This is a genomic window from Providencia sp. PROV208, assembly GCF_028479465.1.
In the GTDB taxonomy this organism is placed as follows: domain Bacteria; phylum Pseudomonadota; class Gammaproteobacteria; order Enterobacterales; family Enterobacteriaceae; genus Providencia; species Providencia alcalifaciens.
Genome location: NZ_JAMPNS010000001.1, coordinates 1 through 57671, shown reverse-complemented (window position 1 = coordinate 57671; position 57671 = coordinate 1). Strand labels below are relative to the sequence as shown.

51 protein-coding genes, 1 other RNA gene and 1 pseudogene are annotated in these 57671 nt (G+C 41.9%); 24 read left to right on the top strand and 29 right to left on the bottom strand.

Annotated elements, in window-relative coordinates; translation table 11 throughout:
* Position 1: 1 nt before the first annotated feature.
* Genes glnB through PR766_RS00245 form a run of 5 tightly spaced genes read right to left on the bottom strand, consistent with a single transcriptional unit; the run spans position 2 to position 5608 of the window.
* Positions 2–340, bottom strand: a complete 339-nt coding sequence (glnB, locus tag PR766_RS00265) for a nitrogen regulatory protein P-II (RefSeq protein WP_004921424.1) — start codon at positions 338–340, stop codon at positions 2–4.
* Positions 341–352: 12 nt separating this feature from the next.
* Positions 353–1975 carry an NAD+ synthase gene (locus tag PR766_RS00260; RefSeq protein ID WP_006658651.1) on the bottom strand — a complete coding sequence of 541 codons (1623 nt, stop codon included), beginning with the start codon at positions 1973–1975 and terminating at the stop codon, positions 353–355.
* Between the two features lie 41 nt (positions 1976–2016).
* On the bottom strand, positions 2017–3357 hold the full coding sequence (gene glrR / locus PR766_RS00255; protein WP_006661298.1) for a two-component system response regulator GlrR: 1341 nt from the start codon (positions 3355–3357) through the stop codon (positions 2017–2019).
* The gene (qseG, locus tag PR766_RS00250) at positions 3354–4166 is read right to left on the bottom strand and encodes a two-component system QseEF-associated lipoprotein QseG (protein ID WP_154636373.1); all 813 of its coding nucleotides are present in this window, start codon (positions 4164–4166) and stop codon (positions 3354–3356) included. The genes glrR and qseG overlap by 4 nt, the downstream gene beginning before the upstream one ends.
* A gap of 2 nt (positions 4167–4168) precedes the next feature.
* On the bottom strand, positions 4169–5608 hold the full coding sequence (locus PR766_RS00245) for a sensor histidine kinase (RefSeq protein ID WP_006661296.1): 1440 nt from the start codon (positions 5606–5608) through the stop codon (positions 4169–4171).
* A gap of 927 nt (positions 5609–6535) precedes the next feature.
* On the opposite strand from PR766_RS00245, the gene PR766_RS00240 reads away from it, so the two are divergent.
* The 7 genes from PR766_RS00240 (at position 6536) to fbpC (ending at position 15881) form a co-directional block, all read left to right on the top strand.
* Positions 6536–7561, top strand: coding sequence for a methyltransferase (locus PR766_RS00240; RefSeq protein WP_154633362.1), 1026 nt, complete (start codon positions 6536–6538; stop codon positions 7559–7561).
* A gap of 248 nt (positions 7562–7809) precedes the next feature.
* Positions 7810–8436 (top strand): response regulator transcription factor, encoded by a 627-nt coding sequence (locus tag PR766_RS00235; protein WP_006658657.1) that lies wholly within the window; start codon positions 7810–7812, stop codon positions 8434–8436.
* Between the two features lie 35 nt (positions 8437–8471).
* Entirely contained in the window at positions 8472–9998 is a 1527-nt protein-coding gene (locus tag PR766_RS00230) for an MASE1 domain-containing sensor histidine kinase (RefSeq protein WP_006658658.1), read from the top strand.
* 106 nt (positions 9999–10104) lie between these two features.
* On the top strand, positions 10105–11430 hold the full coding sequence (uhpC, locus tag PR766_RS00225; protein ID WP_006661294.1) for an MFS transporter family glucose-6-phosphate receptor UhpC: 1326 nt from the start codon (positions 10105–10107) through the stop codon (positions 11428–11430).
* Between the two features lie 27 nt (positions 11431–11457).
* A complete protein-coding gene (locus tag PR766_RS00220; RefSeq protein WP_006658660.1) occupies positions 11458–12489 on the top strand; it encodes an ABC transporter substrate-binding protein in 1032 nt (343 codons plus the stop codon).
* 256 nt (positions 12490–12745) lie between these two features.
* Positions 12746–14824 carry an ABC transporter permease gene (locus PR766_RS00215; protein WP_006658661.1) on the top strand — a complete coding sequence of 693 codons (2079 nt, stop codon included), beginning with the start codon at positions 12746–12748 and terminating at the stop codon, positions 14822–14824.
* Positions 14825–14840: 16 nt separating this feature from the next.
* The gene (gene fbpC / locus PR766_RS00210) at positions 14841–15881 is read left to right on the top strand and encodes a ferric ABC transporter ATP-binding protein (RefSeq protein ID WP_154631342.1); all 1041 of its coding nucleotides are present in this window, start codon (positions 14841–14843) and stop codon (positions 15879–15881) included.
* Positions 15882–16035: 154 nt separating this feature from the next.
* Here the strand turns inward: fbpC and purL are convergent, their stop codons facing one another.
* Positions 16036–19923, bottom strand: coding sequence for a phosphoribosylformylglycinamidine synthase (purL, locus tag PR766_RS00205; protein WP_154636372.1), 3888 nt, complete (start codon positions 19921–19923; stop codon positions 16036–16038).
* Positions 19924–20191: 268 nt separating this feature from the next.
* Between purL and mltF the strand changes: the two genes are divergently transcribed.
* Positions 20192–21838, top strand: a complete 1647-nt coding sequence (mltF, locus tag PR766_RS00200; RefSeq protein WP_154636371.1) for a membrane-bound lytic murein transglycosylase MltF — start codon at positions 20192–20194, stop codon at positions 21836–21838.
* Here the strand turns inward: mltF and tadA are convergent.
* Both tadA and leuE read right to left on the bottom strand, forming a co-directional pair.
* Complete coding sequence (gene tadA / locus PR766_RS00195; protein WP_006661290.1) at positions 21835–22347, bottom strand: tRNA adenosine(34) deaminase TadA; 513 nt, start codon at positions 22345–22347, stop codon at positions 21835–21837. The two genes, mltF and tadA, sit on opposite strands and share 4 nt — an antisense overlap.
* Positions 22348–22433: 86 nt before the next feature.
* Positions 22434–23081: a leucine efflux protein LeuE gene (gene leuE, locus PR766_RS00190; RefSeq protein WP_006658666.1), complete on the bottom strand. Its 648-nt coding sequence runs from the start codon at positions 23079–23081 to the stop codon at positions 22434–22436.
* Positions 23082–23291: 210 nt separating this feature from the next.
* On the opposite strand from leuE, the gene PR766_RS00185 reads away from it, so the two are divergent.
* Both PR766_RS00185 and PR766_RS00180 read left to right on the top strand, forming a co-directional pair.
* The gene (locus tag PR766_RS00185) at positions 23292–23720 is read left to right on the top strand and encodes an XRE family transcriptional regulator (protein ID WP_230086836.1); all 429 of its coding nucleotides are present in this window, start codon (positions 23292–23294) and stop codon (positions 23718–23720) included.
* 250 nt (positions 23721–23970) lie between these two features.
* Positions 23971–24231 (top strand): YfhL family 4Fe-4S dicluster ferredoxin, encoded by a 261-nt coding sequence (locus tag PR766_RS00180; RefSeq protein WP_006661288.1) that lies wholly within the window; start codon positions 23971–23973, stop codon positions 24229–24231.
* Positions 24232–24391: 160 nt separating this feature from the next.
* Here PR766_RS00180 and acpS read toward each other — a convergent pair whose 3' ends face one another.
* The 11 genes from acpS to rpoE all read right to left on the bottom strand — a co-directional run bounded on the left by acpS (position 24392) and on the right by rpoE (position 34091).
* Positions 24392–24775, bottom strand: a complete 384-nt coding sequence (gene acpS, locus PR766_RS00175) for a holo-ACP synthase (RefSeq protein ID WP_006658669.1) — start codon at positions 24773–24775, stop codon at positions 24392–24394.
* Entirely contained in the window at positions 24775–25506 is a 732-nt protein-coding gene (gene pdxJ, locus PR766_RS00170) for a pyridoxine 5'-phosphate synthase (RefSeq protein ID WP_006661286.1), read from the bottom strand. The genes acpS and pdxJ overlap by 1 nt, the downstream gene beginning before the upstream one ends.
* Positions 25507–25753: 247 nt before the next feature.
* Positions 25754–26479, bottom strand: a complete 726-nt coding sequence (gene recO, locus PR766_RS00165) for a DNA repair protein RecO (protein ID WP_006661285.1) — start codon at positions 26477–26479, stop codon at positions 25754–25756.
* An 11-nt stretch (positions 26480–26490) separates the two neighbouring features.
* The gene (era, locus tag PR766_RS00160) at positions 26491–27399 is read right to left on the bottom strand and encodes a GTPase Era (RefSeq protein WP_006658673.1); all 909 of its coding nucleotides are present in this window, start codon (positions 27397–27399) and stop codon (positions 26491–26493) included.
* Positions 27396–28076, bottom strand: a complete 681-nt coding sequence (rnc, locus tag PR766_RS00155) for a ribonuclease III (RefSeq protein WP_006658674.1) — start codon at positions 28074–28076, stop codon at positions 27396–27398. Before rnc ends, era begins: the two co-directional genes overlap by 4 nt.
* Before the next feature lie 283 nt (positions 28077–28359).
* The gene (gene lepB, locus PR766_RS00150; RefSeq protein ID WP_006658675.1) at positions 28360–29325 is read right to left on the bottom strand and encodes a signal peptidase I; all 966 of its coding nucleotides are present in this window, start codon (positions 29323–29325) and stop codon (positions 28360–28362) included.
* 17 nt (positions 29326–29342) lie between these two features.
* Complete coding sequence (gene lepA, locus PR766_RS00145) at positions 29343–31139, bottom strand: translation elongation factor 4 (RefSeq protein WP_036963946.1); 1797 nt, start codon at positions 31137–31139, stop codon at positions 29343–29345.
* A 274-nt stretch (positions 31140–31413) separates the two neighbouring features.
* On the bottom strand, positions 31414–31878 hold the full coding sequence (gene rseC / locus PR766_RS00140) for a SoxR-reducing system protein RseC (RefSeq protein ID WP_036963935.1): 465 nt from the start codon (positions 31876–31878) through the stop codon (positions 31414–31416).
* A gap of 3 nt (positions 31879–31881) precedes the next feature.
* A complete protein-coding gene (rseB, locus tag PR766_RS00135) occupies positions 31882–32832 on the bottom strand; it encodes a sigma-E factor regulatory protein RseB (protein WP_006658678.1) in 951 nt (316 codons plus the stop codon).
* On the bottom strand, positions 32832–33455 hold the full coding sequence (gene rseA / locus PR766_RS00130) for an anti-sigma-E factor RseA (RefSeq protein WP_006658679.1): 624 nt from the start codon (positions 33453–33455) through the stop codon (positions 32832–32834). The genes rseB and rseA overlap by 1 nt, the downstream gene beginning before the upstream one ends.
* A 57-nt stretch (positions 33456–33512) precedes the next feature.
* On the bottom strand, positions 33513–34091 hold the full coding sequence (gene rpoE, locus PR766_RS00125) for an RNA polymerase sigma factor RpoE (protein WP_006661282.1): 579 nt from the start codon (positions 34089–34091) through the stop codon (positions 33513–33515).
* Between the two features lie 436 nt (positions 34092–34527).
* On the opposite strand from rpoE, the gene nadB reads away from it, so the two are divergent.
* Positions 34528–36129, top strand: coding sequence for an L-aspartate oxidase (nadB, locus tag PR766_RS00120; RefSeq protein WP_036963937.1), 1602 nt, complete (start codon positions 34528–34530; stop codon positions 36127–36129).
* A 52-nt stretch (positions 36130–36181) separates the two neighbouring features.
* Here nadB and trmN read toward each other — a convergent pair whose 3' ends face one another.
* Complete coding sequence (gene trmN, locus PR766_RS00115; protein ID WP_006661280.1) at positions 36182–36916, bottom strand: tRNA(1)(Val) (adenine(37)-N(6))-methyltransferase TrmN; 735 nt, start codon at positions 36914–36916, stop codon at positions 36182–36184.
* 159 nt (positions 36917–37075) lie between these two features.
* Here trmN and PR766_RS00110 point away from each other — a divergent pair, with 159 nt between their 5' ends.
* From PR766_RS00110 to srmB, 4 genes are all read left to right on the top strand, one after another.
* Positions 37076–37807 (top strand): IclR family transcriptional regulator, encoded by a 732-nt coding sequence (locus PR766_RS00110; RefSeq protein WP_036975011.1) that lies wholly within the window; start codon positions 37076–37078, stop codon positions 37805–37807.
* Positions 37808–37809: 2 nt separating this feature from the next.
* The gene (gene hutG / locus PR766_RS00105) at positions 37810–38727 is read left to right on the top strand and encodes a formimidoylglutamase (RefSeq protein ID WP_006658684.1); all 918 of its coding nucleotides are present in this window, start codon (positions 37810–37812) and stop codon (positions 38725–38727) included.
* Between the two features lie 316 nt (positions 38728–39043).
* Positions 39044–40249 (top strand): sodium/glutamate symporter, encoded by a 1206-nt coding sequence (gene gltS, locus PR766_RS00100; RefSeq protein ID WP_006661277.1) that lies wholly within the window; start codon positions 39044–39046, stop codon positions 40247–40249.
* A gap of 180 nt (positions 40250–40429) precedes the next feature.
* Entirely contained in the window at positions 40430–41767 is a 1338-nt protein-coding gene (gene srmB, locus PR766_RS00095) for an ATP-dependent RNA helicase SrmB (RefSeq protein ID WP_006658686.1), read from the top strand.
* A gap of 44 nt (positions 41768–41811) precedes the next feature.
* On the opposite strand, the gene PR766_RS00090 is transcribed toward srmB, so the two are convergent.
* Both PR766_RS00090 and grcA read right to left on the bottom strand, forming a co-directional pair.
* Complete coding sequence (locus tag PR766_RS00090; protein ID WP_006658687.1) at positions 41812–43260, bottom strand: ankyrin repeat domain-containing protein; 1449 nt, start codon at positions 43258–43260, stop codon at positions 41812–41814.
* A gap of 160 nt (positions 43261–43420) precedes the next feature.
* On the bottom strand, positions 43421–43804 hold the full coding sequence (gene grcA / locus PR766_RS00085) for an autonomous glycyl radical cofactor GrcA (RefSeq protein WP_006661276.1): 384 nt from the start codon (positions 43802–43804) through the stop codon (positions 43421–43423).
* A gap of 339 nt (positions 43805–44143) precedes the next feature.
* Here grcA and ung point away from each other — a divergent pair, with 339 nt between their 5' ends.
* Positions 44144–44824: a uracil-DNA glycosylase gene (gene ung, locus PR766_RS00080; RefSeq protein ID WP_006661275.1), complete on the top strand. Its 681-nt coding sequence runs from the start codon at positions 44144–44146 to the stop codon at positions 44822–44824.
* A gap of 79 nt (positions 44825–44903) precedes the next feature.
* On the opposite strand, the gene grpE is transcribed toward ung, so the two are convergent.
* Positions 44904–45494, bottom strand: coding sequence for a nucleotide exchange factor GrpE (gene grpE, locus PR766_RS00075; RefSeq protein WP_006658690.1), 591 nt, complete (start codon positions 45492–45494; stop codon positions 44904–44906).
* A gap of 116 nt (positions 45495–45610) precedes the next feature.
* Here grpE and nadK point away from each other — a divergent pair, with 116 nt between their 5' ends.
* From nadK to bamE, 3 genes are all read left to right on the top strand, one after another.
* Positions 45611–46495 (top strand): NAD(+) kinase, encoded by an 885-nt coding sequence (gene nadK / locus PR766_RS00070; protein WP_179896740.1) that lies wholly within the window; start codon positions 45611–45613, stop codon positions 46493–46495.
* Positions 46496–46580: 85 nt separating this feature from the next.
* Positions 46581–48242 carry a DNA repair protein RecN gene (gene recN, locus PR766_RS00065; protein WP_006658692.1) on the top strand — a complete coding sequence of 554 codons (1662 nt, stop codon included), beginning with the start codon at positions 46581–46583 and terminating at the stop codon, positions 48240–48242.
* A 112-nt stretch (positions 48243–48354) separates the two neighbouring features.
* Positions 48355–48747 (top strand): outer membrane protein assembly factor BamE, encoded by a 393-nt coding sequence (gene bamE, locus PR766_RS00060; protein ID WP_006658693.1) that lies wholly within the window; start codon positions 48355–48357, stop codon positions 48745–48747.
* Between the two features lie 224 nt (positions 48748–48971).
* On the opposite strand, the gene PR766_RS00055 is transcribed toward bamE, so the two are convergent.
* Both PR766_RS00055 and PR766_RS00050 read right to left on the bottom strand, forming a co-directional pair.
* On the bottom strand, positions 48972–49265 hold the full coding sequence (locus PR766_RS00055) for an RnfH family protein (protein ID WP_211886192.1): 294 nt from the start codon (positions 49263–49265) through the stop codon (positions 48972–48974).
* Positions 49258–49692, bottom strand: a complete 435-nt coding sequence (locus PR766_RS00050; protein ID WP_006661273.1) for a type II toxin-antitoxin system RatA family toxin — start codon at positions 49690–49692, stop codon at positions 49258–49260. Before PR766_RS00050 ends, PR766_RS00055 begins: the two co-directional genes overlap by 8 nt.
* Positions 49693–49845: 153 nt before the next feature.
* Between PR766_RS00050 and smpB the strand changes: the two genes are divergently transcribed.
* The 4 genes from smpB (at position 49846) to PR766_RS00030 (ending at position 52079) form a co-directional block, all read left to right on the top strand.
* Positions 49846–50328, top strand: coding sequence for an SsrA-binding protein SmpB (gene smpB, locus PR766_RS00045; protein ID WP_154636370.1), 483 nt, complete (start codon positions 49846–49848; stop codon positions 50326–50328).
* Between the two features lie 47 nt (positions 50329–50375).
* Positions 50376–50739: a transfer-messenger RNA gene (gene ssrA, locus PR766_RS00040) on the top strand.
* Between the two features lie 435 nt (positions 50740–51174).
* Positions 51175–51387 carry a helix-turn-helix domain-containing protein gene (locus tag PR766_RS00035; RefSeq protein WP_006658698.1) on the top strand — a complete coding sequence of 71 codons (213 nt, stop codon included), beginning with the start codon at positions 51175–51177 and terminating at the stop codon, positions 51385–51387.
* Positions 51388–51809: 422 nt separating this feature from the next.
* A complete protein-coding gene (locus PR766_RS00030) occupies positions 51810–52079 on the top strand; it encodes a hypothetical protein (RefSeq protein ID WP_006658699.1) in 270 nt (89 codons plus the stop codon).
* Between the two features lie 66 nt (positions 52080–52145).
* Here the strand turns inward: PR766_RS00030 and PR766_RS00025 are convergent, their stop codons facing one another.
* Positions 52146–52385, bottom strand: a complete 240-nt coding sequence (locus tag PR766_RS00025) for a helix-turn-helix domain-containing protein (RefSeq protein WP_036966831.1) — start codon at positions 52383–52385, stop codon at positions 52146–52148.
* Positions 52386–52617: 232 nt separating this feature from the next.
* On the opposite strand from PR766_RS00025, the gene PR766_RS00020 reads away from it, so the two are divergent.
* A complete protein-coding gene (locus PR766_RS00020; RefSeq protein WP_006658701.1) occupies positions 52618–52917 on the top strand; it encodes an HdeA/HdeB family chaperone in 300 nt (99 codons plus the stop codon).
* 327 nt (positions 52918–53244) lie between these two features.
* On the opposite strand, the gene gpJ is transcribed toward PR766_RS00020, so the two are convergent.
* From gpJ to PR766_RS00005, 3 genes and pseudogenes are all read right to left on the bottom strand, one after another.
* Positions 53245–56907, bottom strand: a complete 3663-nt coding sequence (gene gpJ / locus PR766_RS00015) for a TipJ family phage tail tip protein (RefSeq protein ID WP_036975026.1) — start codon at positions 56905–56907, stop codon at positions 53245–53247.
* A gap of 60 nt (positions 56908–56967) precedes the next feature.
* A complete protein-coding gene (locus PR766_RS00010; protein WP_006658704.1) occupies positions 56968–57573 on the bottom strand; it encodes a tail assembly protein in 606 nt (201 codons plus the stop codon).
* A pseudogene (locus PR766_RS00005) lies at positions 57570–57671 on the bottom strand (peptidase P60); the annotation flags it as partial. The pseudogene PR766_RS00005 and the gene PR766_RS00010, both read right to left, overlap by 4 nt.

The window sequence follows — 57671 nt, the reverse complement described above, 5'->3', positions numbered from 1 at the left end:
GTTAAATCGCTTCTTCATCCTGTTCTCCCGTACGAATACGGATCACTCGAGCGACGTCATACACAAAAATCTTACCATCACCAATTTTGCCAGTCTGCGCTGTCTGCATGATGGTTTCGACACAGCTTTCAACGATATCGTCAGGCACCACAATCTCGATTTTTACTTTAGGTAAAAAATCGACCATATATTCTGCACCACGATAAAGTTCCGTGTGACCTTTTTGACGACCGAAGCCTTTCACTTCGGTTACGGTCATGCCAGTGATCCCCACTTCGGCTAAAGCCTCGCGTACATCATCAAGTTTAAATGGCTTTATAATTGCATCAATTTTTTTCATATTCAGTCCCTGTTATGACCAGTTTTTCCGGCCAAAACCTGAGGTAATCGGATAACGACGATCTTTACCGAAATTACGCATTGTGATCCGTGGTCCAACAGGAGCCTGACGGCGTTTATATTCGTTAATATCGACAAGACGCACAACTTTGCGAACGATTTCTCTATCAAATCCGAGCTTAATAAGATCAGCCACAGATAAATCTTTTTCTACATAACCGTCTAAGATAGCATCTAACACATCGTAAGGCGGTAAGCTATCTTGGTCCAACTGACCTGGCGCGAGTTCCGCTGAAGGTGGTCTATCAATCACGCGCTGCGGAATTGCCGGCGATATTGTATTACGATATTTAGCCAGTTCAAAGACCAGTGTTTTCGGTACATCTTTTAGGACATCAAAGCCACCTGCCATATCACCATATAGCGTTGAGTACCCTACTGCTGACTCACTTTTATTGCTGGTTGTCAGCACTAAGCGGCGGCGTTTATTGGACATCGCCATTAAAATAACGGCGCGGCAACGAGCTTGTAAGTTTTCTTCGGTAGTATCCGGTTGAGTTCCCTCAAACATCGGTTGTAATTGAGCCATAAAAGCATCAAACATCGGCTCAATAGACACAATATCAAACTCAACACCTAACAATTCAGCCTGCTCTTTCGCATCATGAATGCTCATTTCTGACGTATAACGAAATGGCATCATCACGGCTTGAACACGATCTTTCCCAATAGCATCTGCCGCAATCGCCACGGTTAATCCTGAATCAATCCCGCCAGATAGTCCTAAAATCGCCCCATTGAAGCCATTTTTATTGATGTAATCGCGAGTGGCTAAGACTAATGCTTGATATACCTGCGCGATTTGAGACGCTTCAGGCTGTTTCGGCTGCTCAGTCACTAATTTCACATCTTCAAAGGTGACTGTCGCCACTTGCTCTGCAAATTCAACCATTTGATAGACTTGCTTGCCTTTGTTTGCCAGCACTTTCGAGCCACCATCAAATACGAGTTCGTCTTGTCCACCCACTTGGTTAAGATAAACAATCGGCAAACCGGTACGCTGAGCATGCTCCACCAGCAGATCACTACGAATATGTTCTTTATTCAGATCATATGGAGATGCATTGATAGTCAATACGAGGTCAGCACCCGCCCCTTTAACGGCATCAATGGGTTCGTCATACCAAATATCTTCACAAATCAGTAAACCGAGCTGATAACCTTTGAATTCCACCACGCACGTTTTTTCCGCCGCAGTAAAGTAACGAGGCTCATCAAAAACGCCGTAATTAGGCAGTTCTTGCTTAAAATAACGGGCTAATAGCTTGCCTTGGTAGAAAAATGATAATGCGTTATAAATTTCATTCTCTTCGTACCACGGATGTCCCACGATGATCCCGCATTGACTGCTAGCTTGTTGTAAACGTTTTAATTGCGCAGTGCATCGCTCTTCAAAATCGTGGCGGAAGAGTAAATCTTCAGGGGAATACCCTGTCAGAGCCAGCTCAGAGAACATGACAATATCAGTATTTTTTCCCTGTTCTTCAACAGTTTGCAACATGCGTTCGCAGTTGCCTTCAATGTCACCAACTAGCCAGTTAAGTTGTGCCAGTGAGATATTAAGCTTACGGCTCATAACGTGTTTACTCTCCCTTAATCCTTTAGGCTATAAAGGTTTTATTCTTTAAAATCATTCGCTTCTAAATCGTGACGCCCGAGTAGTTTATAAAACTCGGTACGGTTGCGTCCCGCCATACGTGCAGCTTGGGTCACGTTGCCTTTTGTCATCTGCAATAACTTACGCAGATAATTCAATTCAAATTGGTTACGCGCTTCTACAAAGGTCGGTAACGCCGTATTCTCCCCTTCTAATGCTTGGCTAACCAAGGCTTCACTAATTACTGGGGATGTTGTTAATGCAACACATTGCTCAATCACGTTGACTAATTGACGCACATTTCCGGGCCAACTTGCAGTGATCAAACACTTCATCGCATCACTCGAAAAGCTGCGCACAAAAGGCTTATGCCGGTTCGCAGCTTCACGTAATAAATGATTTGCTAATAATGGAATATCTTCAGCGCGTTCATTTAATGCAGGGATCCGTAAGTTCACCACATTCAAGCGATAATAGAGATCTTCACGAAACTCATTTTTTTCCATCGCTTTAGGTAAGTTACGGTGAGTAGCAGAAATGATCCGCACATCAATATCTAAATCTCGGTTACTTCCCAAAGGGCGTACTTTTCGCTCCTGCAAAACACGCAGTAATTTCACTTGAAGTGGCATTGGCATATCACCAATCTCATCTAAAAAGAGCGTACCGCCGCTGGCTGCAAAAAATAGCCCTTCACGGCTACTCACCGCTCCCGTAAATGCGCCTTTAGCATGTCCAAACAGTTCAGATTCAAGTAATTGTTCAGGCAGCGCACCACAGTTAATCGCAATAAACGGCTTATGAGCACGAGGGCTCACCTTGTGAATAGCTTGCGCTAATACTTCTTTACCTGTACCACTTTGCCCATTGATGAGCACACTGACATCAGACTGAGCCACCATGTGAGCCTGCTCAAGCAGACGGATCATGAGTGGGCTGCGAGTCACAATACCCGAGTTCCACTCTACATTACTTATTGGCGTTGATGACAACGCTAGCGCTTCATCAATGGCTTTGTAGAGTGCGTCTTTATCAACAGGTTTCGTTAAGAAACTAAATACACCGCGTTGAGTCGCTGCCACTGCATCGGGAATCGAGCCATGAGCGGTTAAGATAATCACAGGAAGGTTGGGATGGGCTTTTTGCACTTCATCAAACAGTGCCATACCATCCATCTCGTCCATGCGTAAATCGCTAATGACTAAGTCAATTTTTTCTTTTTGCAGTAATTTTAGCGCTTCAGGTCCGCTTTCTGCTGTTGAGACTTTAAATCCTTCACTACTTAGACGCATTCCAAGCAATTTTAACAGGCTGGGATCATCATCCACCAAAAGTAAGTTAGCTGACTTACGGCTGGTCATTGTGTTTTATTCTCCGAGGAATTCTGTTCGGTAGGTGCTGGCGTTGTCTCCGCGGGGGCAGCGACAGCCGCTTCATCTTCTTTTTCGGCTTCATTCGCATTTTTTTTGCGTGAAGAGAGCTGACGTTCGATATCCGTCAGGTTTTCTAACTTGCGGGAGGTATTATCAAGCTCGAAACGTAGCTTAGCGTTATCTTCTTTTAGACGGTCAAGTTTTCCATCCATCTCTTGCTGCATACGCTTATACCGCGCGTTCGCATCCGCTAGATTAATCTGTTGAACCTGCTGTTCACGCCATAATTGTAGCAATGGCCGAATAGGCGTTGGGAAACTCAAGCTATAGGTATTAATGCTATCCAACATCTGGCGACGTTCAGCGATGGTGGGTTCCGCGGAACCTAATAGAATATTTTTCGTGAATGAAGTTGACCAATTATTCACCTCTATTTTTGCCGCTTCTGCGCGTGCTTTATCGGCATCCATTCTGTCTACACAACCCATCATTCGTAACCAATAGAGGGCATTTTCCTGCGAGGTAGGCTCTTGGTTTTCCCAGATGGATTCGCAAGAAGCATAGCGATAATCCGTTGTTTTCACTTCAGGGATCACCACTTTCGCTAAGGTGTCTAATGGAGATTGTCCGTTCTTCGCAACACAGCCAGTTAAAATAAGTGAGAATAAAAGCATTCCCAAAGGCGTTCCGACGCGGGAAGGCTTAACACAGCTCCCACGGCGAATTGAGGTTAATTTTGTCTTCAACAATATTGTATTACACAATACTGCCAAGAAATCTGTAGACCTGTTTTGCATTATTATTCATTCTCTGCGGTTAAAGGCAGTTCAATTCGGAAGCAAACATCTGCTGATTTATGCGGCACTAATGATAACTCACCGCCCATTTGCTTAATACAATCTTGCGCAATGCTCAGCCCTAATCCACTTCCTTTGACAGCTCCTTTTCTTTGGAGGCTGCCTTGGTAGAAAGGTTCAAAAATCATATTCTGCTCAGATTCAGGAATAGGCGTGCCAGTATTGGCAACTTCAATGAGTAATTTATTTCCCGTTCTGCGGCTTGAAATCCAAATATTACCTGATTCGCCACCATAGTGCACCGCATTGGAGTAGATATTATCAATAACCCTTCCGAGTAAGGTTGGTTCCGCAAGGCAACTTTCTACTTTTAAGCGGACTTCTGTCGTAATATTTTTTGCTCTCGCAGGTAAATTATGCGCATTAACAATGTCTTTTATCAGCTTTTTCAAGTCCACCTGCTGGGCAACTGGCGGTTCATCAACGAGTTTTCGATTATAGTCAAGAAGCTGTTCAATAAGTTGCTGAAGATGCTTGCTACTTTGATCCAGAATTTCCACAACCTCTTTTTGCGAACTGGTTAAAGGTCCCGCCACCTCGTCAGCCAATAACTCAGTCCCTTCGCGCATACTGGCTAGGGGCGTTTTCAATTCATGGGAAATATGGCGTAAAAATTCATGGCGCTGCGACTCTAACCACGCAAGGCGTTCGCTTAACCAAATAATACGTTGAGCAATGATTCGTAGCTCTCTTGGACCCTTAAAGCGGTCGGTATCATTCTCAAGTGTCAGCCCAGTCCCTAAACGGTTAATCATTCGCTCAATGATTTTAACCGGACCGATGATCATACGAGTAAATAATGTGACCAATAATGCACTCAGTAAAAAAAGCAGCAGAGTTTGCCAACCAAATAGCTGCCCTTTGCTAGCAATGGCTTTTTGGAGTTGTTCACCACGGCTGAAGATCACTTCGCGAGTCTGCTGTACAACCGCAGTATTTTGCGCAGAAAATTGCTCTAAAACTTTAGTGGTTGATTCTGTCGGTTCGTTATTTTCACAACTAATCGCAGTGAGCTTCTGCAAGCCAGCTGATAATCCAAGTAGCTCAGGTGTTTCAGGCAAGATTGTTTTCTGGCGCTCAAGCATTTGTTCATAGTCAGCAAATTGCTTTTGGTATTGTGTCTGCAATGCTTTGTCCTGCAACACGCAATATTGGCGATAACTACGTTCCATTTCCAGCGCAAGGCTACTCATCGCTTCACTGCGCCGCGCATCAAGTAATGTGGTTTTATTAATTTCTGCCGCTTGATTACTCAGTTGTTCTAAGCTTTGGTAGGCTTGATAAGCCAATACCAGTAATGGCAAAAGTACTAGCCAAAATGCCATAACCACTAACTGCCGCAATGAGCGCGGGAAAAGGCGCAATTTACTCAACGCATTCATCTCATACCTATTTATATGTAATTCAATGTTAGCAGAACTCCGCTTAATGCGAAAAGCGCTGTTTGCATTGATGATTGCCAAACGAGTGTACAGATAGATAGCAATGAACATGCCAAGAAGTTGCATGAAATGTGAATAATTTCAGATAAATAGATTAAATATATAAGGATTAAAACACGTCAATAGATAAACGTGAGTTTGAAGAGATCGAGGCGCTAGAAATGGGAAGGCGGAGGAAAGAATTGCGTCTTTCCTCCGCCAGCGATGTTCGACATTGACTATAAATGTCTGATTTTTTTTATATGATTATGTCTTTCATTAAAGATAATCATATAGGTGGTGCCTCACTCAACGTGTCGCCCTGTGTTTGATAAAGCTCGAAAGCGAATATCGATGATATTGGACGGTAGGCACCTTACTTTGGCGTCATTCGGGTTTTATGTGGTATGTTCCCAATTGCTTGAATCTCTACAAGCTTGGACCTACATAAGCAGTTGAATGAGCAACTGATTGATATTATGCACAACCCGTGCCAACTTTTCAAACCATTTTTTAATCTTCTGTTTTTATTATGTTTTTATTTTTTTATCTATTCATACTTTCTCTGACTCACTGTGAAGGATGAAAATTTCTCGTTATCTCCTACCGATCTGTCTCCAATTCAAGACAGTGAATACCCTGATTTTTAAAATCATTATTTATCAATGGGATAAATGTCTCCTTTTGGCGACAGTGTCAATCGCTGTTTGTCGCTAATTTTAGACATCGTTATTTGATTTAACTGAATGCTGGTTTGAGAGCCAGATGAACAACAACGACATCATTTTTATACCAATCAAGTTAATTTATGATTTTGAAGGTTTTTCCTATTCCGACAATACTTCACATATCCACTCAACATTCTGCCCATCAACATCCGGAGATTATATGTCTTTACCCTCATCTCAACCTTTATCACATTTAGAACCCGGTATTCGCTTACTCCATAAGTCAGTCGGTTTTATCTTTCAAGCTGCGTTACGTGCAGCTATAAAACTCAAACTTGCTGAACACCTACAAGACGGACCCCAAACCGCTAAGCAAATTGCACAAAAAATAGAAGCTAATGCCACAATGATCCATAAAATATTACGGTTACTCGCGACACAAAACATTTTTACTGCTGTCGATAAACATCAATTTGCCATGACACCGGAGGCTGAGTTTCTCTTAGCCGATCACCCTCATTCTCTCCATAAGGCTGTGCTAATGTTAACCGACAAAACGCTTTGGGAGCCCTCTTTACACGTTGCCGAAATGGCGCTTGGAGAACCTATTTTTAAACGTATTTTTGGAGAGAGCTTTTTTGAATATTGGGAAAAAAATGCCAATCTTCCTCATAATTTTCACGATGGAATGGCCTCATTTTCTACCCTAGAAAATCCATTTATCACCGCAAAATACCCTTTCCCAGAAAATAGTCTGATTGCCGATATTGGCGGGGGGACTGGCGGTTTACTTCTTGGAGTATTAGACGCTAATCCAAAAACCGAAGGCGTTCTCTTTGACATGAAAGCAGTAACTGATAAACATATCCTGCATAAGCTAAATGATGATAGCCGCTGGAAAATAGAGAATGGATCTTTCTTTGAAAAAGTCCCGAGTGCTGATTTTTATTTACTGAAATCTATTTGCCGAGACTGGGATGATGATCATCTAATTCAAATACTGACCACTATTCGCCAGTCGATGACCAAAACATCAAAAGTGTTGTTAATTGATATTCATCTTAGCCACGATAATCAGCCAAATTTTGGTAAAAATCTTGGTCTACTTTGTTCCCACTTGATCATTGGTGCCGATGAGCGTACCCAAGAAGAACTGGAGATACTATTGCAGCAGGCTGGCTTAAAAACCACGAATATCCTCAAAACTGACTGTGACTTATCCATTCTAGAAGCGCAAATTGGCTAATTGTATTCCCCACTCGCTTTTGCTGTATTTTAGTAGCGAGTGTATTGTCCTTAAGCAAATGCTGTTTTTTTCCGAGGGAAAACACCGTATTCGACCAAATAAAATATTGCCATCCCATTTGTTATCGCTATGATCCTGCGCGTTTCATTTCTGATGTACGTCAGAATTTTATGTTATTCCGCTAGCTTATCCATCCCTATATTGATATAAGACTGGCAAATGGTCTCCTACTTACTCTCGATATTACAATGATAAAAATAGCCCTTATTGATGACCATATTGTTGTTCGCTCCGGTTTTGCTCAATTACTAACGTTAGAACCTGACATTAGTATCGTGGGGCAATATGCGAGTGCACAAGAAGCATGGCCGCACCTAATTAGCCTCGATATTGACGTGGCAATTATGGATATTTCAATGCCCGATGAGAGCGGTTTACAACTGCTAACTCGCTTACGTAAAAAAAAGCCCGATTTTCGTACCATAATTTTAAGTATCTATGACACTCCTGCCTTTGTACAAAGTGCACTAGATGCAGGTGCCAGTGCCTATCTCACCAAATGCTGCGGACCCGAAGAGTTAGTGCAAGCGGTTCGCTCAGTATACCAAGGTGGATGCTACTTATGCGCCGATGCCATGCGCGCATTACGCCAAACACCCCAACAGAAACAAGGCATTCAAGAACTGACCAACCGTGAGCGCGAAGTTTTTAACTTGCTGGTCGCAGGTCTCAGCGTAAAAGTGATTGCAGAACAATTAAACCTGAGCCATAAAACAGTGCATGTACACCGTGCCAATGTTCTTGGCAAATTACAATGTGAAAGCACCATTGATTTAGTGCATTACGCGTTAGAACACAACATCATTTCTAGGTAGTCTAATTTCTGCGAATCCCATCAAGGTAAATAATCATGAACAAAGCGGCTCGTTTAGGATTACAGTCTCTATTCCTATTATTTACCTACTCGCTGATTTGGGTGGGATTATGGATTATTGGTTTTTATCTCAGCCAAAATAGCTTTCAAGCGACGTTATTTCTTCCCCAAGCCTTACGCTTAACCTTAATGATTTTATTATGGCGTCGCTACTGGCCAACTGTTTTGCTTGCTGAAGGGCTACTCACTTACTGGCTCGCTGAAGAGCAATTAGTAACACAGCCTATTTTGTTATTATCGCCGCTATTAAGTTTGCTTGTTGCAATCGTTATCCAGAATATTTGGTGGCGATATACCCTTTACTGGCAACGACTTATTTTGCTACTAGCTGGCGTTGCCGCCAATAGTGTTCTGAGTGCCTTACTGTTCGGACTACTCTCCCAATACTCTATTAGCCAACTGTTTCTCACGACATTTACGGGTGGAATCTTGTTATCCCCCTTTGTATATCTGATTTATGAATATCTGCATGAACAGCATTACCATATGCTCCTCGACTACGGTACAACGGATAAACAATTACGTACTTCATTGATTATATGGTGTTTCCTTTTTTGTCTGGTCGGTTTAAGCGCCCAGATTTTCTTCGCCCCTGAAATTGAACAACTCATTGTTTTATTAGTTTTTATTCCCAATATTTTTATGGCTTATCGCTATGGCTGGCAAGGTGGTGTGCTGTCCGCACTGTTAGGCAGTTTAATCATCACGTTTGCCAGACAATTCCATGGGGCGTTTGTTGATCTTCAAGAGCTCCAACTTTTTTTAAGCTCTCAAGCTTTAATTGGCATTGGGCTCGGGATTGCTATCAGCCGCCAAAAACAGCTATCCAGCAACTTGCAACGTTATCGCCAGCGGTTAGAGCAAGAACTTCATGCACGTCGCGACCTGATGCGCCAACTGGTTCACACTGAAGAAGATGTAAAAAAAGATATCGCCCGTGAGCTCCATGATGAAATTGGGCAGAACATTACCGCCATTCAGATCCAATCAATGCTAGTGAAAAAAACAGCGACCAACGATCTGAGCTATAACGCGGCGAGTCAAATCAATGAGCTTGCACTACAAATTCACCAAGCTACCCGTCATCTATTACGTCAATTGCGCCCCCCAGTGCTAGATGAAATGTCCCTCGAAAATGCCCTCACTCATTTAATCGGTGAATTCGCGTTTGAAGAAAATAATATTCAATGTGACTTTCATTATGGACTAACCGAAACCCCAGCCAACGACACGGTACTGTTCACCCTTTATCGTCTGGTTCAGGAACTGCTGAATAACATTAGCAAACATGCGAAAGCCACAAAAATCCACATTACGCTCAATCAGCAAGGTGACTCGATACAGCTCATGGTGGATGATAATGGCGTAGGCATTCCTTTTAGCAAACGTACATCAGGCTTCGGTTTACGAGGAATTGAAGAGCGAGTTCGCGCCTTAGGCGGGGATTGGACACTGACAACCAAAAATGGCACCAAAATAATTGTTAACTTGCCCACATTTTGAAATGAAATAGTGAAAAAATAGGAATATTTCCTAGCCTCCTAATACCTTATCTCATCCTTTTATTTAAAAACTTCATTACATTCTGCCAAACGGGAGAAACTCTATCATGACAGGTAAAAGCAAACTGGGTTTAGACAGCAATTACCGTTTTTGGCGTCGCCGCTTGATGTTTTCTATGATCATCGGTTATGCCGCTTTTTACCTAACTCGTAAAAGCTTTAATTTTGTTATGCCGGTCATGCAAGTTGAGCTGTTTTTAGACAAAAGTGATATTGGTTGGATCGCCTCCGCATTTTACCTTGCTTATGGTTTATCCAAGTTTATATCCGGTATTTTCCACGACATTACAGGCTACCGTTGGTTTATGGGGGTAGGTTTAGTCATGACGGGGATCCTCAATATCATTTTTGCCTATTGTTTATCGTTTCCTGCATTGCTGGTTGTTTGGACACTAAACGGGTTTTTCCAAGGCTGGGGTTGGCCACCTTGTGCGCGCATTCTAACCCATTGGTATTCGCGCAATGAACGCGGTTTTTGGTGGGGACTGTGGAATATCTCTATCAACCTTGGTGGAATGGCACTGCCACTGTTAACCGCGTTACTCGCAACCCATTATAGCTGGCAAATGGCGTTAATCGTTCCGGGCATTATTGGTGTGATTTTAGGTTTATGGCTATGTCGCCAGCTTAGAGGAACGCCAAAAGAAGAACATTTACCCACAGTCGGGCAATGGCGACATGATGCATTAGAGTTACGCCAAGAGCAGCTTTCTCCCCCCCAATCAATGTGGGTGATCTTAAAACAAACCATTGTGTTTAACCCGATGATTTGGCTGCTTGGTTTCACCTACATATTGGTTTATCTCATCCGTATTGGGATAAACGATTGGGGTAATTTATGGCTAACCGAAACACACGGAAGTAATTTATTAAGTGCCAATGCCACACTCGCCCTATTTGAATTGGGTGGCTTGCTGGGGGCACTTTGCGCAGGTTGGGGTTCTGACCTTCTCTTTAGAGGACAACGTGCGCCGATGATTTTGTTATTTTCCTTAGGCTTATTCGTGTCGGTGAATGCCTTATGGTTAATACCCATTCATCACTACGGGCTATTGGCGGCATGCTTCTTAGCCAACGGTTTTTTTGTCTTTGGGCCACAGATGTTAGTCGGTCTAGCTGCTACAGAATATTGTCATAAAAAGGCAGCTGGAACGGTAACGGGTTATCTTGGATTGTACGCTTATTTAGGGGCAGCAATTGCAGGATGGCCGCTCTCTCAAGTGATTGCTAATTATGGTTGGTCGGGCATGTTTACCCTACTTGCCAGTGCAGCCGCTCTGATGGGGCTACTACTGATGCCTCTTTTGATTGCTAATGTCAGCAAAAGGGAGCATTTAGCTGGTGCAGTTTCACCAGCAAATAATAATAGTTAATCCGAAAACGTGAATAAAGGACTGACAATGAAACTTAAGACTCTTTCTACACTTGTTGCAGCAGGCTTATCCCTTGCCGCTATGACGACAGCAGCAAACGCTGCGGGTCGCTTAGTGGTTTACTGTAGTGCGACCAATGCAATGTGCGAAGCGGAAACGCAAGCATTTGCTAAAAAATACGACGTTAAAACCACCTTCGTTCGTAATGGTTCGGGCAGTACTTTGGCAAAAATCGAAGCTGAAAAACGCAACCCACAAGCAGACGTTTGGTATGGTGGAACTCTCGACCCACATTCACAAGCTGGTGAAATGGATCTGTTAGAACCTTATAAATCCCCTAACCTGTCTCAAATCATGCCGCAATTCCAAGATCCAGCAAAACGCAAAGGCAACTACTCCTCTGCGGTTTATATCGGAATTTTAGGTTTTGGTGTGAATAAAGATCGTTTAAAAGAGAAAGGATTACCAATCCCAACTTGCTGGAAAGATCTGACTAAGCCTGAATATAAAGGTGAAATTCAAATCGCCGATCCACAAAGTTCAGGTACTGCCTACACCGCATTGGCAACCTTTGACCAACTGTGGGGCAACGAGCAAGCATTCGATTACCTGAAAAAATTAAACGCTAACATCTCTCAATACACGAAATCAGGTATTGCCCCTGCGCGTAACGCAGCACGCGGCGAATCCGCAATTGGTATCGGCTTCCTTCATGACTATTCTTTAGAAGTGGAAAATGGCGCACCATTAGAACTAATCGCACCATGTGAAGGTACAGGTTACGAAATCGGCGGGATCAGTATTCTGAAAAACGCGCGTAACATGGACAATGCCAAACTGTTCGTGGATTTTGTTCTCTCCAAAGAAGCCCAAGAGCTGAGCTGGAAACAAGGTCAATCTTACCAAATCCTGACCAACACCACGGCAGAATCCTCACCTCTGTCTCTGAAACTTAAAGACTTAAACTTAATCAACTACGATATGGATAAATACGGCGATGCTGAAGTCCGTAAAAATCTGATCAACAAGTGGGTGACTGAAGTCAAAATGAGTAAGTAATACGCCCAGTGCGGCGCTTGTCGCCGCACTGAGTATTTCACTCAGCGTTATTCGCTTGCTTAACGATTTGATGTACTAACTACTTACTATAAAAATGATGCCCAATAAGAGAGTGTCTGCTATCCGCAGACGGCTCAAGGCTGGCTCACTCATTAGAACGATAATATTAATTAAGCTCAAAATTATTTTCGTTATAAATCATGATATTAAATTAATGAATTATTAACTCAATAATAATGAACTTAGGGGAAAAACAATGCCTCAAACCTTAACCCTAACAGCCTCGAAGAAAAAGGACAGTATCTTCCTTTGGATTCTGATAGCTTGGCTGGGCTTCGCTCTGTTACCCTCATGGAGCCTCGACTACGGCTTATTCGACTCAACCCAAGAAGAGATTTTCGCTGCGTACGGCTGGAGCAGTGTCAATATCAGTTGGCTATGGTATCTATTGCCTTCTATTTTACTGTTAAGACCCATCACTGCCGCTGATCGCAACCAAAAAACGCGTCACTATATCGACATCGCCGTGGCTGCAATTACCGCCGTTGTCGTCATTATTAGTGCCTATTTGGTAGGCACCGGATTAGGCTACTCAGCCATTACGCTGTTTATTGCATTGGGTATGATAATGACCCATGCCCTCACTCGCTTAGAGTGGCTGGGTGGCGACCAATTTGTGATTGGCTCCCTGATCACCGTTGTCGCACTGATTGCGCTGTTTATCGTATTTCCCAGTGTGGCAATTTTTATTCCAATGTTTACTGATGGGAACGGAGATTTTGCACCATTTGCATTTGTGGCTATTTTAACGCAGTCACACATTGTTCAGGTCATTATTAACTCTATTTTCCTTTCATTAGCCGTCGGTGTTGGATGTACCTTCTTTGGTTTAATCCTGGCAATTTACACTACAAGAATTGCTAAGCGTTCCGCGATTATTGGTCGCGTATTCTCAATTCTACCGATTGTTACCCCGCCATTTGTGGTTGGTTTAGGGGTGACCTTGATGATGGGTCGTTCCGGTTATATCACCGAATTCTTAGCAACCTATATGGGGTTAGAAAATACCAACTGGTTGTATGGCTTTACGGGAATTTGGTTAGCGCAAGTTCTGGCATTTACGCCGATGTCATTTATGATCCTCGATGGTGCGATTAAAACTATTCACCCTTCACTGGAAGAAGCGTCATACACCTTAAGAGCTAACCGCTACCAAACATTTTTCAACGTGTTTATGCCGCTGTTGAAACCCGCGCTAGCTAACGCATTCTTAATTGTCATTGTGCAATCCCTTGCTGACTTCAGTAACCCATTAGTGTTAGGGGGTAACTTTGATGTTCTGGCGACGCAAATTTACTTCTATATCACCGGTTCTCAGCTCGATTACCAAGCCGCCAGTACCTTAGGCGCATCCTTATTAGTCTTCTCATTGCTGGTTTTCTGCGTGCAATACATGTGGATTGGTAAACGTTCTTACGTCACCGTTTCCGGTAAATCTTACCGTGGCGATGTGCAACCACTGCCAGTTTCTCTTGTCGCAACAGTGACAACAATTCTTGGTATTTGGGTCGCTTTTAACGTCTTATTATACGGTAGTATTTTCTACGGTAGTTTCACCGTAAACTGGGGCGTGGACTACACCTTAACACTGGATAACTTTATCAAGTTGTTTGGGCAAGGTTTTGATGATGGTGCATGGCCTTCATTGCTGGATACGTTGTTATATGCAGGTATCGCAGCCCCTATCACGGCAATCTTAGGATTACTCATTGCCTATATTGTGGTTCGCCAAGATTTCCGTGGTAAGAAAACCATCGAATTTACTACCATGCTGTGCTTTGCCGTTCCGGGGACTGTGGCTGGGGTGTCTTATATCCTCGCCTTTAACGATACACCGTTCTATTTAACGGGGACTGCGGCAATCGTGATTATCTCCATGACCATGCGTAACGTGCCTGTAGGAATCCGTGCAGGTATCGCAGGATTAGGGCAAATTGACAAGTCATTAGATGAAGCCTCCCTCAGCTTACGAGCAGGTTCAATGCGCACAATTTTCCACATTCTGTTGCCATTATTACGCCCTGCTATTTTATCTGCGTTGATCTACAGCTTCGTACGCGCCATCACCACCGTTAGCGCCATCGTATTCTTAGTGACGCCAGATACGCGTGTGGCAACCGCCTATATCTTGAACCGTGTTGAAGATGGTGAATATGGTGTCGCCATTGCCTATGGTTCTATTCTGATCGTGGTCATGCTCGCGATTATCTTCTTATTTGACTATTTAATTGGCGAAGCCCGTGTTTCACGTTCCAAAGCCAAAAATGCACAGTAATCATGGAGTCACTGACATGACACAGAAAAGTTTCGTTGAATTAAAAAATATAACTAAACGCTTTGGCGACAATACGGTCATCGACGATTTAAGCCTTTCCATTCCGCAAGGAAGCATGGTCACCCTATTAGGGCCGTCTGGCTGTGGTAAAACCACCGTGCTGCGTTTAGTCGCCGGTTTAGAAAAACCAACGGAAGGACGCATGTTTATCGATGGCGAAGATGTCACCGACCGCTCTATTCAACAGCGCGATATTTGTATGGTTTTCCAATCCTATGCCCTCTTCCCGCATATGTCGTTAGGGGATAACGTAGGCTATGGTTTGAAAATGCTTGGCTTACCAAAGGCTGAAATCAAACAGCGCGTAGAAGAAGCACTAGAGCTGGTAGACTTAGCAGGCTTTGCAGACCGTTTCGTTGACCAAATTTCCGGTGGGCAGCAGCAGCGAGTGGCACTGGCACGTGCTCTGATTTTAAAACCGAAAGTGCTGTTATTTGATGAGCCGCTAAGTAACTTGGATGCTAACTTACGCCGCAGCATGCGTGAAAAAATCCGTGAACTGCAACAGCAATTTAATATTACCTCACTGTACGTGACCCACGACCAGAGCGAAGCTTTTGCGGTTTCGGATATGGTTCTGGTAATGAACAAAGGTAAAATAATGCAGTTAGGTTCACCGCAAGAGCTATACCGCCAGCCTGCTTCCAAATTTATGGCGAGCTTTATGGGCGATGCAAACATTTTCCCTGCAACACTCAGCAATGATACCGTGGATATTTTTGATTATCGTTTACCGCGCCCAGCGCAGTTCATGACAGATAAAACACAAGTGACCGTCGGCGTTCGTCCTGAAGCCATTACATTAAGTAAACAAGGTGAAGATAGCCAACGTTGTACTATCACCCATGTTGCTTACATGGGACCTCAATACGAAGTGACTGTAGATTGGCATGGTCAATCGATGCTGTTACAGATTAACGCGACGCAATTGCAGCCGTCTGTTGGTGAAGAGCTGTATTTACAGATCCATCCATACGGGATGTTTATCTTAGAATAAGTCATGCTTATTTGACATTTTCTTAGCTAAACCGCCTTTTGGGGCGGTTTTTTATTTTGCGGTATGAATAAAAAAATCCCCCGATATATTAGGCGAATCACCAGTTTATCGAGGGATTTATATTCAGCTCATTGTTCAAATAGCCGTTTTAATCTTACCCTAATTGTTTACGTGCATTACGGAAAATACGCATCCATGGGCTATCTTCTCCCCAGTTTTCTGGGTGCCAAGAGTTGCTGACCGTACGGAACACACGCTCTGGATGCGGCATCATGATAGTTGCACGTCCATCCGTGGATGTTACCGCAGTAATCCCATTAACCGATCCATTCGGGTTAGCTGGATATTGCTCAGTCACTTGACCATAGTTGTTCACGAAGCGCATTGCCACCAGCGAGCTATTTTCTAACTGGGTTAAATGCGTCGCTGCACGGGCTTCTACCTGACCTTCACCGTGAGATACCGCAATCGGCATACGTGAGCCAACCATATTTTGCAGTAACAATGATGGGCTATTCGCAATTTCCACTAAGCTAAAGCGGGCTTCAAAACGTTCTGAACGGTTACGGACAAAACGCGGCCAATAGTCAGCCCCTGGGATCAGCTCATGCAAGTTAGACATCATCTGGCAACCATTACAAACCCCTAAAGATAAAGTATCTGGGCGATTGAAGAAGGTCGCAAATTCATCACGAACACGGTTGTTAAACAGAATGGACTTCGCCCATCCCTCACCTGCACCGAGCACGTCACCGTAAGAGAAGCCACCGCACGCAACTAACGCTTGGAATTGTTCAAGGGATAAGTTGCCCGATAATAAATCACTCATGTGCACATCGATAGCATCAAAACCAGCGCGATCCCATGCAGCTGCCATCTCCACATGTGAGTTAACCCCTTGCTCACGTAGAACGGCCACTTTTGGACGAATACCGGAAGCGATATACGGCGCAGCAATATCATCAGCAATATCGTAAGTCAGTTTGACGTTCAAACCTGGATCTTGATTATCTTTCTTTGCTTGATGCTCTTGGTCTGCGCACTCTTCGTTATCACGTAAACGCTGCATTTGCCATGTGGTCTCTGCCCAGCATTCACGTAATGCGCTACGAGAACCATTATAAACAACCGTATCACGGCTATTGATAATCACCGCATCATCTTGGGTTGCAGAACCTAAGTAGTGAACACAGCTCGCTAAGCCTGCATCTGCAAAACACTGCTCTACATAATGGCGGTCGGTACCTTGAATTTGAATCACCGCGCCCAACTCTTCATTGAATAACGCGGCTAGTGTATCTTCATCAAACGAACTGATATCAACATTAATTCCGCAGTGACCTGCAAATGCCATTTCAACTAACGTGACAAACAGCCCGCCATCTGAACGGTCATGGTATGCCAGTAATTTTTGCTCGGATAACAATGTTTGGATTGTATTAAAGAAGCCTAATAACAGCGCTGGGTCGCGAACATCTGGCGCTTTATTGCCTAGTTGACGATAAACTTGTGCGAGCGCAGAGCCACCAAGCGCATTGTGGCCTTGACCAAGATCGATCAATAGCAAGCCGTTATCCGCTGTCGTTTTCAGCTCAGGAGTGACGGTCAAACGCACGTCTTCAACACGACCAAAGGCACTGATAATCAACGATAATGGTGACGTCATTTCTCGCTCTTCACCATTTTGCTGCCAGCGCGTCTTCATCGACATTGAGTCTTTACCTACTGGGATAGTCAAACCTAACGCTGGGCATAATTCTTCACCGACCGCTTTAACAGCGTCATACAGTCCCGCATCTTCACCAGGATGACCCGCAGCAGACATCCAGTTAGCAGACAGCTTCACGCGTTTGAGATCCTGTACATAAGAACAGGCTAAGTTGGTCAACGCTTCCCCCACCGCCATGCGTGCGGAAGCGGCAAAATCTAACAATGCCACAGGTGTTCTTTCACCAATGGACATGGATTCACCATAGTAGCTATCTAAGCTTGCTGTTGTCACCGCGCAATCAGCTACTGGAATCTGCCATGGACCGACCATTTGATCACGAGCAACCATACCTGTTACCGTGCGGTCACCGATCGTAATTAAGAAGGTTTTCTCTGCAACAGCAGGTAAATGCAGAACACGTTTTACCGCTTCAGTTAAGTCGATTGACGTTCTATCTAATGACTCAGGCTCAGCTTTCTGTGATTTAACATCACGCAGCATTTTCGGTGTTTTACCCAATAACACATCAAGCGGCATATCAATAGGTTGATTATCGAAATGCGCATCGTTTAGGGTTAAATGGCGCTCTTCAGTGGCTTCACCAATCACAGCAAACGGCGCACGTTCACGCTCACAAATCTCAGTGAATAAGGAGAGTTGCTCTGGCGCAACAGCCATCACATAGCGCTCTTGAGATTCATTACACCATACTTCTAGTGGGCTCATACCCGGCTCATCATTCAGAATTTTGCGCAGTTCATAGCGACCACCACGACCACCATCGCTCACCAACTCGGGCATTGCGTTCGATAAACCGCCCGCGCCGACGTCATGGATAAACAGAATTGGGTTTTTATCACCTAACTGCCAGCATTTATCGATAACTTCTTGGCAGCGACGCTCCATTTCTGCGTTATCACGTTGGACGGAAGCAAAATCAAGATCCGCGGCAGATTGACCCGAGGTCATGGATGACGCAGCTCCCCCACCTAAGCCGATATTCATGGATGGACCACCCAGAACAATCAGTTTAGCGCCAACGGTAATTTCACCTTTTTGGACGTGATCTGCACGAATATTCCCGATACCACCCGCCAACATAATCGGCTTATGATAGCCACGCAACTCTTCGCCATTGTGACTGTTGACCTTTTCTTCATAAGTACGGAAGTAACCTAATAAAGCAGGACGACCAAACTCATTGTTAAATGCCGCACCACCTAAAGGGCCTTCAGTCATAATATCTAGCGCTGTAACGATACGCTCTGGCTTACCAAAATCTTCTTCCCACGGTTGTTCAAAGCCAGGAATACGTAAATTTGAAACTGAGAAGCCGACTAAGCCTGCTTTAGGTTTTGCACCGCGCCCTGTTGCACCTTCATCACGAATTTCACCACCCGAGCCTGTTGCCGCACCGGGCCAAGGAGAAATGGCTGTTGGGTGGTTATGGGTTTCGACTTTCATCAGAATGTGTGCATCTTCCTGATGGTAGCGATAAGTGCGCCCATCAGGCTCTGGGAAGAAGCGTCCTACTGAAGAACCTTCCATCACCGCCGCATTATCTTTATATGCGGATAAGACATGGTCAGGGGTTTTTTCGAAGGTATTTTTAATCATTTTAAACAGGGATTTCGGTTGTGTTTCCCCATCAATGATCCAATCTGCGTTGAAAATTTTATGGCGGCAGTGTTCGGAATTTGCTTGCGCAAACATATACAACTCAACATCCGTAGGATTGCGTTTTAATCCTGTGAATGCCTCTAATAAATAATCGATTTCATCGTCAGCTAATGCTAAGCCCATTTCTTTGTTTGCGGTGTCTAACGCTAAACGACCGCCTTCGATGATATCAATCACTTTCATCGGTGCAGGCTGATGTTGCACAAATAACGCTTCAGCCTGTTCAAAGGAGGCAAAAACCGTTTCCATCATGCGGTCATGCAATAGGCTGATGACGAGATCCCACTGCTCATGAGTCAGTGGATCGGCTTGAATATAGTAAGCAACGCCGCGTTCAATACGTTTAACTTGTGTTAAACCGCAGTTATGGGCAATGTCTGTGGCTTTAGAAGACCAAGGAGAGATAGTTCCTGGGCGTGGAGTGACTAAAATTAATTTTCCAAATGGCTCATGCTCAGCTAGAGAAGGACCATATTTTAATAAACTACTCAGCTTACCTTGCTCACTGCCACTTAATGGGGCTGATAGCTCAGCAAAATGCATATATTCAGCATAGATATCCGTTACTGGGAGCTGTTTTTCAGCAAACAGCGCCAAAAGGCGGGTAATACGAAATGCTGATAGTGCCGGTGAGCCACGCAAAATTTCCATAGTCTTCAATTCTCTCTTTTAAACGCCAGCCCTGATCACGAAAGCAGGGAAACCGGCGCCCATTATAGAGCAATGTTCATCAATACGAAACCGTTTGCGTGATTAAAAATAGAGCGATTAGTTAAATATTAATATGTGCTAAATACGATAATATTAGTTGCACCGATCGTCATAGTTAGAGCAAAATACGAAACCACTGGATTTATAACCATGATTAAACAGTCCCTACATAGAACACAGCACCCGTGCTTACACGAGAAATAATTATTTGAATAACCTAAAAGTTAACTATTTTATTATCGTGGTCATCACCTTACTTGCCACCATGATCATTGGCTTTAATGTCCGATGGTCAAATACGCCAACACCCCAAATCGACAAAATTATTGCGCGGGGAGAATTACGTATTAGTGCAGTAAGTTCACCACTTATCTATATTGATGAGCAACGTCAGCTCCGAGGTTTCGACTACGAGCTTGCTCAAGGCTTTGCTACATACCTAGGTGTTAAACTAAAAATCATTATCCGCCCCACAATTGAGCAAATTTTTGACGACCTCGACAATAGAGATGCTGATATCGCTGTCGCAGGACTTCTGTATAACAAAGATCGCTTAGACACCATGAAAACAGGTCCAAATTATTTAAGCGTGACTCAGCAATTGGTTTACCGTAAAGGGAAAAACCGCCCAAAAACGTTTAATGACCTGAAAGGTAAATTGGTGGTTATCGCCGGAAGTACTCACGCCAGCACTTTAAAAGCACTTTCAGCGCAATACCCTAACCTAAAATGGGAAGAAAGCACCGACTATACGCCAAGCCAATTACTCGAAATGGTTGCAGAAGGTGAAATCGATTATACCCTTGAAGATTCTATTGCGGTCTCTTTGCAACAACGTATTCACCCCAAAGTGGCTGTCGCATTTGACTTGCGTGATGAGCATGCCATTACATGGTATATGAGCCGTCAGTATGACGATAGCTTAGATGCAGCCCTGCTCGATTTCTTTAATATTAGTAATCAAAATGACCTACTCGCTCGCTTAACGGAAAAACATTTTAGCCATGTAGAATCCTTTGATTATTTTGACACTATTACATTTATTAGTGCCATTAATAATAAATTACCTGACTATCAGCATTTATTTGAAAAGTACGCTGAGACGGTCGACACCATCGATTGGAAGCTACTTGCAGCTATCGCTTGGCAAGAGTCCCATTGGGATCCTCTCGCAACCTCCCCGACCGGTGTTCGCGGAATAATGATGCTGACCAAACCCACTGCCACAACGATGGGAATTGAAGATAGGTTAGATCCTGAGGGTAGCATCAAAGGCGGCGCAGCGTATTTGGCCTATATTATGAATCGATTACCAGACTCGATTGCAGATGATGATCGTATTTGGTTTACGCTTGCTGCCTATAACATGGGCTATGGGCATATGCTGGACGTGCGAAAACTCACACAAAAACTGGGTGGTAACCCTGATCGTTGGTTGGATTTTAAAGCTAATTTACCCCTGTTAACGCAACCCAAATACTATTCTCAACTGACTTACGGCTATGCACGCGGGCACGAAGCTTACCGCTATGTAGAAAACATTCGTCGTTATCATCAAAGTTTAGTGGGTTATTTACAGAGTCAGGAGAAAAAACAGAAAACATTAGAGATTGCCAAGAAATCTCATGTTTATGTGGTACTTCCGAATAATGAAACTCAGCTTTCATCGTACGTGATGCCTGCAAAATTAGATATCACACCACAAGCCTCTGCAAATTTAGGTGTATTTGGTCCTAAAGAGAGTAAAAACTCACCTAGCCACTCCCTAGGAAAATACATTCTCTCGAAGCCTACTCGTTCAAGTGCAATTCACAATGAAATGGCGCTATATAACGAGCTTTCTGGAGGGGATTAATCTTCTGGATTTTGCATCAATTTTTCTTGTTGTCGCAGTGCTTTAATCTGTGCTCTACGCATTTTAAAAAATTCGCTGAGCATAGATGAGCAAGCATCTTCAAGAACACCGCTTGTGACTTCAACATAATGGTTTAAACCTGGTTGTGACATAATATTGATAAATGAACCACATGCTCCGGTTTTAAAGTCTTTAGCACCATACACGACCCGCCCAATGCGACTATGTATCATTGCACCAGCACACATAATGCAAGGCTCTAGCGTCACATACAATGTAGTGTCTAATAGGCGATAGTTTTGCAGCGCAGTGCCAGCTTGCTTCAAGGTGACAATTTCAGCGTGAGCGGTTGGATCATGGTTTTCAATCGAGTGATTCCAACCCGTTGCGACTAACTGGTTATCTTTGACGAGTAACGCACCAACAGGGATCTCCCCGGCATCTTGAGCTTTTTTTGCTAACTCAAGGGCTTGAAGCATCCAATATTCATCGATTTCTGACTGCGTCACTCTAACCTCTCACTCATTCAACTCAGACAGTTGATTATTACGAAATGTTAAAGTGACTGCAAATTGAATCGGATATTAATCAATGGCTAATTGCTAAAAATGGCGAGTTTTGCAGCAAATCCCATAAAAAATGCGCCTACCGTACAGTTCCCCAGTTTTGCTAAAATTTGCTTTTCTCGTAAAAAACGGGCGATTAAATAACCACTAAAAATTAATAAGCTTAAATACAAGAAACTGACTGTTTCTAAGATAACCGCCAAGACCATATACGGAATCCAAGCATGGCTATAATTAAAATCGATAAATTGAATAAAGAAAGAGATATAGAATAAAATGGCTTTAGGGTTTGTTAAACTCAGCACCAAGGCACGTGTGAAGTAATTTTCTTTTTTTATTTCAATGTGTTCCATATCAGCTGATAGCGCTTTCTTCTGCCAAAATGTTGCGTACAAAATTTTACAGCCCAAATATAAAAGATAAGCCGCCCCTAGATACCGCACGATCATGAATAAGGTTGGAGAAGCTTTGATTACCGAGGCTACCCCAATGAATGAAAGAAAAATCAGAATCGCATCCCCAGTAAACACCCCTATAGCAGCACGATAGCCAGCTTTAGTTCCGTGCGAAGTACTTGATTTTAATACATACAACGAATTTGGACCCGGAACTATAATGATCAACACCAAACCCGCCAAATAGGTCCAAAAGTTCAACACCCCTAGATTCTCAAACATAGCCACTTCCTAATAATTTTTTCTTATTACTATCACAGTTAGGATTTATTGTGAATATTCTACTTTTATTAATTTTTAAATCATTTGAATATATAAAACAAACTAATAATTAACATTATTTTAAACCGCTCTTTCGTTAAATATGATTAACACGCAATTAAGTTTTCATAATTTAAATAAGAGGAAAATATGGCTTTTATTAGAAGAACCGTGCAAACAAATATCTTTGAAGAGTTTTATCCAACTACACTCGCATTCAGTGCTGGCAAAAAAAACTATTTTTTAGGGCATTCAAAAGATAAGTCTTACATGATTTACAACATGACGGATGCGGGAAGAATCGAACCTACCGTTGTTGTACAAAAAGGTAAATTAAAGACTTACCTACAAAACATCCAAGCTTTCTACGATTCAGCTCAAAACAAACAGTATCTATACGGTTATAACCTCGATGAAAAAGTTATCGATGTGTATCAAATAGCAGATAACGCAAGTATACAATTAATGTATTCTGAAGAGTTCTCCATCGAAGACTCTATTAAGTCAGCGACCTTCTTTATCATTAATGGCGTACTGCATTTCTATACTCAGTCAGATAAAACTAAAAACTGGTTTATTTACAACTTAATCACTTATTAATTTAATATTTGTGGTTTTTCCAAATAAGGGCTTTTAAAGTCCTTATTTTATTTATATATAAAAAATTCTAATCTTAATTATTTTTGATGAACAACTTGCTGCTGCCTTTTTACGTCTTATTCTTGGGAGCATTTCTTTATCGTAAGTTCAATTTTCTTAACCACAATTCAGTGTCTAATTGATTTACTTCAGTGTAAAATGGCGTTCGAAAACGTATACTACTGGTTTGAATCTGATATAACTAATTGAAATGGCACTATTAATTACTAAAAAATGCATTAACTGCGATATGTGTGAACCCGAATGCCCAAATGATGCAATCTTCATGGGGGCGGAAATCTATGAAATAGATTCTAACCTATGTACTGAATGCGTTGGGCACTACGATAAACCCACTTGCCAGTCAGTTTGTCCCATCACTAATACGATTATCACTGATCCCGAACATATTGAGTCCCAAGAACAGCTTTGGGATAAATTTGTCATGATCCATCACGCCGATAAGATTTAATTTTACAAATACGCTAAATAAGTTTGTTAAAACGACGTGGCTGAGCTCTGCGCTATTCAATTTTGTTTTACTAAAAACCCCATCCAGTAAAGTATTCTTTCATTGAGTACTATTTCATTGAAACATTGCCGACCAAAAATAAGTCGGCAATGAATAATGACTACAGACTTTCAATAATCACCGTTGCAGCCGCATAGTGCCGTTCATCTGTAATCGAAACATGAAAATGTGTGGCTTTTAAGTTATTGGCTAGTTTTAACGCTTCACCGCTCAGTGAAAGTAACGGTTTGCCTAGCTCATCGTTTGTAACTTCAAACTGATTAAAAGCCAAACCATTACGGATCCCCGTACCTAACGCCTTAGCCGCGGCTTCTTTCACTGCAAATCGTTTAGCGAGAAAACGCGCAGGCTTAGTTTGTTGCTGATACTGCGTGTATTCATATTCCGTTAAAATTCGTTTCGCTAAGCTATCCGCGGAGCGCTCAATAACCGATTCAATACGTGTAATTTCAACAATATCTGTTCCTAAACCTACAATAGCCATTATTTTCGCGCTTCTATCAATAAGTTTTTCATATCCGACACCGCTTGGGATAATCCACTAAATAGCGCACGACCAATAATTGCATGCCCAATATTTAACTCATAAATTTCGGGAAGTGCAGCAATTCGCTGAACATTATGATAGGTCAACCCATGCCCTGCATTCACTTTAATACCTTTGCCCGCCGCATAGCTTACGCCATCGCGAATACGACGGAACTCAAGTTCCTGCTCTTGTTCAGTTTTAGCGTCTGCATAAGCCCCAGTATGGATTTCAATAAATGGCGCTCCACACTCTTGTGCCGCATCAATTTGCTTATGGTCTGCATCAATAAATAAAGAGACTAAAATGCCAGCATCGGTTAGACGTTTTACTGCCGCAGCCACTTTTTCTTTTTGCCCTGCCACATCAAGACCACCTTCAGTGGTGACTTCTTCACGTTTTTCAGGAACCAAGCAGCAATACGCTGGTTGAATATGGCAAGCAATCTTAATCATCTCTTCCGTGACAGCCATTTCGAGATTCATTCGTGTTTGAATGGTCTTATTAAGCAGTTCAACATCTCTATCAGTAATATGACGACGGTCTTCACGTAAATGAATCGTGATCCCATCAGCTCCAGCTTGCTCAGCAACAAACGCCGCTTGAACAGGATCAGGGTATTGTGTTCCTCTTGCATTTCTAACTGTTGCAATGTGGTCAATGTTAACGCCCAATAACAGCTCAGCCATGTTTAACTCCCTATGAATAAACAGTCACTTATTTCGTATCAGCCATATCCTACTGCAATTTATCGCGTTGAGGGAAAAAATCTCTCGTTCTTCACCACCGATTCCAACTTAATACCTGATTTTCATCAATTACATTCACTTTTTGGGAAGCGCTTCGAAGAAAATGGACATAGCTATAAATTAAATTGGATTACTCGTGAGGTTACGGATACAACAAAGGAAAACAGCGTTATCAAATAAAAAATAATTAAGGTTTGGCTATATTTGCCGAAGGAATAATAAATTGACGGAAGAGTTCACGACTTTTAAGGGGCTTCCCCCCCAGATAGGGTTTTAATGCTATACGAGTAAAACGTTTAGCCGCTTTTAACGTATCGGCATCAGGAAATTCACGTTCTGCTAACGCTTTTAATTGTTTGCCTGTAAATGTGAGTTGGTCAATCACCAAGCTGCCAATGAAACCTTTTTCTTCTCGGTAACGATAGGTCATTGCATCAGTAACGGGTTCACCACTACCAGCACAATGTAAAAAATCAACGCCGTAGCCCAGATAAGATAATAAAGCGAGCTCAAATTGGCGTAAAGCAGACTCCGGAGTGCGTTCACTCCCCGCTAAAATTTGTAAACACTGGAGGTAATCAAAAAATAGGGCAGAGTATGGTGTCCCAAACTCAATGACACGCGCTGTGAGTTCGTTAAGGTATAAACCGCTGTATAAGACAGTACCACTTAGAGGAAGAGCGAGAGAGACGGGATCCGCACTGATGAGGGTTTTGATTTCACCTTTACCACTCCAACGGATTAGTAGAGGTGTAAAAGGCTGCAAGCAGCCTCTTAATGGTGAGCGGTTACGTCTTGCACCTTTTGCTAGCAAACGTATTTTCCCTTCCCCTTCAGTGAAAAAGTCGATTAATAGACTTGTTTCACTGTAAGGACGAGAATGGAGTACAAACGCACGCTGCCAACCACTCACGGTGTCACCGATTATTTTAAATCGTCAACATAGCCCAGACTGCGCAGTGCTCTTTCATCATCTGCCCAGCCGGATTTTACTTTGACCCAAAGCTCTAAATGCACTTTGGTTTCAAACAGACGCTCCATATCAATACGAGCTTCTGTTCCAATGGTTTTCAGCTTGCTTCCTTTATTACCGATAACCATTTTTTTCTGACCTTCGCGCTCAACCAAAATTAAGCCGTTGATATGGTAGCCGCCTTTATCCATAACTTTAAACTGCTCAATTTCGACAGTCACAGAGTATGGCAATTCGTCACCTAAGAAACGCATCAGTTTTTCACGAATAATTTCAGACGCCATAAAGCGCTGAGAGCGATCTGTAATATAGTCTTCAGGGAAGTGATGGATAGCTTCAGGAATATGCTGTTTCACAATCTTCGCGATAGTATCAACGCCAGTGCCTTTTTCAGCACTAATTGGCACCACATCCAAGAAATTCATTTTTTGGCTGATCATGCCGATATGCGGTAATAAACTGGTTTTATCAACTACATTATCAATTTTATTGATTGCCAAGATAACAGGACAACGCAAACTTGATAACTTATTGAGCACCATTTCATCATCAGGTGTCCAGTGGGTACCTTCAACCACGAAAATAACCAATTCAACATCACCAATAGAGCTGGATGCTGCACGGTTCATCAAACGGTTAATCGCTCTTTTTTCTTCAATATGAAGACCTGGGGTATCAACATAGATAATTTGATAATTATCTTCTGTATGGATCCCCATAATACGGTGACGAGTTGTCTGTGGCTTTCTCGAGGTAATCGAGACTTTTTGCCCCAGCAACTGGTTTAACAATGTTGATTTCCCAACATTTGGTCGTCCAACTATGGCAACAAAACCACAGTGGGATTGTAATTCACTCATTCAATCTCCAAGATTTTCAATGCTTGCTCTGCTGCGGCTTGCTCCGCTTTACGACGGCTTGAACCGATGCCATGAATCGGTTCTTCAATGCCACTGACTTGGCAGTGGATCGTAAATTCTTGATCATGAGCTTCTCCCTTCACAAGCACCACTAAATAGTTCGGTAATGGAAGATGACGCCCTTGCAAATATTCTTGTAGCCGCGTTTTCGGGTCTTTTTGCTTATCACCCGGACTAATTTCATCCAATCTCGCTTTGTACCATGCGAGAATGATTTTTTCGATAGTTTGGATATCACTATCAAGAAAAATTCCGCCAATTAAGGCTTCAACAGTATCTGCTAAGATAGATTCACGGCGGAAGCCACCGCTTTTTAATTCACCCGGCCCTAAACGTAAACATTCACCGAGCTCAAACTCACGAGCTATTTCAGCCAGTGTATTTCCACGCACTAACGTTGCACGCATGCGACTCATATCACCCTCGTCCACTTTTGGGAAACGATGATAGAGGTCATTAGCAATCACAAAACTGAGAATTGAATCACCTAGAAATTCCAGTCTTTCATTATGTTTGCTACTTGCACTTCTGTGAGTTAATGCCTGAATTAATAAATCATTTTGCTTGAATGTATATCCAAGCTTACGCTGTAATTTTTCTAACAAAGAGGGGTTCATGTGCGCCCAACCATTCTACGTTTAATAAAAAAGCACACGCAACAGACCTGTAAAATCAGCTATTTTACAAAACTGTTGCGTTTGCACTGACTCCCGTCAACCATCACTCATAATTAATTGATATTCGAGAAATAACTTCGATGAGTTATCGGAATTTAACGAGGATAATTAATAAATAGGAAGTCAATAATGTTTAAAGCAACATTATTGTACACTGGGTAAAATAATAATGCTTTATGATAATGCGAGTTTTCTCATGAAAACCCGCATTGTCTGAAATGAATTATAGAGGACCAATTCGGCTAAAGCGAATGCCTGTTGGCCATTCGTTTTCTTGTTTATCTAAACTTAACCAGATAAATACAGCACGACCAACTAAGTTTTGTTCAGGAACAAAGCCCCACATACGGCTATCTGAACTATTGTCTCTATTATCACCCATCATAAAATAGTGTTTTTCAGGCACTATCCACTCATTAAGTGGTAAACCTGGTTGCACATATTTTGATTGAGTAATGTAGTTATTAATCGTCAGTATTTGATGCGTGACGGTATCTAACTGCTCACTGCGACCATACTGACGCAATGAATTACTCGGTAATGCTTGGTCTACTGGAATCTGATAATTACCATATTGGTTATCTACCACAGAGCTATTTTCAAAAACCATTGTCCACTCACTTGGCTCTAATGGACCATATGTGACGGGCAATTTTTCAGTACATTGATTATCTGCACAGTTTGGATAAATGGTTAATTCTTTCGCTTCTGGGTTATAAATAATTTTATCGCCAGGTAAACCAATTACGCGTTTTACGAAGTCAACATTTGGCTCTTTCGGATATTTAAATACCGCAATATCCCCGCGATTAGGCTTACCAGTTTCGATTAATGTGGTTTGTGTTATTGGATCTTTTAATCCATATGAAAACTTTTCAACCAACATAAAATCACCAACTAATAATGTTGGCATCATCGAACCTGATGGGATCTGGAACGGTTCATAAATAAATGAACGAACAATCAAAACAATGGCTAACACAGGAAAAATTGAGGTTCCTGTTTCCAGCCACGATGGACGACGAACCGCTTTCGCCAGTTCATCCTCGTTCATTGAGCCGTTTGTTACTTCCCGCAATTTTTTAAGTTTCGCCTTACGTGCAGGCGCAAACTTAAATTTATCTAAGCACCAAATAATCCCCGTCACCAACGTAGCGAGTGTGAGGATCAGGGCAAACGTGTTAGCCATTAAGACTCCTTGTAAACTTAGCTGTCTTTACCTACGTGCAATATAGCAAGGAACGCTTCCTGTGGGAGTTCAACGTTACCCACTTGCTTCATACGTTTCTTACCATCCTTTTGCTTCTGTAACAGTTTCTTCTTACGGCTAACGTCACCGCCATAACATTTGGCAAGAACGTTTTTGCGCAGCTGTTTCACTGTAGAACGAGCAATAATGTGGTTACCGATTGCCGCTTGAATTGCAATATCAAACTGTTGACGTGGAATCAGCTCTTTCATTTTTTCCACCAGTTCACGTCCGCGATACTGAGAGTTACCACGGTGAGTGATCAGAGCTAATGCGTCCACACGTTCGTTATTGATTAAAACATCCACACGCACCATATCTGATGTTTGGAAACGTTTGAATGAATAATCCAATGATGCATAACCACGGGATGTCGATTTTAAGCGATCGAAGAAATCCAGCACCACTTCTGACATTGGGATTTCATACGTCAATGAGACCTGATTACCGTGATAAACCATGTTGGTTTGTACACCACGTTTTTCAATACACAGAGTGATAACGTTACCTAAATACTCTTTAGGCATTAGCATGTGACACTCAGCGATCGGCTCTCTTAACTCTTCAATGTTATTCAGCGGCGGTAATTTTGATGGGCTATCCACATAAACCACTTCACCATTAGTTTGCTGAACTTCATACACTACCGTTGGTGCCGTCGTGATCAGATCAAGATCGTATTCACGCTCTAAACGTTCTTGAATGATTTCCATGTGCAGTAAGCCAAGGAAACCACAGCGGAAACCAAATCCTAATGCCGTTGATGTTTCTGGCTCATAAAACAGAGAGGCGTCATTCAGGCTTAATTTACCTAATGCATCACGGAAAGCTTCATAATCGTCAGAACTGACCGGGAACAAACCCGCATATACCTGAGGTTTTACTTTTTTAAAGCCAGGTAATGCTTTATCTGCTGGGTTACGAGCTCCCGTTAAAGTATCCCCGACAGGTGCGCCAGTGATATCTTTAATTGCACACACTAACCAGCCTACTTCGCCACAGTTCAGTACATCACGGTCAACTTGTTTTGGTGTAAAAATACCAAGGCGATCCGCGTTGTAGACATTTCCTGTACTCATGACTTTTACTTTATCGCCTTTTTTCAATGTTCCGTTTTTAATACGGATCAGAGAAACAACGCCTAAATAGTTATCGAACCAAGAGTCGATAATCAGCGCTTGTAAAGGGGCATCTCCATCACCTTCCGGCGGTGGAATTTCTTTCACTAAACGTTCGATAACATCTTGAACACCGATACCGGTTTTCGCAGAACAACGAACGGCATCATGGGCATCAAGACCCACAATGTCTTCAATCTCTTCAGCTACGCGCTCTGGATCAGCGGCTGGTAAGTCAATTTTGTTAAGGATCGGAACCACTTCCAGATCCATCTCAATAGCGGTATAGCAGTTTGCTAGAGTTTGAGCCTCAACCCCTTGGCCAGCATCCACAACTAATAATGCGCCTTCACACGCCGCCAATGAGCGGGATACTTCATAGGAGAAGTCTACGTGTCCAGGGGTATCGATAAAGTTCAGTTGGTAGGTTTCACCATCTGAAGCTTTATAGTCGAGCGTAACGCTTTGCGCTTTAATGGTAATACCACGTTCACGTTCCAGATCCATAGAGTCTAAAACCTGAGCTGCCATTTCACGGTCAGTTAAGCCACCACAGATTTGAATAATACGATCCGATAATGTGGATTTTCCATGGTCGATATGTGCAATGATCGAAAAGTTTCTGATGTTTTTGATTTTCAAGGTAATATCTTCTTTTAAATTGCCTTACAAAATCAGTTTTGAGCAAATTTCGCTACAAAACTAAAATGCTATGATTATCACAAGATTGCTAATTAGCAGCATTTTACATACAAGAACCCACTAACACAAAGATTCAATGTAAAACAACTGTAAACTTGCCAAAGTTTAATAAGTTACTTATTTCGTTTTTTTTCATTTTGAACGACTAAAAACAAAATCGCCTGTAGTGAAAAGCATAACTACAGGCGATTAAGGTATACAGTGACATTCAACAATGTGCTTGAACGCTGATTTCCCCAGGAGGCAGTCCTATTTGTAACACGATAGGCTCAAAGTCGATTTTATTTCGCCAGCGAGAAGCCACTTTTCTTGCCGTAAAAAAGCCAACAAAACCGCCTAAAATACCAGTTAGAGCAACCCAAACTTGCTCTAACTGAGCTGATTGAGCCAATGCAGCAAATAAAAATAGTCCGATTAATGGCGTTAAATAGACTAGCATTGCTGAGCGAAGTAAGCTTCCCTCAGGAATACCAACTTCAATTTTTTGCCCCACGACTAATGGCTGCTCAACGTCAATTTCCAACTCATGCTCTGTGTTAGGTCCGATTTTATTTAAGGCATAAGAGCCACAGGCTGCGCGAGCACTGCAACTTCCACAACCAGCAGACGAACCATAACGCAATAATGCTCGCCCCTTTTGCCACCTAACCACTGTTGCCCATTCTTTTACCATGATTTACTCCCGAAACTGAATGCTACTCGCAATTAACTGTGATGTTGGCAGCGGCAGCTCACCTATTATCGTAATCACATTTTGCTTTTGAGTCATGGTGTAAATTGTGCGACGACCATTTTGCAATGGCTGATCAAGTAAAGGACCTTTCGACGCTTTTGTCACATTGACCGAAAATGTAAATAAACCGTCACTAAACATCGCGGTTTCTACAATATCATCTTTATTCAGTTTTCCCGTCGAACGTGAAACTTCCTCAAATCCTGGTGGTAACATGCCCACTTGCCATTTAAACGCTGGGTTTTCATTCTTCGGTGATAATAATAATGGCGGGAGATTCACATTGCTCAGAGATTTCAATGAGTCTTGTACATTCTTGCTGTCTAATACCGTCGAAATGACCCGAAACTGCTCCAACGTTTGATTATTATTATCCAATAAATCAACACGCAGTGGCAATTTAGTTTCTTCATCGATTAATAGCACATAATTGAATCGGGAATTATCTTTTGAAATGATACGGATCACTAATGCGGGTTTATCGCCAATATGGGTACGACCAGCATCAATAAAATTATAATACGGCTGAATTTTTTGATAATCAGCAAAAATAACCGTTGGCAAATTATCGATGATGTGTTCACCATTGAGGCTAAATGCATCAAATCCAGGTTCAAAATAGCTAATTCGATTGCCATTTTGCACGATTTCTCGTCGAGATGAATCCATTTGGATCATTTGAGAAACAGGAACACCATTGAGAATCGCATGACGATAGCGAACAGGGACGATATTTTGTGGACTTAGTGTCATGAAAGACATTTCATATGACAAGTTCTGGGCAGCCGTTCCCATTTCTTTAAAAAGAACATCGGCATCCGTAGATGATGCCGACGCTTGATTAGATATAATCAGGCTGCCCGTCAGGCAGATGACGGATAACCATTTGTTCATTATTGCTGTTTAACTCCAGCTGATGCACTATTTTTATCACTATCGTGAAGCTGTTGATTCAGCATCGAACGTCTTTCAATTTCATACTGTTGTAGCATGGCATTGATACGTTGATTTTGTTGTTCAATTTGTTGAGTTTGCTGTTCAGTGCCAAACAATTGGCTATCTGAAATATTTAAACTCACTGGCGCACCACGTCCAACGGGAACGGTATTGAATACGGGATCATCCACAGTAGAATCAACACTATTACTTTGATTGTATTGTTGAACACCCACAATCACCGCGAGTGACACACATGCTGCTACGCCAATTTGTGTAATTTGGCTTGCCCATGGACGAATTTTGTTCCAAAACGGGAAGCCACTCCAGCTTGCTGGTTCTGGCTGTGACTCAACAACTGCCTGAGGACTAATTCGCACCGCTTCATTTTCTAGCGCTGCCGCAACTTTACTAGCAATATCAAAATGAATAACATCGCCAGTATCATTGCGCAGAGTATCACGAACAAGATGATAGCTCTCCCAACGTTGCTTTAACGTTGAATCACATGAAATGGTATTAATGAGTTCTAAATCTAGAGCTTCACCATCCATCATTGCGGAAAGTTTCTCTCTTTGCATGCCCAATTACCTTCAGTTAATTGCTCACAGTTAAATGGTAACTCGCGATCCAACTAATCAATGCTGTTGGATCAACGGCTGAACTTTTTCATCAATTGCTTCCCTCGCCCTGAAGATCCGTGATCGGACTGTGCCTACAGGGCAATCCATCACTTCAGCTATCTCTTCATAACTTAAACCATCAAGTTCTCGTAATGTAATTGCCATTCGGAGATCCTCTGGCAGTGACTCAATGGTACGGAAAACAACTCGCTTTAATTCATCAGACAACATTAAGTTCTCTGGGTTCGAAATTTCTTTCAATGCACCGGCTGATTCGAAGTTTTCTGCGTCGCTAGCTTCAAGATCTGACGCGGGAGGACGCCGGTCTTGAGCGACTAAATAGTTCTTTGCCGTATTGACAGCAATTCGATACAGCCAAGTATAAAAAGCACTGTCGCCACGAAACGAACCTATTGCACGATAAGCCTTAATAAATGACTCTTGCGCGACATCAGGCACATCTGCTTGTGGTACATAACGAGAAACGAGACTTGCAACTTTATGCTGGTATTTAATTACCAGTAAGTTGAAAGCTTGTTGGTCGCCTTTTTGTACTTTCTCAACCAAGATTTGGTCTGTCAGCTGCTCGCTCATTCCAGGATCCATCTCCTGAACACAGATTGATAATGACTTAGCTTGTTCATCTTCTCCCTTCCTTAAGCAAGCCTAACTTCGAGTAATAAAAACTGATGAAGTTCAATTTATTCCGAAAAAAACCGAAAATAATTCCAAAAAATGAGATCTAAGTTTCTTAATCGATCCCATCGATCCTTGTGAGCACTACCTAATAGTATACACAAAACAGGCATATATGCGGCACGAATACATGGCATTTATTCATTCGTATAATCATCTATCATTTAGCTCGCTATGATTTCTCTAACAAAATATTTTTTAGCAAAATAGTCAAACAACGCACCGCTAAATTATCGCGCTCGCCGATGACGCTAAATGAGGATTAATGCATAGTCAGAGGCAGCTCGATAGGCTAACATAAAATTCTCTATAGAAACACAACACGCAAATACTTATGAACACATCCACACAGCATGACACTGATATTTTAATCATTGGAAGTGGTGTCGCAGGATTATCAGCCGCACTCCGGCTAGCACCCTTTCATCAAGTGACGATTCTCAGCAAAAGCACGCTCAATGAAGGTGCTTCCTATTACGCTCAAGGCGGAATTGCCGCTGTTTTTGATGATACAGACAGCATCGAATCCCATGTTGATGATACCCTCATCGCAGGCGCTGGAATTTGTGAACGAAGCACAGTGGAATTCATTGCCTCAAACGCGAAGCATTGCGTTCAATGGCTGATTGACCAAGGCGTACTTTTCGATACCGAGGTCAACGAAACGGGAGAAACCCAGTATCATCTCACTCGAGAAGGTGGACACAGTCATCGTCGTATTCTGCACCACGCAGATGCAACGGGAAAAGAAGTTGAAACCACCCTTGTGAACCTTGCTTTCAACCACCCAAATATCCAGATCAAAGAACGTTATAATGCCGTTGATTTGATCCTCGAAGACAAAGCACAAAAAATAACTCACTCGCGCATTGTTGGCGCCTATGTTTGGAATCGTCAAAAAGAGCAGGTCGAAACGATTCGAGCCAAAACGGTTGTCTTAGCCACAGGTGGTGCTGCCAAAGTCTATCAATATACCACTAATCCCGATATTTCATCTGGTGATGGCATTGCGATGGCATGGCGTGCGGGCTGTCGAGTCGCTAACTTGGAATTTAACCAATTTCATCCAACGTGTTTATTCCACCCCCAAGCACGTAATTTCTTGCTTACCGAAGCACTACGAGGCGAAGGGGCTTACCTAAAACGCCCCGATGGTAGCCGCTTTATGCCCGACTATGATGAGCGTGGTGAATTAGCGCCACGGGATATTGTCGCTAGAGCCATTGACCATGAAATGAAGCGCCTCGGCGCTGACTGTATGTATTTGGATATCAGCCATAAATCACCGGATTTTATTAAAAATCACTTCCCTACGATTTACGCCAAATTACTGACATTAGGGTTAGACTTAACCCAAGAACCGATCCCGATCGTTCCCGCAGCACATTATACCTGTGGCGGTGTAGTCGTTGACTCGACTGGCATGACCGATATTCCTAATTTATATGCTATCGGTGAAGTGAGTTATACCGGACTACACGGTGCTAATCGCATGGCATCTAACTCGCTACTCGAATGCCTTGTGTATGGATGGGCAGCGGCGGAAAACATCATCAAAACAATCGATGCAATCCCTGCCGTTTCTCACCTACCAGAATGGGATGAGAGCCGAGTTCATAATTCTGATGAACAAGTTATCATTCAGCATAATTGGCATGAATTACGCTTGTTTATGTGGGATTACATGGGGATCGTTCGCACGACAAAACGCCTAGAACGCGCCTTGCGTCGTATTCACTTACTTCAGCAAGAAATTAATGATTACTATGCTAATTTCCGAATTTCCAACAATTTGTTAGAGCTACGAAATTTAGTACAAGTCGCAGAATTAATGGTGCGCTGTGCCCTTGAACGTAAAGAAAGCCGAGGCCTTCACTACACGTTAGATTATCCAGAGCTTTTACCTGAATCCGGTCCAACTATTCTAACGCGATAATATTGTCGTGATTCATCAAAAGCTTATCGGTGAGTCAATCACTGATAGGCTTTTAATATTTAAGGTAGAAAGGCTGAATCAAGGCAATAAACTCATTGGTATAACTCCCCTCTTGCTGTTTCAGCGTCAAAGATGAAATCTCGGTCTCCATCTCCTTCTGTGCCAACCCTAATAACATACGATGATATGGAGTATGTAATTTATCTTGAATCTGCACACGATAAGCTAAACTCCAACCACTCGTGAGCGCCATGTCCTCAACCTTCTCCCCAACATCATAAGGCAAGACTAAGCAAAAAATACCTTCAGGTGCTAGACAACGCTTGGCGCTATCTAGTAACACTTGATGATTAAGTGTGCGGGTATAGCGCGCTTGATCCCGCTGTTCATCTCGACAGGCCACTGCGGGTTCAAAGTAAGGTGGATTGCTGACAATTAAATCATATTGCCGATGAGGCTGTTCACTAAACGTAATAATATCCTGATGAAATACCTGCAATCGATCAGACCATGGCGATGCATTAAAATTTTCATGGGCCTGCGAAGCGGCATCCGCATCAAGTTCAACGGCATCAATATGCAACTGAGTATTACGCTGAGCCAACATTAATGCGATTAAACCACTTCCACTACCAATATCTAACGCGTATTTTGCAGGGCTTACTGGCGCCCACGCACCCAGTAACACCCCGTCCGTTCCGACTTTCATTGCACAACGATCATGGGCAACAAAAAATTGCTTGAAAGTAAATCCGCCTTTTCGATAACGCTTTTTTTGTTCGCTCATACAGCCACTCTGGTTTGAATATGATTTGCGTACACATTCTCAATTTCAGTCCACAAATCTAGAAATTTAATTCAATTACAATAATATTATTCTCATAATATGAGAATGTGATTTGTTAGTGATTTTTTTTACTGCTAAGTTCGAGAAAAAGGAGATGCCATGAACAGTATTAATCGAACACTAGATATCTTATCGTTTGTCACAACTTGTGCATCTCCCGTCACACCACAAACTATTTCTAAAGAGCTTGATATTCCAATCTCAACAGTTTATCGACTTTTAACTATTCTCATAAATTGGGAATTCGTGACTTACTCTAAACAGTATGGCACTTATACCGTCGGTGCGCAGAGTATCAAAACCCAAGAAAAATACTATCACCATAGTTTATTGATGACTTCGTCAAAATCGGAGCTTCACGCATTAGCGAAAAAGACCCAAGAAACCGCGGCAATTATTACCGCTAATCTACGGGAAACCATTTGTGTCGATAAAATTGATAGTGAACAAGCCGTACGCTGCTCTTTCATTGTGGGGCACGGTAATACAGTAATCCGAGGCGCGAGTGCCAAAACCCTCTTAGCGTACAGAGATGAACAATACCAAGAATTGGTCTTTGAAACCCACGCAAAACAGCTACACAAAGATAACTATTTGCAAAAATTAAAACAGGATTTGGTGCAAATTCGCCAACAGGGTTATGGCATCTCCGTTGGTGAAATTGACGCTGGCGTTTTTGGCGCTTCAGCCCCCGTGTTCAAAGGGAATGATATTTTAGCTGTCGTCTCAGTGATGGCACCTGAATTTCGGGCAATTAATCGCGTCGATGAGCTCATCAAAGCGACATGCCAAACAGCACAAAATATAACAAAACTGATTAACTTGGAGTAACTATGACACAACCTTTTCAATGGCAGGGTCGTACTGATGGTGAAACACCTGAACATTTGCGGATCCACCAAGTCATCAACCAATGCTCACCTGCTGAGTTTGCCATTCTAGGCTTTGCTTCGGACGAAGGTGTTCGTCGTAATAAAGGTCGCCTAGGGGCTAAAATGGGGCCGGATGCTATTCGCCGTCAACTTGCAGGTCTGCCTATCCACCAGCCGCTCGCCATTCGTGATGCAGGGACGGTTAGCTGTGATGATGGCAATTTAGAAATCGCTCAACGCCGCTTATCCGATGAGATCATTTCCATTCTAGAACAACAACAAAAACCGATTGTGTTAGGTGGTGGGCACGAAGTGGGCTTTGCCAGTTTCCAAGGTGTTTTTGATTATATTCACAAACATCACCCGGAAAAAACCATTGGGATCATAAACTTTGATGCGCACTTTGATTTACGTGAAGCTGACGAAGCCACCTCTGGTACACCATTTTTACAATCATCACAACTGTGTGCCAAACATCAGCGCCCTTTCAATTACTTATGCTTAGGTATTGCCGATCATGGTAATACCAAAGTGTTATTCGACACAGCAGATCGCTTAGGCAGTCACTACATTCGTGATAAAGCATTAACTCCGAGTTTATTGCCACATGCTATTGAAAAAATTAAGCAATTTATAAATTCAGTGGATTTCCTGTATGTCACTGTGGACCTGGACGTATTTTCTGCCGGTATAGCTCCGGGAGTCAGCGCGCCTGCCGCCAGAGGCATTTCCACTGAAACATTTGATGAATTGTTTAACGTCATCAAATCTAGCGGCAAGATTACGCTATTTGATATCGCTGAATGTAACCCTGAATTTGATATTGATAACCACACATCAAAATTAGCAGCTTACTTGGTTTACCAATATTTATTCTAAAAACAACAAACACAATAAAACGACTGATAAACAATTTTACCTTGTCTTTCAAAATATAAATAAAAACTTAGTCAACTAAGTAACTAGTTAACAATAAACAGCACTGAGGTTCGAAATAGCCAACAACACTGTAGTTTGAAAATTAAGCGTATTTATCTCTTTCATCATAAAGATATTTATACCCTTGGATTTCGAGTTACAGCTAGGTGGTGAATGAAGGTATTCCTAGGAACATACTCAAGTATGTGGCTAGGGTAGCTGAGAGAAACCAACAGCGCTGTAGCACGAAAGACAAGGTATAAAAAAAGGGAAAAATATGACGTTCCACATCGACACACTCACCACCCTCTTCTTGACTGTAATTTGTTTACTAATGGGAGTTCACCTCAAAAAGCGTATTGAATGGCTACAACGTTTTTGCATTCCTTCGCCGGTCATTGGTGGATTTTTAGTCAGCTTACTTATCTGGGGATTAAAATCTTTCGACTTAGCTGAAATCTCATTTGATACCAGCTTACAAACTTTCTTAATGGTCGCATTCTTTACCACTGTCGGTATTGATGGCAGCTTCCGCGTATTAAAAAGCGGCGGACGCTTATTAATCACTTACCTTTTAATTTGTTGGACCTTAGTCATTTTCCAAGACACATTTGGAGCAGGCCTTGCCCATTTATTAGGTATTGACCCGGTTATCGGGATCATGGCGGGCGGCGTTTCTCTCACCGGGGGACATGGTGGTGCTGCTGCATTTGGCAGTATGGCAGAAGGGCTTGGAGTGCAATCCGCAACTGTCGCCGCGATTGCTGCGGCAACATTTGGTTTGATTTCTGGTAGCTTGTTAGGTGGACCTATCGCGAGCTATCTCATTAAGAAACACAAGGTGACCATTCAATCCGAAGAAAATGTCGAGAATGTAAAAGTTGAAGAAAAACTGGCGGGTAAAATCGACTCAATCGATGCTCATGCTTTCTTAAAAATGTTAGCTCTGATTTTAGGTGTCATGGTCGTGGGGCAGTTTGCTTCTGCGCAATTTACTAAAGCGACCGGTTTTTCTTTACCAAGCTATGTAGGTGCAATGATTATCGCAATTATTGTGCGAAATATTAATGACCAAGCTGAAATTGTTCGTATTAACCAGAAATCAATCAATTTAATTTCTGATGTTTCTCTGGGGTTATTCTTAACCATGGCGATGATGTCGCTAAAAATTTGGGAATTGAAAGTCATCGCCCTGCCGCTCTTCATCATTTTATTGGCGCAGACTGTTGCTATCATTCTGTTTATTGTCTTCGTTGTCTTCAGACTCCTTGGTAAAAACTACGATGCTGCCGTCATGTGCTCCGGCATGATGGGGCATGGACTGGGCGCCACGCCGAACGCGATGGCCAATATGTCATCGGTTTGTGAGCGCTACAAACATGTGTCGATGAAAGCGTTTATGATTGTGCCACTCAGCGGTGCTGTGCTGATCGACCTCGTCGGTATTCCTTACCATACTTGGCTAATTAACATGCTTAGCTAATTCCACATCTTTTCCTTACCTGCTATGAAAATGTCTTACGGACAACACCTCATAGTAGGTAAGGCGCTTCCTTATATACCCCCCGCTAACAAAAACAGGTAAACTCTGCACAAAGCTGATTTTTGTGGTGAACAATTTTGCTAACCTGTTTATAATCAGCGCCCCAAATAGAGGTATATCATGACTGCATCCACATTTTCTGAACTTGAGCTTGATGAAAGCCTGATCACTGCGCTGACCAATAAAGGTTATGAGCGCCCGACGGCTATCCAAGAAGCGGCCATCCCTGCTGCAATGGATGGGCGAGACGTTTTAGGTTCAGCCCCAACCGGAACAGGTAAAACCGCGGCATTCTTGTTGCCAGCCATTCAGCATTTACTTGACTTTCCAAGAAAAAAATCAGGGCCACCTCGCGTCCTGATTTTAACACCAACTCGCGAACTCGCTATGCAAGTCGCTGACCAAGCCAAAGAGTTGTGTGCACATAATCATTTAGACGTTGCCACAATCACAGGCGGCGTTGCTTATATGAACCACGCTGAAGTCTTCAGCGAAAACCAAGATATCGTCGTCGCAACGACCGGACGTTTGCTGCAATACATTAAAGAAGAAAACTTTGATTGCCGCGCGGTCGAAATTCTGATCCTCGATGAAGCAGATCGGATGCTCGACATGGGCTTTGCTCATGATATCGAAACCATCGCAGGCGAAACTCGCTGGCGTAAGCAGACCATGCTATTTTCCGCGACCCTTGAAGGGGAAGCTATTCGCGATTTCGCTGAACGTCTGCTTGAAGATCCTATCGAAATTGATGCAGAACCATCACGTCGCGAACGTAAAAAAATCCAGCAGTTTTACTATCGTGCCGACACTTTAGAGCACAAAACTGCCCTACTTTGCCATCTTCTTAAGCAGGAAGATGTCACTAAGTCAATTGTGTTTGTGCGTAAGCGTGAACGCGTTCGCGAAGTCGTGCAGTGGTTACGTGATGCCGGTATTGAACCTTGTTATCTTGAAGGTGAAATGGTTCAAGCAAAACGCAACGAAGCGGTTCGCCGTTTAGTGACAGGACAAGTTAAAGTCTTGGTTGCTACCGATGTAGCCTCTCGTGGATTAGATATCGAAAATGTCAGCCATGTGTTCAACTTCGACTTACCGCGTACTGCAGATGTCTATCTGCACCGTATTGGTCGTACAGGTCGAGCAGGACGCAAAGGTACTGCCCTCTCTTTAGTGGAAGCTCACGATTTCCCTCTACTGGGTAAAATCACTCGCTACATTGAAGATCCAATTAAAATCCGCGTGGTGGATTCTTTACGACCAACAACAAAAGCGCCTTCTGAAGCGATGCTAAATAAGCCGAAGCCATCTAAGAAAGTGCTGGCTAAGCGTAAAGAAAAGAAAAAAGAAGAACAAAGTAAGAAAAAAGAAAAAGTACGCCACCGCGATAAGAAAAATATCGGTAAACGCCGCACTCCTGTGGCGCCATCGACAACCGATAGCAATAAAACCAAGTAAAACACCTAAAAGTGATACTCATAAAAGCGGGCTTCGGCCCGTTTTTAATTCATTAGTTTATATACTTTCTCTCTCATTATCCGGCTTTCATGGGTCAATGACTCTGCTTTTATCATGTGATTATCTAAAATATCGCGGCAATTATAGCCTTGACTATTTTCCATTCGCCAGTCAGCACCACTCGATAATAATAATTCAGCAACCTCTAAAGAGTGACTATTTAAAGCGTCATGCAATGGAGTATTTCCTAAATTATCTTTAACATTGACCATTAAGCCATTACTTAACAAAATTTCTGATTGTGCGACTCTTCCACTTTGAGCAGCCAAATGTAAAACTGTTTTTTGTTGAGCCAATTGCATTTTTTTAATTCCCTGACCATAAGGGGATTCCAACAATATTTTAATGAATTGACTATTTCCAGCTCGAACAGACTGCATTGCGAGCTTATCAATATCACAGTGCTTATTTTTCATTGAAAGTAGCGCAATAAATTCGTTTATATTTTCTCTCTTAATTGATGTTTTACAGCTTTCTTGCCAATTAGAACTTCGTCGTTGCTCTATGTTTGGAAGATCATTCAACATAGAATCCGAAGTTTTATCAAATTCACCTGTAATCGCATTCCAATTATTCCATGGTTTATGTTTGCACATCATCCTTATAATCTTAACCATTGAATGTGCAATAAAGCTCCTGGTCAACAAACGGTGTGGTAACCAGTCTTTCCAAGAATTATGTTCGCTATAAGCCATTTTGATACAATTTCCCAACGCAGAAGGGATTGGTAACCTGTTTTGCAGTACATCAAGCCAATCATATTGAACAGTATAAAAGCGTATCAAACCTTCATCTGCTCGCTGTTTAGCAATGTTATAATCCATCCCAATTTTATGTACTGTGTTTTGTGCAAGCCCTGACGGGCTAAATGAAATACAAGGTGATTGACTTGCCAATGCTGCTATCGATGCTAGCCCTCCCCCTAAAGAGTGCCCAGTGCAAATAATATTGCCTTTAACCGCTCGATATAGAATATTCGTTAACCCCACAGCCTGAAAGAATTGAGGTTCGTAATATCCTAATCCTTGTCGAATATTCGCATAGAAATCGACAATATCATTCGTTCCCGCAAAACAAATAATATATAGACCATTAAAACAACAAATATTCGATTGGAAACCGGTAAATTCATTATTTAAAAGTTCTGCATCAATACCTAACGCGTTAATTTTTGACGTACTGAGTTTTTCTATTCCATGAATATCTCGCCAATTATGATGATAAGCACCTTGTGAAAGTAGCGCTAAAAGATAATCTTTATTCTGTGCATCTCTTCCTAAAAAATCCTCCCGCATTATATTTTTAGACCATTTATCACGAGGACTGCATAACGATTCCAAAAATGTATTCTGTTGATATAAATTTAAACCTTCCTCAACAAATGAAAGTTCATCCTTACTTACTGTCTGCTGTATTAATGTACTCAATGGCATAAATTCTCCCTAACAAATGCTGTATGCTGGAAGAATATTGAAATATAAATAACTAAGGAGGGAAATAATCTACTTTGTTAGAGACAAATAAAAAAGCCATTGAGAACAATGGCTTTTAGAATTTATTAAGATAAGAGATCTATTGACCCCTTAATGTTTATTACAGGCTTTCAGTGAAAGTACGGGTAATAACATCGCGTTGTTGTTCAGGCGTTAATGAATTAAAACGCACGGCATAGCCAGAAACACGAATCGTTAATTGAGGATATTTTTCTGGATTTTTCACTGCATCTTCTAATGTTTCACGGCTTAATACGTTAACATTTAAGTGCTGACCACCTTCCACACGTACAGTCGGTTTCATTTCCAGAGGAACTTCGCGGTACTCAAAAGCACCTAATTCATCTTTAGCAACAACCTGACCTTCGTTATAATCCGCTTTCGCACACACACAGCGAGCTTCATTTGACTCGCTATCGATTAACCAGAAAGAATTAAGTAGTGCAGCATTATCACTTTTTGTAATTTGAATACCAGTAATCATCTCGACCTCCACGTTCGAATCAGATTTTGATCAACCTTTACTAACTATTTTTAATCGCTGTTGATTGGATAATTGGTCTAACCAACCTGTTTATCTAATATATACCAGCTAGCCCCCTCGCTTTCTTTGATATTTATCAATTATTTCGTATGGTAATTAACCAAACTCGTGCATCTTTATGATTTAAATCAATATTCATAAATGGATTTTTTAATTATTTTTGTAGATTTTCAAAATAATTTTAAATAATTTAAGGGGGTTAAGATGGAACAACACTTTATCTATGCGCCATGAACCAGTAAGCTAAGCACTATAAAACACATCACTATGGAATAATTCATGTCAAACACGATGACTTGGCACGACGTAATCGGTGCAGAAAAATCACAGCCTTACTTTAAAGATACCCTTGCGTTTGTTGCTAAAGAAAGAGAAAACGGCAAAGTGATCTATCCTCCACAAGAAGATGTTTTCAATGCTTTTCGTTATACAGAATTGGGTGATATTAAAGTCGTGATATTAGGGCAAGACCCTTATCATGGTCCGGGGCAAGCTCATGGTTTATCCTTTTCAGTGCGTCCAGGCATTAAAGCACCACCATCACTTGTAAATATGTATAAAGAACTTGAGAAAGATATTCCTGGATTTGTTCGCCCAGACCATGGGTATCTCCTAAGCTGGGCACAGCAAGGTGTTTTATTGCTTAATACTGTACTAACCGTTGAACAAGGTCATGCCCATTCACATGCACATTTAGGGTGGGAAGCGTTTACAGATAAAGTTATCCAAGCAATTAATGACCATACTGAAGGCGTTATTTTTCTGTTATGGGGCTCACACGCGCAAAAGAAAGGTCGCATTATTGACACTAAGCGCCATCATGTACTCAAAGCGCCTCACCCATCACCACTATCCGCACACCGCGGTTTCCTTGGGTGTGGTCACTTCTCTAAGGCTAATCAATTACTTGAGCAGCAAGGCCGTACCCCTATCAACTGGAACCCAGTTATCCCTGCGTAATAGCAATCTATGGATATAAAAATGGGATGCTTAGCATCCCATTTTGTTCTATATCCTAAAATCATATCTCGTTCTAAACTTATTTAGAAACGATCACCATCGCAGGGCGCAACAGACGATTATTTAAGGTATAACCTTTTTGCATCACGTTAATCACTTGACCAGCACTGTGGTCAGGAGATTCAATCATGGTCATCGCTTGGTGAACTTCAGGGTTGAATGGCACATTTGCCTCATCAACAGGCACAATACCAAACTTAGACACTGCATCTAAGAACGTTTTTAGCGTAAGATCCAAACCTTCTAGCATTGCTTTGGATTCTTCACTTTCACGGTCTGCCGCGTCAATAGCGCGCTCTAAGTTATCAATCACAGGCAACAATTCATTGGAAAATTTCTCAAGTGCAAACTTGTGGGCTTTTTCAATATCTTGTTCTGTGCGACGACGAATATTTTCGATTTCAGCATGAGCACGTAGCATTGCTTCACGTTCAGTTTTACGAGAAGCTTCAAGTTGCTGTTCAAGCTCAGCAATACGCGCGGCTAACGCTTGTTCTTCTGCTTGTAAATCAGCTTGTTGAGTTTCTACTTCTTGCTCTGCTTGCACTTTTTGTGTTTCATTTTGCTCAGAAGCTTGCTCATCATGCATGTTTTGTTCTTTACTACTCATGAATATCTCCGCGTATTTAGCAATAATTCTATCTATGGGAGTATTATGGGGATCTAATACAGGGATTCAAGGGAAGTCATACAACGAGGAGTTAAAAAAGTATGCAAAAGGCTAAGATGACACCATCTTCACAATTTAAAACTATCGGTATTGTCGGACACCCAAGGCACCCTGAAGCACTGGCGACCCATGAACTCATCTACCATTGGCTCATTTCAAAAAATTACCATGCAATCATTGATAAGCAAGTGGCTAAAGATTTGAAATTAAAAGATGCCAATACAGGCACTTTAACAGAAATCGGTCAGCAGGCAGATTTAGTCGTTGTAGTCGGAGGGGATGGCAACATGCTCGGTGCTGCACGAATTTTATCTCGCTATAACAATAAGGTTATTGGCGTAAACCGAGGTAATTTAGGATTTTTAACTGACCTTGATCCTGATAATGCACTCCAACAACTGTCTTGTGTTCTTGAAGGAGAATATCATGAAGAACAGCGCTTTTTATTAGAAGCCCAAGTTATCAAAGCAAATCAAAAGGCCCGTAAAAGTAGCGCAATTAACGAAGTGGTTCTTCACCCAGGAAAAGTCGCACACATGATTGAGTTTGAAGTCTACATCGATGAGAAATTTGCCTTTTCTCAGCGCTCTGATGGTCTAATTATTGCGACACCAACAGGTTCAACCGCCTACTCTCTTTCCGCAGGTGGTCCAATTTTGACACCGAATTTAGATGCAATTGTGTTGGTACCAATGTTCCCACATACCCTATCATCTCGCCCACTCGTGATTAGCAGTGACAGCAGTATTCGTTTGAAGTTTTTACGTACAAATATCGATTATGAAGTCAGCTGTGATAGTCAAATTATGCTCCCTATCCAAGATGGTGAAGAAGTCATTATTAAACGCAGCTCAAAGAGTCTGAATTTAATCCACCCTAAAGATTATAATTATTTCAATACGTTAAGCTCAAAGCTCGGTTGGTCTAAAAAAACTTTTTAATTTTTTCACTCTGCCTCTTTACTGTATAAAAAAACAGGTTAAACTGTATGAAAACACAGTTGTGTATTTAAACAGGAGAGCGCAGATGCTAACCCAACTAACCATCAATAATTTTGCCATCGTTCGTGAGTTAGAAATCGATTTTCGTAGCGGTATGACAACAATTACAGGTGAAACCGGTGCGGGTAAATCCATTGCTATTGACGCTCTCGGTTTATGTTTAGGCAACCGTGGGGAAGCCAACATGGTGCGCCCAGGAGCTCAACGTGCTGACTTATGTGCACGTTTTTCTTTATCTGATGCACAAATGGCAACAACCTGGCTGATTGAACATCAACTTGATAATCATAACGAATGCTTACTACGTCGTACCATTGCTGTTGATGGCCGTTCTCGCGGCTTTATTAATGGTGTTTCTGTTCCGCTTTCACAGTTACGTGAACTGGGTGCGCTACTGATTCAAATTCACGGTCAACATGCTCACCAATTATTGTTAGATAGTGACCATCAGCAATCTCTGCTTGATGCGTATGCAAATCAGCAACAATTACTCGCTCAAATGAAGCAAACATGGCAAACATGGCATGAATCTTGTCAGCAATTGGCTATTTTTCAAAAACAGATGCAAGAGCGTGAATCTCGTCAGCAGTTACTTGATTACCATTTAAAAGAATTAAATGACTTTCTCCCTATCCAAGGGGAATTTGAAGAAATTGACCAAGAATATAAACAATTGGCTAATCATGGGCAATTTCTCACCATTGGACAAACTGCTTCACAAATTCTCACCGAAAGTGATGAGGCTAACGTTATTAGCCTATTGAACATGGCAAAAAATGAATTGACTGACTTAGTCACTCTAAACCCCAAATTCTCTGGATTACTGGATATGCTAGAAGAAGCCTCTATTCAAGTTAGCGAAGTCAGTGATGAAATTAAACATTATTGCGACCAGTATGAATTAGATCCAAATCGCTTATTTGAATTGGAACAACGCATTTCCAAGCAAATTAGTTTAGCCCGTAAGCACCATGTGACACCTGAAGCTCTACCAGAGCTCTTTCAACAATTAGTCGAAGAGCAAAATCAAATTGCTAATCAAAATGAAGATTGTGAAGCCCTCAATGCACAAGTCCTCGCTGACCACCAAAAAGCATTAGAGTGTGCAGAACGTTTACACCACGTTCGTCTACATTATGCACAAGAGCTGAGCCAATTAATTACAAATAGTATGCATCAGCTCTCTATGCCCCATGGCTTGTTTACTATTGATGTCAAATTTGTTCCTGAAAATCTACAAATTGATGGTGCTTGCAAAGTGGAGTTCAATGTCACGACTAACCCTGGACAACCACATCAAGCGTTAGCAAAAGTTGCATCGGGGGGGGAATTATCTCGCATTGCTTTAGCTATCCAAGTGATTACAGCGAAGAAAATGGACACCCCTGCTTTAATTTTCGATGAAGTCGATGTGGGGATTAGTGGACCAACCGCTGCCATTGTTGGAAAATTACTACGTGAGCTCGGAGAATCCACTCAAGTCATGTGTGTGACTCACTTACCTCAAGTGGCAGGGTGCGGTCACCACCATTTTTATGTCAGCAAAGAAACCAATGGCGTAGAAACGGAGACGCATATGCAATTACTGGATAAAAAATCAAGATTACAAGAGCTTGCAAGATTACTAGCAGGTTCTGAAGTCACCAAAAACACGCTGGCTAATGCAAAAGAGTTGCTCGCAGCTTAAATTTCGACAACTTTTTTTATCTCCTGTTGTCTTAGAGTCGATCTGGAAGGTTTTAAATTGTATCAATGTCGATTATCATTGATGTTCTGACTCCAAAAGGAATGAGATATCCATGCGTTATAAATTGTTAACTGCTGCTGCACTATCATTCGCATTAATGTCCACAGGCTGTTCAATGATGGAACGTCTTGTCTATCATCCGGATATTAACCAAGGTAACTATCTGACAGCAAAAGATGTTTCGAAAATTAAGAACGGAATGACACAGCAACAGGTTGCTTATGCTTTGGGCACCCCAATGATGACTGACCCGTTTGGTTCTCAGACTTGGTTTTATGTTTTCCGCCAAGAGCTGGGACATGACCCAGTGAAGCAAGAAACATTAACGCTGACGTTTGATCGTAATGGTATCCTGACAGATATCAAAAACGAAAAGAACCTTGAAGCTCAGCAAGCCATGGAAGCTGGTGAAGTTAAAGCATCAGAACCAAAAGTAGCGGAATAACACCCCATATTGCTTAACGCTTGAGAGAGTATAAGTAACTACCTGAGATCCTTTAAATCATGGAAACCAACAGGTAGTTACTTTAAGATAATTCACTGCAAGTGTTTTCTTTAAAATTGTAGCGTTTCACTCTCTTATCCTCTGCGAAATAGTATTTATTAAATAAAAAAACCGAGCTTTCACTCGGCTTTATTTCACATCAATACATTCAATGATGTTGTATATTACTTGTTGTTTTCTTTTGATTTTTCAGCTCGTTTACGGCGTAGTTCTTTTGGATCGGCTATCAATGGGCGATAAATCTCAATCCTATCCCCCTCTTGCACCACATCCCCCAATTTAGCTGGGCGGCTGTATATTCCGACTTTATTTTTCTTTAAATCGATATCCGAGCGCAGCGTTAAAATACCCGATGCAATAATTGCATCTTCAATCGTGGTTCCTTCTGCAACCTTCACTGAGAGCAAAAATTGCTTTTCAGGTAACGCGTAAGTTACTTCAATATTGATATCAGACACGGTAGACGACCTTAGCACGAGACGTAAATGCTTGAACCATATTGTTGGCCAGCTCTTTAAATATTTTGCCAAATGCCAGCTCAATAAGCTTATTGGTAAACTCAAAATCGAGATGGAACTCAATTTTACAAGCATCAGCACTCAAAGGAATAAACTGCCATCCCCCTGATAACGTTCTAAAAGGTCCTTCGACTAATTGCATTTGAATACGTTTATTGTCTTCCAATGCATTTTTCGTAATAAACGTTTTACTAATTCCTGCTTTTGAAACCTCAACTGAGGCCGTCATTTCATCAGAACTGTGGCTAATAATGCGACTTCCAACACATCCTGGTAAAAAACTTGGATATGAAATCACATCATTCACAAGTTTATACATTTGTTCCGCGCTAAAAGGGACTAACGCAGAGCGACTAATCTGTGGCATATCAATTCCTATCCCCAAAAACTGCGCATATAATAGCACCATTAGTGGGTTACTCAAAAAACAAAACCCGTACAGGGCAAGAAATGCACAATCACAAAAATATCAGTGTTGAACGATTTCATTCAACGCATCTTAACGTATAATGAATGAACTATGACAAAGAAAAAACCATATAAACCCGGTTCAGCAACAATTGCTATGAACAAACGTGCTCGCCACGAATATTCTATCGAAGAGGAGTTCGAGGCGGGTTTATCCCTACAAGGTTGGGAAGTTAAATCATTACGTGCAGGCAAAGCCAATATTGGTGATAGCTACGTTCTCTTACGTGATGGCGAAGCTTATTTGTTTGGTGCAAACTTTACACCACTAACTGTCGCCTCATCTCACGTAGTTTGTGACCCAACACGTAGTAGAAAATTACTTCTTAACCAACGCGAATTAGATACACTTTATGGACGAGTGAATCGCGAAGGTTACACAATTATCGCCCTTTCCCTCTATTGGAAAAATGCGTGGTGCAAAGTCAAAATTGGCGTTGCTAGAGGTAAAAAAGCCCACGATAAGCGTTCTGATATCAAAGATAGAGAGTGGCAATTAGATAAAGCACGTATAATGAAACATTCTAATCGCTAAGTCCTAGCTTTATAGAGTTATTTTCTGTTATACTGCAATCACAACTTGGGGCTGATTCTGGATTCGACGGGATTTGCGAAACCCAAGGTGCATGCCGAGGGGCGGTTGGCCTCGTAAAAAGCCGCAAAAAAATAGTCGCAAACGACGAAAACTACGCACTAGCAGCTTAATAACCTGCTTAGAGCCCTCTCTCCCTAGCCTCCGCTCTTAGGACGGGGATCAAGAGAGGTCAAACCCAAAAGAGATCGCGTGGATGCCTTGCCTGGGGTTGAAGCGTTAAACTTAATCAGGATAGTTTGTTGGTGGCGTGTCTGTCCGCAGCTGGCAAATGAAATTAAAGACTAGACTAAGCATGTAGTACCGAGGATGTAGAAATTTCGGACGCGGGTTCAACTCCCGCCAGCTCCACCAAATTTTAACTGTCAGTGATGTGACAACAGCTTTAAAAACAGTAAGTTAGTAAAGTTGAGCAGACAGTAACATTACCCAGAATGGACTTCGAAATGCACGTGAAATGCACGCGCACTAGAAAAATAGAAAAGCTCACTCCGGTGGGCTTTTTTATTGTCTTTTAAATACAGCCTATATGGCGCAGCAGTATATTCCCCTGAAATAGTATCATATTGATTTTAAATGTATTTTTATTTATGATTGATTTAAGAATTTCAATTATACATTGTAACCTATTGATTTATATTGTAGTGATAAAGAGTTTTGAGGAATCCCTTTTATCACAAACATAACACATCCCTCCCCCTCACTTCACATCACAATTTCTACACATTTCGTCACAGTAATTCACTCTCGATGCCATCATCATCAAAAAACCATACATGGTAAACCACAATGAGCAAGAAAATCCTCGGCATATTCATCAAACAAAAACGCATCGAGAAAAATATTTCAATATCTGAAATTGCAAATCATCTAACAATCTCAGAAGCTATGTATATTCGCGTTAAAAACGGGAATGACTCAATCTATGTAGATGACTTAATGACTATAGCTGAAATGCTCGGTGTTGATGAGCGTGAAATTTTGAAGATGGAAGATGTATGAAAAGAAATAACAACTAACTGCACGGATAAAAAATACCTAATGTGATGAAAAACCATGATATGCGGCTTCTATGCTAGAAAAGATTAGCAATACAATATCTATAAAAGCAATGAATTACACAAAATTACATCATTAGCAAAATACCTTTCTTATACACCTAACTTCTTATAGGACAAAAGCTTTCCATTACTAGATATTCCTTCTAACAAAATATTTTGCTTACAATCTTAAGCCTATTTAATATAATTACTGCCAAAATGAATGAACTAAAGTTTATGTCTACCAGCTCTTACCTTAACAAAACTATAATTTTGTTAAGGTCGATAATCTAAGAAAAGCAAATCTAAAAAATTTCTGACTAAATTTGATATTCAATAAAAGTCATTTCACTTAAAATTTCACTTCAAAATATTGGAGACTTCATGAATATCACTCAATTATTTCTATTAGCTCTAAATTGTATCAATGAGCATCGGGAACCATCACATACTGAGCAATCAATAATTTATGTATTCTATAGAACAAACATTGCTGGATTGATTTCTATAGATGAATTTATGGACAAATTCGTTGAGCTATCCGTTTACTGCGATTCATCAAAACAAAACAAAGCGTTTGCTATCAAACTTATAGAAAAATATTTACATCTATCAGCAAACAAACTGACAGCGATAAAAAGTATGCCTACCTAATAACAGACACTCCAAAGCTGCTCTTAATAATGAGGAATGTCTAACTAATTCACTTAATAGTTAACGCTACTGAATTTCCCACATCACCTCATTAAAAAATTCTTTAATATCAACACGTAAAATCTTAAGAGCTGAAACCAAAGTATCTATATCTATTTTATTTATTCCTCGTTCATAACGATATAACTGCTGTGCGCTTTTACACCCTATCAGTTGAGCAAATTCAACAGCAGTATATCCAGCGTCACGTCTCAGACCTTTAATCTTATTTCCAATCAATGTTGTTACTAAGACATCAGAACTCATGCTTCGATACTCCATTCATATAATTAGACACAATCTATTATGCTCTCAAACCTCTGGATTATTCACTTTTCCAACTTCTAAATCACTTATAGAGAATCGATAAGTGATAATTGTAATTTGAAAATTTAAAATCTCCCTATAACTTTATTGACTTTACTAATATTTCTTATTATTTGTAGACTACAGATTTATTTCAATAGGCGTTATCACTAGAAAACGAAGAGGAATATTTATGAATAAGTTTCTAATTTCTGCTTGCATGATTGCATCAAGTGCTCTGTCCTTTAATGCATTAGCCGCAGACAAAATGACCTCAACTCCCGAAAATATGACATGTAAAGAGTATGTGGACTTAAACCCTAAAAGCTGGGCTCCAGTTGCCTTATGGGTAACATCACAAGATACTCAGTTTAAAAGTGGAGACTGGGTGGCATTATCTGAACAGAGCGTTGCGGAAGCTCCTTTAATCCTTGAGTTTTGCAAGAAAAAACCTGAAGGAACTTTAAAAGATTACCTTGCTAGCAAAAAATAAAGTTTTTTAACTGGTAATAGCCGCAGTTTAATTTCTGCGGCTAATTAGATTACTCGCAGCAATTCTATTTTCTGTACCCTGATTCTTGATACCAATACAGTGACAGTTTTATTAACTTCACTGCTTCAATGAGTTAAATAGAATCACTCAATATTAACTGAGACTGATCTTTTTATTGCTTTGATGAGTGTCCCCTCTTCTTTGAATATTTCAGCTCGCTTTGTATTTGTAGTACTCGATACAACGACTGCATATGCACGCAAAGATACAAATATACTTCCTCCAAATCCTGTGGTTGGAATGGGAATATCACTGCTCATTAATAAGCTATATGGAAATAAATGAAGAAGAATTATGTTTACAAGCGATAATCATCGCGGGATGAATTGTAGTCTTGCAACCGTTTTTATGGTACGTGATATATCTAATTGTCACCTTCACATCTTTAACCGCCGCTTTGAGTGTAGTATACAAAGAACAAATCAGTCTTCGATCTTTTTCTGTCGCTATTACCGTAGTTTGAGGCGAGTATTTAACTCCATTGATGATAATTTCTACACGAGTAGAGTGAATCGCGCCGGGCACAGATCCCTCCGCAGTGAACTGCATCGTTGGCATCAATAAATCAACATCATAAGGCATTCCACCCTTATAAATTACCGATGTTTCTATGATTTGGTCATAACGCTTACCATGAATCTCGCTCTTAGATACCTCCTTATAAATTGTCGCGGTTGCATTATCACCAACAAGTTTGTCTACATAAACAGTTCCTCTAAATTCACCATCTCTAGCATAAATCTTTCCTCTAAATATCCCGTCATTAAATTCAGGGGTACCATTTTTATTAATTTGCCATCCTGATTTACCCGAAACGAAATTATTCGACTGAATCACACTTCCTATCTTGGCATTGCTAATCGAGGCATCGGCGATGAATGATTCGCGCATGAAAATTTGTCCATTTTTCATGAACATCAAGGGTTCCATTTTTCCTCGTGTTGGATTAAAGAAAGCAAAATTATTTGCATTAAATCCAATGAACGATTCAATTTTCCCCGCCTTCACTTCAGCACTAATAACCATACTCGCGGCACTATATTTTTTCCCATCCACCATGATTGTGATGTTTGTATTGTGCATCGCGTACCCGGCATTTTGTTTAAATTCCGCCTGCATCTTAGAGTTAATCAGCGCACCTTGATTATCCAATTTCGCCTGAACTTGCTTCTGTGATTCACTGAAAGACCTGTCTAAATTCGTCACCGCTTTATCAAGCCGAACAACGCCTGCGTTTACCCCATTAATTGATGCGGTCACTTGTGCGTATTTTTCTGCCCACGATTTTCGTTCATCCGCAAACGCACGCTCTAACGTTTTATGTTGAGATTGTGACTGTTCATGGTTTACCGTAACCTCTCTCTTCACTTCTTTAATTGCTGCACTATTGACTAACACCGACTCATTCAGCCAATCAAGTTCTTGAGAGAGCTGTTTCCCAGCATCTGTCGACATGAAATGCTCGTTCAAATCCGGCAAGATGGTATTCACATCAAACTCTGATTCTCCTCGCACCCATTGAGTCCACTCGGATTCATTACCCGATTTATCAACAAGTCTTGCTCTGAAGTAAAATACGATACCAGCGGCTAAACCTGCCATCTCATAGTTTCTTGACGGATAAGGGACATCAGATAACAGCATCAAATCTTCACCATTAGGGGTCTTACTGTACTGAATTTCCGTTTTCAATGTGTCACTAGTATTTTCATCAAACCCCCAATCCAACTTAATGCCAAACACCCTTGGCGAGGCTTTAAAATTGACAGGTTTCGGTGGATTACCCACTTTTCCTGTCAGGCTAGTTTCGGGGGCATTTGTCCAAGCACTAGAAATTTCAGACGCATTAACCGCTCGAACTCGCACTTGATATCGACCAGAATAAACGCCCTCAATATCAAACCCCAGTGATGATGTCCTTGGTGCATTGACCCAGTTCCCGTTATCACGACGCCATTGCGCTTCATAAGCAATCGCATTTTCAGCCGCGTCCCAACTGACACTGAGCGTAGTCAACGCCATGCCTTGGTCAACTCTTGAGTAAGACGTGATTTCGACCTTTTTCGGTGCAGGCTGAACGCGAGGCGGAATAACCGTTACGGGACGTTCGTCAATGCGAGCACCTGAATCGATATGGTCATAATGGTCAGGATTATGGATAGCACCGCTAATGGTGTAAGTGTTATCGCCGTTATCGCTGATATTAATCACTCGATATAGCTGGACCGCTAAGTCATCAGAATCCACCACCCACACGGTCTCTTTCTGTGGTATTTGGGAATATTCAACAGAAACTGTAACCACTTTTTTATTTACTGAAGTAACGGTTCTCCCTTCTGATTTTCCGTCTGGTAAGTTGATGATCAGGCGATCACCCGCTTTAATTGATGTCTCTCTATCAAGAGTAATACTCCTTCCTTTCGCGGAAGAGATACGCCCACCGTTATCACGCCCAGCTAAATTTGAATCAGCTACCGCGATAATATGACCCGGTGAGGGAATTGCCCCTTCTAACCCCGTGGCAAATGTGATCATGCGGTCATTTGCGTTAGTCAGTAATGCCCAGCGACCACGTCGATTCGCTTCACTTCGACGGGTACACCCAATTGCAGAGAGTTCTACTTTACGCACGCCATAACGATGCTGAAGTTTTAAATCTGCGACCGCCTCGATATCATCTTTGCTGTGGTTATCCGTATCCGTAAATGAAACTAAGGCTTGGGTGTAGCGATTTTGGATACTGCCCCCCGAGTAAGACGGTTTTCCCCCAACGATATTGGCATTGGTAAATGTACGAAAAATACTGGCTGGCATATCGGCAACCGCATTGACTTTATTGTCCGCCCAGAAGGTCATTCCTCGAAAAATAGCCGCAATATCCCGTAATACGGTATACGCTGCCTCTTGTGATTGAATATACACATCACATAAAAAACGAGGCTCTTTTCCCTCGCCTCCTCGTCCATCAGGCACCCATTCATCACAATACTGTGCGATTTTGTACAAATCCCACTTTTCAATCTGATGGGCTTTGATTCTGTCACCACTGCCATAACGATTGTTCAGGACTAAATCATAAAACACCCAGGCGGGGTTATTGGTTGCCGCCAGCTTAAACGTTCCATCCCAAACACCCGCGTACGTTCGATTCACAGGGTCATAATTTGTCGGCACTTTAACTAACAATCCCCCTTTCGGACGAACACTAATTTTAGGGATACGGTTGTTAAATTGACGGGCATTAAATGTCACAAAGAGAAGCGCCGTATTAGGGTAACGTAACTTGGCGTCAATCACCTCGGTGACCGCAGCAATCGAGACTTTATCGGCAATACGAGCGGTATTCTGATTTTTGGTGAGTCGCCGAACGCGCAATTGCCAACCTGTCGTGGCTGAGGGTAAATCGATACGATGGGTGCGCTGATATTCACTGGTCGTTTTACCATCAAATGCAGACTTAACGAGTTCTTGATACCCAGCACCGTCTGTAGATAAATCAATCGCATAGACAATGCGATATCCCGTTGTATCACCATTATCGTGTTGACGCATTAACTGAGGCACTGAAAAGCGAAGGCGAATAGCGGATAACTGCGTATTATTAATCATTCGGATATACGGCTGATCGTCTCGCAGCTCTACACCCACGGCGTTGTCATTATCAACCGACGGTATCCCTTTGATATACTCTTGTTGCTCGCTACCGGGGCGAAACTCCCATGTTACCCCTTCGAAGTTTTTCGTTCCATCCGCATTACCAATTGGCGTCTCATCTAAAAAAATACGCGTATCATCCAAGCCCCCCGCAATTTCCCCCTCAGAAATGGCTAACAGAATTTTTGCAGTCGATTCTGAAAGCAAATTATCTTTGGCTTCTACGGGCGTATGACCGCCCCCTCCGCCACCTTTAGCGCCGTATATCGTTTCCATATTTCACCCATAAAAAAACGGCACTCAAGCCGTTTCCGTATATGATAAAGATTAATTTTGTTATTTTTGGTCTTCGGTATAGATACCCGCGGAGATAATCGCACCTCCGACTTCACGGCGGTCTAGTCCATATAACAGCGGCACAGGATTGCCCTGCGCCGTGGTATTTACAGCACCACCAAATGCATAGGATGGCTTATTATCCGCATCTTGTCGCATGGATAAGCCTTGAGGCTGGGGTGAGAGCATTTGCACCAAACCACCGATTGCCATAGCAGCACCACTCAACGCCAATGCCCCTCCCCATGTCCCTGCAGCGGTAAATGCGACAGAGAGACCTCCCGATAAAAATGCGGCAGCACCAATTAGTGCAACCCCTAAAATAGTTTGGAAGAAACCACCCCGTTTACTCCCTTTAATTACCGGAGCAATGCGAATTTCTTCACTGGTATCAAGATGCAATTCGTCTTCAGCAATATTGCGCTGACCTTTAAATACCGCAAATTCCAGCCCTTTCAGATGCGCATTGGCAAGGAACTGCTCGAATCCATCATAGAGTACCGATAACGCTTTAATCGCTTCACGCGGAGAATCGATAGCAAGTTGATGTTCGCGACCAAATTGGGTACCCAAAACACCATAGAGTCGTATTGTTTTTAAACTCATGCCAACTCCTTACGTCTGACTATTTTCACTGTCCTATCACGCCAATAATCACTGTATGGAACGATGCGGCTGAGCTGACCGTATAAGTGGTGAAGCAG

Bases quoted from the DNA above. Each gene is read 5' to 3' on its own strand.
- gpJ (WP_036975026.1), bottom strand. From the start codon at position 56,907: ATGGAAACGATATACGGCGCTAAAGGTGGCGGAGGGGGCGGTCATACG.
- PR766_RS00090 (WP_006658687.1), bottom strand. From the start codon at position 43,260: ATGCCATTGAGTACATTAATACAGCAGACAGTAAGTAAGGATGAACTT.
- uhpC (WP_006661294.1), top strand. From the start codon at position 10,105: ATGACAGGTAAAAGCAAACTGGGTTTAGACAGCAATTACCGTTTTTGG.
- pdxJ (WP_006661286.1), bottom strand. From the start codon at position 25,506: ATGGCTGAGCTGTTATTGGGCGTTAACATTGACCACATTGCAACAGTT.
- nadB (WP_036963937.1), top strand. From the start codon at position 34,528: ATGAACACATCCACACAGCATGACACTGATATTTTAATCATTGGAAGT.
- PR766_RS00025 (WP_036966831.1), bottom strand. From the start codon at position 52,385: ATGAGTTCTGATGTCTTAGTAACAACATTGATTGGAAATAAGATTAAA.
- PR766_RS00010 (WP_006658704.1), bottom strand. From the start codon at position 57,573: ATGAGTTTAAAAACAATACGACTCTATGGTGTTTTGGGTACCCAATTT.
- lepB (WP_006658675.1), bottom strand. From the start codon at position 29,325: ATGGCTAACACGTTTGCCCTGATCCTCACACTCGCTACGTTGGTGACG.
- grpE (WP_006658690.1), bottom strand. From the start codon at position 45,494: ATGAGTAGTAAAGAACAAAACATGCATGATGAGCAAGCTTCTGAGCAA.
- rseA (WP_006658679.1), bottom strand. From the start codon at position 33,455: ATGCAAAGAGAGAAACTTTCCGCAATGATGGATGGTGAAGCTCTAGAT.
- PR766_RS00050 (WP_006661273.1), bottom strand. From the start codon at position 49,692: ATGCCACAGATTAGTCGCTCTGCGTTAGTCCCTTTTAGCGCGGAACAA.
- PR766_RS00220 (WP_006658660.1), top strand. From the start codon at position 11,458: ATGAAACTTAAGACTCTTTCTACACTTGTTGCAGCAGGCTTATCCCTT.
- PR766_RS00215 (WP_006658661.1), top strand. From the start codon at position 12,746: ATGCCTCAAACCTTAACCCTAACAGCCTCGAAGAAAAAGGACAGTATC.
- PR766_RS00180 (WP_006661288.1), top strand. From the start codon at position 23,971: ATGGCACTATTAATTACTAAAAAATGCATTAACTGCGATATGTGTGAA.
- qseG (WP_154636373.1), bottom strand. From the start codon at position 4,166: ATGCAAAACAGGTCTACAGATTTCTTGGCAGTATTGTGTAATACAATA.
- nadK (WP_179896740.1), top strand. From the start codon at position 45,611: ATGACACCATCTTCACAATTTAAAACTATCGGTATTGTCGGACACCCA.
- PR766_RS00030 (WP_006658699.1), top strand. From the start codon at position 51,810: ATGAATATCACTCAATTATTTCTATTAGCTCTAAATTGTATCAATGAG.
- rseB (WP_006658678.1), bottom strand. From the start codon at position 32,832: ATGAACAAATGGTTATCCGTCATCTGCCTGACGGGCAGCCTGATTATA.
- smpB (WP_154636370.1), top strand. From the start codon at position 49,846: ATGACAAAGAAAAAACCATATAAACCCGGTTCAGCAACAATTGCTATG.
- rnc (WP_006658674.1), bottom strand. From the start codon at position 28,076: ATGAACCCCTCTTTGTTAGAAAAATTACAGCGTAAGCTTGGATATACA.
- gltS (WP_006661277.1), top strand. From the start codon at position 39,044: ATGACGTTCCACATCGACACACTCACCACCCTCTTCTTGACTGTAATT.
- hutG (WP_006658684.1), top strand. From the start codon at position 37,810: ATGACACAACCTTTTCAATGGCAGGGTCGTACTGATGGTGAAACACCT.
- PR766_RS00035 (WP_006658698.1), top strand. From the start codon at position 51,175: ATGAGCAAGAAAATCCTCGGCATATTCATCAAACAAAAACGCATCGAG.
- glnB (WP_004921424.1), bottom strand. From the start codon at position 340: ATGAAAAAAATTGATGCAATTATAAAGCCATTTAAACTTGATGATGTA.
- leuE (WP_006658666.1), bottom strand. From the start codon at position 23,081: ATGTTTGAGAATCTAGGGGTGTTGAACTTTTGGACCTATTTGGCGGGT.
- srmB (WP_006658686.1), top strand. From the start codon at position 40,430: ATGACTGCATCCACATTTTCTGAACTTGAGCTTGATGAAAGCCTGATC.
- era (WP_006658673.1), bottom strand. From the start codon at position 27,399: ATGAGTGAATTACAATCCCACTGTGGTTTTGTTGCCATAGTTGGACGA.
- PR766_RS00245 (WP_006661296.1), bottom strand. From the start codon at position 5,608: ATGAATGCGTTGAGTAAATTGCGCCTTTTCCCGCGCTCATTGCGGCAG.
- PR766_RS00020 (WP_006658701.1), top strand. From the start codon at position 52,618: ATGAATAAGTTTCTAATTTCTGCTTGCATGATTGCATCAAGTGCTCTG.
- grcA (WP_006661276.1), bottom strand. From the start codon at position 43,804: ATGATTACTGGTATTCAAATTACAAAAAGTGATAATGCTGCACTACTT.
- trmN (WP_006661280.1), bottom strand. From the start codon at position 36,916: ATGAGCGAACAAAAAAAGCGTTATCGAAAAGGCGGATTTACTTTCAAG.
- PR766_RS00110 (WP_036975011.1), top strand. From the start codon at position 37,076: ATGAACAGTATTAATCGAACACTAGATATCTTATCGTTTGTCACAACT.
- bamE (WP_006658693.1), top strand. From the start codon at position 48,355: ATGCGTTATAAATTGTTAACTGCTGCTGCACTATCATTCGCATTAATG.
- purL (WP_154636372.1), bottom strand. From the start codon at position 19,923: ATGGAAATTTTGCGTGGCTCACCGGCACTATCAGCATTTCGTATTACC.
- rseC (WP_036963935.1), bottom strand. From the start codon at position 31,878: ATGGTAAAAGAATGGGCAACAGTGGTTAGGTGGCAAAAGGGGCGAGCA.
- PR766_RS00235 (WP_006658657.1), top strand. From the start codon at position 7,810: ATGATAAAAATAGCCCTTATTGATGACCATATTGTTGTTCGCTCCGGT.
- ung (WP_006661275.1), top strand. From the start codon at position 44,144: ATGTCAAACACGATGACTTGGCACGACGTAATCGGTGCAGAAAAATCA.
- PR766_RS00230 (WP_006658658.1), top strand. From the start codon at position 8,472: ATGAACAAAGCGGCTCGTTTAGGATTACAGTCTCTATTCCTATTATTT.
- PR766_RS00260 (WP_006658651.1), bottom strand. From the start codon at position 1,975: ATGAGCCGTAAGCTTAATATCTCACTGGCACAACTTAACTGGCTAGTT.
- glrR (WP_006661298.1), bottom strand. From the start codon at position 3,357: ATGACCAGCCGTAAGTCAGCTAACTTACTTTTGGTGGATGATGATCCC.
- fbpC (WP_154631342.1), top strand. From the start codon at position 14,841: ATGACACAGAAAAGTTTCGTTGAATTAAAAAATATAACTAAACGCTTT.
- rpoE (WP_006661282.1), bottom strand. From the start codon at position 34,091: ATGAGCGAGCAGCTGACAGACCAAATCTTGGTTGAGAAAGTACAAAAA.
- acpS (WP_006658669.1), bottom strand. From the start codon at position 24,775: ATGGCTATTGTAGGTTTAGGAACAGATATTGTTGAAATTACACGTATT.
- recN (WP_006658692.1), top strand. From the start codon at position 46,581: ATGCTAACCCAACTAACCATCAATAATTTTGCCATCGTTCGTGAGTTA.
- PR766_RS00240 (WP_154633362.1), top strand. From the start codon at position 6,536: ATGTCTTTACCCTCATCTCAACCTTTATCACATTTAGAACCCGGTATT.